This window comes from Eikenella halliae, assembly GCF_001648475.1.
In the GTDB taxonomy this organism is placed as follows: Bacteria; Pseudomonadota; Gammaproteobacteria; order Burkholderiales; family Neisseriaceae; genus Eikenella; species Eikenella halliae.
In genome coordinates this window covers 56718-114388 of sequence record NZ_LXSQ01000020.1, presented here as the reverse complement: position 1 = coordinate 114388, position 57671 = coordinate 56718, and the positions used below count along the sequence as shown (strand labels likewise).

At 57.7% G+C, this 57671-nt stretch carries 50 protein-coding genes, 1 tRNA gene, 1 pseudogene and 1 CRISPR repeat array (2 of these 53 cut by a window edge); of the genes and pseudogenes, 27 read left to right on the top strand and 25 right to left on the bottom strand.

Going from position 1 to position 57671, the window contains the following annotated elements:
* Positions 1–2765: direct repeats of the CRISPR family, unit length 32 nt; unit sequence GCAGCCACCTTCGGGTGGCTGTGTGTTGAAAC; it reaches 1298 nt to the left of the window's first position.
* A gap of 218 nt (positions 2766–2983) precedes the next feature.
* The 3 genes from A7Q00_RS08285 (at position 2984) to A7Q00_RS08275 (ending at position 6199) form a co-directional block, all read left to right on the top strand.
* Positions 2984–3322 (top strand): hypothetical protein, encoded by a 339-nt coding sequence (locus tag A7Q00_RS08285; RefSeq protein WP_064090087.1) that lies wholly within the window; start codon positions 2984–2986, stop codon positions 3320–3322.
* A gap of 181 nt (positions 3323–3503) precedes the next feature.
* Complete coding sequence (locus tag A7Q00_RS08280) at positions 3504–4820, top strand: DUF945 family protein (protein ID WP_064090086.1); 1317 nt, start codon at positions 3504–3506, stop codon at positions 4818–4820.
* A gap of 392 nt (positions 4821–5212) precedes the next feature.
* Positions 5213–6199, top strand: a complete 987-nt coding sequence (locus A7Q00_RS08275; protein ID WP_064090085.1) for a metallophosphoesterase — start codon at positions 5213–5215, stop codon at positions 6197–6199.
* 61 nt (positions 6200–6260) lie between these two features.
* On the opposite strand, the gene A7Q00_RS08270 is transcribed toward A7Q00_RS08275, so the two are convergent.
* From A7Q00_RS08270 to A7Q00_RS14315, 5 genes are all read right to left on the bottom strand, one after another.
* Complete coding sequence (locus tag A7Q00_RS08270; protein ID WP_064090084.1) at positions 6261–7064, bottom strand: DNA adenine methylase; 804 nt, start codon at positions 7062–7064, stop codon at positions 6261–6263.
* Positions 7033–7215 carry a Com family DNA-binding transcriptional regulator gene (locus A7Q00_RS12940; protein ID WP_082887801.1) on the bottom strand — a complete coding sequence of 61 codons (183 nt, stop codon included), beginning with the start codon at positions 7213–7215 and terminating at the stop codon, positions 7033–7035. The genes A7Q00_RS08270 and A7Q00_RS12940 overlap by 32 nt, the downstream gene beginning before the upstream one ends.
* 166 nt (positions 7216–7381) lie before the next feature.
* A complete protein-coding gene (locus A7Q00_RS08265) occupies positions 7382–7867 on the bottom strand; it encodes a hypothetical protein (protein ID WP_064090083.1) in 486 nt (161 codons plus the stop codon).
* Positions 7864–8490, bottom strand: a complete 627-nt coding sequence (locus A7Q00_RS08260) for a DUF4376 domain-containing protein (RefSeq protein ID WP_245637550.1) — start codon at positions 8488–8490, stop codon at positions 7864–7866. The genes A7Q00_RS08265 and A7Q00_RS08260 overlap by 4 nt, the downstream gene beginning before the upstream one ends.
* A gap of 6 nt (positions 8491–8496) precedes the next feature.
* On the bottom strand, positions 8497–9957 hold the full coding sequence (locus A7Q00_RS14315; protein WP_082887809.1) for a tail fiber protein: 1461 nt from the start codon (positions 9955–9957) through the stop codon (positions 8497–8499).
* Between A7Q00_RS14315 and A7Q00_RS08250 the strand changes: the two genes are divergently transcribed.
* The 6 genes and pseudogenes from A7Q00_RS08250 to A7Q00_RS08230 all read left to right on the top strand — a co-directional run bounded on the left by A7Q00_RS08250 (position 9944) and on the right by A7Q00_RS08230 (position 14844).
* Complete coding sequence (locus tag A7Q00_RS08250; RefSeq protein WP_245637549.1) at positions 9944–10348, top strand: phage virion morphogenesis protein; 405 nt, start codon at positions 9944–9946, stop codon at positions 10346–10348. The genes A7Q00_RS14315 and A7Q00_RS08250 overlap by 14 nt on opposite strands.
* A gap of 142 nt (positions 10349–10490) precedes the next feature.
* Positions 10491–10646, top strand: a pseudogene (locus A7Q00_RS13565) (metallophosphoesterase); the annotation flags it as partial.
* Between the two features lie 256 nt (positions 10647–10902).
* Positions 10903–11229 carry a thioredoxin TrxA gene (gene trxA, locus A7Q00_RS08245; protein ID WP_064090173.1) on the top strand — a complete coding sequence of 109 codons (327 nt, stop codon included), beginning with the start codon at positions 10903–10905 and terminating at the stop codon, positions 11227–11229.
* A 248-nt stretch (positions 11230–11477) separates the two neighbouring features.
* Positions 11478–12737 carry a transcription termination factor Rho gene (gene rho / locus A7Q00_RS08240; protein WP_003823056.1) on the top strand — a complete coding sequence of 420 codons (1260 nt, stop codon included), beginning with the start codon at positions 11478–11480 and terminating at the stop codon, positions 12735–12737.
* A gap of 293 nt (positions 12738–13030) precedes the next feature.
* Positions 13031–13825: a serine O-acetyltransferase gene (cysE, locus tag A7Q00_RS08235; protein WP_064090079.1), complete on the top strand. Its 795-nt coding sequence runs from the start codon at positions 13031–13033 to the stop codon at positions 13823–13825.
* Positions 13826–13956: 131 nt separating this feature from the next.
* A complete protein-coding gene (locus A7Q00_RS08230; RefSeq protein ID WP_064090078.1) occupies positions 13957–14844 on the top strand; it encodes a lipid A biosynthesis lauroyl acyltransferase in 888 nt (295 codons plus the stop codon).
* A gap of 308 nt (positions 14845–15152) precedes the next feature.
* On the opposite strand, the gene A7Q00_RS08225 is transcribed toward A7Q00_RS08230, so the two are convergent.
* The 7 genes from A7Q00_RS08225 to A7Q00_RS08195 form a co-directional block, all read right to left on the bottom strand.
* A complete protein-coding gene (locus tag A7Q00_RS08225) occupies positions 15153–15848 on the bottom strand; it encodes an alpha/beta hydrolase-fold protein (protein WP_082887799.1) in 696 nt (231 codons plus the stop codon).
* 255 nt (positions 15849–16103) lie between these two features.
* Positions 16104–16547 carry a hypothetical protein gene (locus A7Q00_RS13885; protein WP_179946221.1) on the bottom strand — a complete coding sequence of 148 codons (444 nt, stop codon included), beginning with the start codon at positions 16545–16547 and terminating at the stop codon, positions 16104–16106.
* A 486-nt stretch (positions 16548–17033) separates the two neighbouring features.
* Complete coding sequence (locus A7Q00_RS08215) at positions 17034–20732, bottom strand: DUF2339 domain-containing protein (RefSeq protein ID WP_064090076.1); 3699 nt, start codon at positions 20730–20732, stop codon at positions 17034–17036.
* A gap of 229 nt (positions 20733–20961) precedes the next feature.
* A complete protein-coding gene (purN, locus tag A7Q00_RS08210; protein WP_064090075.1) occupies positions 20962–21597 on the bottom strand; it encodes a phosphoribosylglycinamide formyltransferase in 636 nt (211 codons plus the stop codon).
* 283 nt (positions 21598–21880) lie between these two features.
* Positions 21881–22468: a DUF4189 domain-containing protein gene (locus A7Q00_RS08205; RefSeq protein ID WP_082887798.1), complete on the bottom strand. Its 588-nt coding sequence runs from the start codon at positions 22466–22468 to the stop codon at positions 21881–21883.
* Positions 22469–22635: 167 nt separating this feature from the next.
* Complete coding sequence (gene murI / locus A7Q00_RS08200) at positions 22636–23451, bottom strand: glutamate racemase (RefSeq protein ID WP_003821951.1); 816 nt, start codon at positions 23449–23451, stop codon at positions 22636–22638.
* Between the two features lie 114 nt (positions 23452–23565).
* Positions 23566–24045, bottom strand: coding sequence for an FxsA family protein (locus A7Q00_RS08195; RefSeq protein WP_064090073.1), 480 nt, complete (start codon positions 24043–24045; stop codon positions 23566–23568).
* A 180-nt stretch (positions 24046–24225) separates the two neighbouring features.
* Between A7Q00_RS08195 and A7Q00_RS08190 the strand changes: the two genes are divergently transcribed.
* Both A7Q00_RS08190 and A7Q00_RS08185 read left to right on the top strand, forming a co-directional pair.
* Positions 24226–24633 (top strand): nuclear transport factor 2 family protein, encoded by a 408-nt coding sequence (locus A7Q00_RS08190; RefSeq protein WP_064090072.1) that lies wholly within the window; start codon positions 24226–24228, stop codon positions 24631–24633.
* Between the two features lie 327 nt (positions 24634–24960).
* Positions 24961–25623: a peptidoglycan DD-metalloendopeptidase family protein gene (locus A7Q00_RS08185; RefSeq protein ID WP_064090071.1), complete on the top strand. Its 663-nt coding sequence runs from the start codon at positions 24961–24963 to the stop codon at positions 25621–25623.
* Positions 25624–25727: 104 nt separating this feature from the next.
* Here A7Q00_RS08185 and A7Q00_RS08180 read toward each other — a convergent pair whose 3' ends face one another.
* Together A7Q00_RS08180 and A7Q00_RS08175 are read right to left on the bottom strand one after the other, a co-directional pair.
* On the bottom strand, positions 25728–26321 hold the full coding sequence (locus tag A7Q00_RS08180) for a glutathione S-transferase family protein (protein WP_064090070.1): 594 nt from the start codon (positions 26319–26321) through the stop codon (positions 25728–25730).
* A gap of 119 nt (positions 26322–26440) precedes the next feature.
* Positions 26441–27151, bottom strand: a complete 711-nt coding sequence (locus A7Q00_RS08175; protein ID WP_064090069.1) for a helix-turn-helix transcriptional regulator — start codon at positions 27149–27151, stop codon at positions 26441–26443.
* A gap of 272 nt (positions 27152–27423) precedes the next feature.
* Between A7Q00_RS08175 and gloA the strand changes: the two genes are divergently transcribed.
* On the top strand, positions 27424–27819 hold the full coding sequence (gene gloA / locus A7Q00_RS08170) for a lactoylglutathione lyase (RefSeq protein WP_064090068.1): 396 nt from the start codon (positions 27424–27426) through the stop codon (positions 27817–27819).
* Positions 27820–28104: 285 nt separating this feature from the next.
* Here the strand turns inward: gloA and A7Q00_RS08165 are convergent, their stop codons facing one another.
* The 6 genes from A7Q00_RS08165 to A7Q00_RS14310 all read right to left on the bottom strand — a co-directional run bounded on the left by A7Q00_RS08165 (position 28105) and on the right by A7Q00_RS14310 (position 33315).
* A complete protein-coding gene (locus tag A7Q00_RS08165) occupies positions 28105–28821 on the bottom strand; it encodes an SDR family oxidoreductase (protein ID WP_064090067.1) in 717 nt (238 codons plus the stop codon).
* A 328-nt stretch (positions 28822–29149) separates the two neighbouring features.
* Positions 29150–30649 carry a ribonuclease G gene (rng, locus tag A7Q00_RS08160; RefSeq protein WP_156503781.1) on the bottom strand — a complete coding sequence of 500 codons (1500 nt, stop codon included), beginning with the start codon at positions 30647–30649 and terminating at the stop codon, positions 29150–29152.
* 272 nt (positions 30650–30921) lie between these two features.
* A complete protein-coding gene (gene tyrS / locus A7Q00_RS08155) occupies positions 30922–32223 on the bottom strand; it encodes a tyrosine--tRNA ligase (protein ID WP_064090066.1) in 1302 nt (433 codons plus the stop codon).
* 152 nt (positions 32224–32375) lie between these two features.
* Positions 32376–32452 (bottom strand) — tRNA-Pro (locus A7Q00_RS08150).
* A 48-nt stretch (positions 32453–32500) separates the two neighbouring features.
* Complete coding sequence (locus A7Q00_RS08145) at positions 32501–32884, bottom strand: hypothetical protein (RefSeq protein ID WP_082887797.1); 384 nt, start codon at positions 32882–32884, stop codon at positions 32501–32503.
* The gene (locus A7Q00_RS14310; RefSeq protein WP_425387504.1) at positions 32881–33315 is read right to left on the bottom strand and encodes a hypothetical protein; all 435 of its coding nucleotides are present in this window, start codon (positions 33313–33315) and stop codon (positions 32881–32883) included. The genes A7Q00_RS08145 and A7Q00_RS14310 overlap by 4 nt, the downstream gene beginning before the upstream one ends.
* Positions 33316–33355: 40 nt before the next feature.
* Here A7Q00_RS14310 and dinG point away from each other — a divergent pair, with 40 nt between their 5' ends.
* The 6 genes from dinG (at position 33356) to A7Q00_RS08110 (ending at position 42490) form a co-directional block, all read left to right on the top strand.
* Entirely contained in the window at positions 33356–35491 is a 2136-nt protein-coding gene (dinG, locus tag A7Q00_RS08135; RefSeq protein ID WP_064090065.1) for an ATP-dependent DNA helicase DinG, read from the top strand.
* A gap of 501 nt (positions 35492–35992) precedes the next feature.
* Positions 35993–37054 (top strand): uroporphyrinogen decarboxylase, encoded by a 1062-nt coding sequence (gene hemE, locus A7Q00_RS08130; protein ID WP_064090064.1) that lies wholly within the window; start codon positions 35993–35995, stop codon positions 37052–37054.
* A gap of 211 nt (positions 37055–37265) precedes the next feature.
* Positions 37266–38843 (top strand): serine/threonine protein kinase, encoded by a 1578-nt coding sequence (locus tag A7Q00_RS08125; protein ID WP_064090063.1) that lies wholly within the window; start codon positions 37266–37268, stop codon positions 38841–38843.
* Between the two features lie 82 nt (positions 38844–38925).
* Positions 38926–40107: a PP2C family protein-serine/threonine phosphatase gene (locus A7Q00_RS08120; protein ID WP_064090062.1), complete on the top strand. Its 1182-nt coding sequence runs from the start codon at positions 38926–38928 to the stop codon at positions 40105–40107.
* Between the two features lie 31 nt (positions 40108–40138).
* Complete coding sequence (locus A7Q00_RS08115) at positions 40139–41827, top strand: FHA domain-containing protein (protein ID WP_064090061.1); 1689 nt, start codon at positions 40139–40141, stop codon at positions 41825–41827.
* Between the two features lie 12 nt (positions 41828–41839).
* On the top strand, positions 41840–42490 hold the full coding sequence (locus A7Q00_RS08110) for an FHA domain-containing protein (protein WP_064090060.1): 651 nt from the start codon (positions 41840–41842) through the stop codon (positions 42488–42490).
* 90 nt (positions 42491–42580) lie between these two features.
* On the opposite strand, the gene rtcR is transcribed toward A7Q00_RS08110, so the two are convergent.
* Together rtcR and A7Q00_RS08100 are read right to left on the bottom strand one after the other, a co-directional pair.
* Positions 42581–44200 carry an RNA repair transcriptional activator RtcR gene (gene rtcR, locus A7Q00_RS08105; RefSeq protein ID WP_064090059.1) on the bottom strand — a complete coding sequence of 540 codons (1620 nt, stop codon included), beginning with the start codon at positions 44198–44200 and terminating at the stop codon, positions 42581–42583.
* Complete coding sequence (locus A7Q00_RS08100) at positions 44197–44952, bottom strand: tRNA(His) guanylyltransferase Thg1 family protein (protein ID WP_064090058.1); 756 nt, start codon at positions 44950–44952, stop codon at positions 44197–44199. Before A7Q00_RS08100 ends, rtcR begins: the two co-directional genes overlap by 4 nt.
* A 604-nt stretch (positions 44953–45556) precedes the next feature.
* Here A7Q00_RS08100 and A7Q00_RS08095 point away from each other — a divergent pair.
* From A7Q00_RS08095 to A7Q00_RS08085, 3 genes are all read left to right on the top strand, one after another.
* Positions 45557–45931 (top strand): hypothetical protein, encoded by a 375-nt coding sequence (locus A7Q00_RS08095; protein WP_064090168.1) that lies wholly within the window; start codon positions 45557–45559, stop codon positions 45929–45931.
* Between the two features lie 519 nt (positions 45932–46450).
* Positions 46451–48016, top strand: a complete 1566-nt coding sequence (locus A7Q00_RS08090) for a TROVE domain-containing protein (RefSeq protein WP_064090057.1) — start codon at positions 46451–46453, stop codon at positions 48014–48016.
* A 338-nt stretch (positions 48017–48354) separates the two neighbouring features.
* On the top strand, positions 48355–49656 hold the full coding sequence (locus A7Q00_RS08085) for an ATP-binding protein (protein WP_064090056.1): 1302 nt from the start codon (positions 48355–48357) through the stop codon (positions 49654–49656).
* A gap of 132 nt (positions 49657–49788) precedes the next feature.
* On the opposite strand, the gene A7Q00_RS08080 is transcribed toward A7Q00_RS08085, so the two are convergent.
* Entirely contained in the window at positions 49789–51165 is a 1377-nt protein-coding gene (locus tag A7Q00_RS08080) for a nucleobase:cation symporter-2 family protein (RefSeq protein ID WP_064090055.1), read from the bottom strand.
* A gap of 327 nt (positions 51166–51492) precedes the next feature.
* On the opposite strand from A7Q00_RS08080, the gene A7Q00_RS08075 reads away from it, so the two are divergent.
* The 3 genes from A7Q00_RS08075 to A7Q00_RS08065 all read left to right on the top strand — a co-directional run bounded on the left by A7Q00_RS08075 (position 51493) and on the right by A7Q00_RS08065 (position 54451).
* Positions 51493–52209: a hypothetical protein gene (locus A7Q00_RS08075; protein ID WP_064090054.1), complete on the top strand. Its 717-nt coding sequence runs from the start codon at positions 51493–51495 to the stop codon at positions 52207–52209.
* A 78-nt stretch (positions 52210–52287) separates the two neighbouring features.
* Complete coding sequence (locus tag A7Q00_RS08070) at positions 52288–52875, top strand: hypothetical protein (RefSeq protein ID WP_064090167.1); 588 nt, start codon at positions 52288–52290, stop codon at positions 52873–52875.
* Between the two features lie 97 nt (positions 52876–52972).
* Positions 52973–54451: an RNA ligase gene (locus A7Q00_RS08065; RefSeq protein WP_064090053.1), complete on the top strand. Its 1479-nt coding sequence runs from the start codon at positions 52973–52975 to the stop codon at positions 54449–54451.
* A 110-nt stretch (positions 54452–54561) separates the two neighbouring features.
* Here A7Q00_RS08065 and A7Q00_RS08060 read toward each other — a convergent pair whose 3' ends face one another.
* Positions 54562–55005 (bottom strand): RpiB/LacA/LacB family sugar-phosphate isomerase, encoded by a 444-nt coding sequence (locus tag A7Q00_RS08060; protein ID WP_064090052.1) that lies wholly within the window; start codon positions 55003–55005, stop codon positions 54562–54564.
* 162 nt (positions 55006–55167) lie between these two features.
* Here A7Q00_RS08060 and A7Q00_RS08055 point away from each other — a divergent pair, with 162 nt between their 5' ends.
* The 3 genes from A7Q00_RS08055 to A7Q00_RS08045 all read left to right on the top strand — a co-directional run bounded on the left by A7Q00_RS08055 (position 55168) and on the right by A7Q00_RS08045 (position 57050).
* Positions 55168–56025, top strand: a complete 858-nt coding sequence (locus tag A7Q00_RS08055; protein ID WP_064090166.1) for a segregation and condensation protein A — start codon at positions 55168–55170, stop codon at positions 56023–56025.
* 129 nt (positions 56026–56154) lie between these two features.
* A complete protein-coding gene (locus tag A7Q00_RS08050) occupies positions 56155–56625 on the top strand; it encodes a PaaI family thioesterase (RefSeq protein ID WP_064090165.1) in 471 nt (156 codons plus the stop codon).
* Positions 56622–57050 carry a PaaI family thioesterase gene (locus A7Q00_RS08045; RefSeq protein WP_064090051.1) on the top strand — a complete coding sequence of 143 codons (429 nt, stop codon included), beginning with the start codon at positions 56622–56624 and terminating at the stop codon, positions 57048–57050. Before A7Q00_RS08050 ends, A7Q00_RS08045 begins: the two co-directional genes overlap by 4 nt.
* Positions 57051–57460: 410 nt before the next feature.
* Here the strand turns inward: A7Q00_RS08045 and ubiT are convergent, their stop codons facing one another.
* Positions 57461–57671 carry the 3' end of a ubiquinone anaerobic biosynthesis accessory factor UbiT gene (gene ubiT, locus A7Q00_RS08040; protein ID WP_064087074.1) on the bottom strand. 233 nt of this gene lie beyond the right edge of the window, so the window shows 211 of its 444 coding nt (coding positions 234–444); the start codon falls outside the window, past its right edge; the stop codon is at positions 57461–57463.

Genomic DNA, 57671 nt, shown 5'->3' with positions numbered 1-57671 from the left:
TGCCGCATGGTTTCAAACTGCCGCTGCGCAGCCACCTTCGGGTGGCTGTGTGTTGAAACAATACGGGGTCGGGATTGGGCAGATAGCCGCCGAGCAGCCACCTTCGGGTGGCTGTGTGTTGAAACCGACTCATTTGATGGGTAGCGAGCCAGTAAAAGCGGCAGCCACCTTCGGGTGGCTGTGTGTTGAAACGCAAATGATGGCGCGGCGGTATTTGTCGGCCAATCGCAGCCACCTTCGGGTGGCTGTGTGTTGAAACAGGTGGTTTGGCTGGGGTCGTAGTGATAACTGGGCAGCCACCTTCGGGTGGCTGTGTGTTGAAACCCGCCTGTTATCGGGGTGCAATACTCGCTGCAGGAGCAGCCACCTTCGGGTGGCTGTGTGTTGAAACTAAGGAGATGTCTTGTACAAAGTAGCCATCTTCGCAGCCACCTTCGGGTGGCTGTGTGTTGAAACTCCAGGCGCTCGGCGGTGGAGCGGATATTGGCGGCAGCCACCTTCGGGTGGCTGTGTGTTGAAACAGCGCTGGGTCGGAACGGATCATGTCCCACGCCGCAGCCACCTTCGGGTGGCTGTGTGTTGAAACGCTGCCGCTGTGGACGGGGCTTACCAAGTTGCCGGCAGCCACCTTCGGGTGGCTGTGTGTTGAAACAGGTAGCCTTAAGAGGCCGTCAAAGTTTTATCCAGCAGCCACCTTCGGGTGGCTGTGTGTTGAAACGCTGCGGTGGAAATCAGCTGGCAGCAGGTGGACGCAGCCACCTTCGGGTGGCTGTGTGTTGAAACAATACACGGCCGCAGGCGACATTCTGAATTTACGCAGCCACCTTCGGGTGGCTGTGTGTTGAAACAGCACCGCCTGCAGCATTTCAGGCTGCCATTGCCGCAGCCACCTTCGGGTGGCTGTGTGTTGAAACATCTTAGGTTTAATCAACGTTTAAAGGCTTTTCGCAGCCACCTTCGGGTGGCTGTGTGTTGAAACAGGTAGTCTATCCTCCACGCTTATCCATTCGGATGCAGCCACCTTCGGGTGGCTGTGTGTTGAAACGCCTACCGCGTTCTTGACGCTCAATACTTCGGAGGCAGCCACCTTCGGGTGGCTGTGTGTTGAAACAATGGAGCCAACCCTGCCGCAAAAAGGGCTGGCAGCAGCCACCTTCGGGTGGCTGTGTGTTGAAACAAAGGCACGATTGAAGGCCGCGAATTTGACACCTGCGCAGCCACCTTCGGGTGGCTGTGTGTTGAAACGGCGTGTGAGAGGGATTTCAGGCTGCCTGAAACAGCAGCTACCTTCGGGTGGCTGTGTGTTGAAACTATATCGTGGATCAGCCATTCGCCGTGCTCACGGGCAGCCACCTTCGGGTGGCTGTGTGTTGAAACTTTTTCGGATTTCCCGCTGTTCCCGCAGCGGGAGCAGCCACCTTCGGGTGGCTGTGTGTTGAAACAACCTTTGAGCGGAAAGATTGAAAACTGTATGAAGCAGCCACCTTCGGGTGGCTGTGTGTTGAAACAGGCAGCCATTCGGCGGCATGGGCGGTGGGCAGCAGCAGCCACCTTCGGGTGGCTGTGTGTTGAAACAATACACAGCCGCCGTGGCGGCTGAAACAACGGGGGCAGCCACCTTCGGGTGGCTGTGTGTTGAAACATCCACGATCACCACCATGTTTTTAAATCGCCGCGCAGCCACCTTCGGGTGGCTGTGTGTTGAAACAGGCGCTCTCGCCGAAATTGGCCGACGGCATTTGCAGCCACCTTCGGGTGGCTGTGTGTTGAAACTATCCGTGTGCCTATCCAACGCATCACCGGCACGGGCAGCCACCTTCGGGTGGCTGTGTGTTGAAACGCTTCTGCTGGCGGCGGCGCTGCAACGAGGGCGCGCAGCCACCTTCGGGTGGCTGTGTGTTGAAACACCACGTCGCCTGCTATCCAGCGGCGATTTTTTGCAGCCACCTTCGGGTGGCTGTGTGTTGAAACTCTGCGGATTTCTTCAATCGATTTCATGCTGCAGCAGCCACCTTCGGGTGGCTGTGTGTTGAAACGCTGCGGATGCCGTGGCTGCGGCTAATAGCAAAACGCAGCCACCTTCGGGTGGCTGTGTGTTGAAACGCTGCGGATGCCGTGGCTGCGGCTGATGGTAAAACGCAGCCACCTTCGGGTGGCTGTGTGTTGAAACCGGAATCCAGCCGGCCAGCCGCCTTTTTAAGTCGGCAGCCACCTTCGGGTGGCTGTGTGTTGAAACCACCATGTGCGCATAGGGCACATAGCCTTTGTTGCAGCCACCTTCGGGTGGCTGTGTGTTGAAACAATCGTATATTTCAATTTTTGGCTATTCATAGCCGCAGCCACCTTCGGGTGGCTGTGTGTTGAAACCGCGCAAGGCGGAGGCGGAAGCCTGGGCGGCGAAGCAGCCACCTTCGGGTGGCTGTGTGTTGAAACCATGCGGTATAAAACATCAATGGCTTCCGCGCCTAGCAGCCACCTTCGGGTGGCTGTGTGTTGAAACATGGGTATCTAAGTTTTCGCAAAACGTGTAGGGCAGCAGCCACCTTCGGGTGGCTGTGTGTTGAAACGATGCAGGCATATAGGATGAGTGAGCCATAGCGGGCAGCCACCTTCGGGTGGCTGTGTGTTGAAACCGGCCTGCCCTCGCCCGATGTGGTGCGTGCCGTGGCAGCCACCTTCTGGTGGCTGTGCGTTGAAACGGCGTAGTGTTTACCGTGTGCCATGTCGCCTACCCCAGCCACCTTCGGGTGGCTGTGCATTAAAACGGTACGGGCGGTGGCGATGTGCCCCGCCCAAGCCCCTCATATTTGATTTAATGCAAACAAACCCGGCATCAGCAATACCGACTAACTCAATGTTATACCCTATCCGTTACGTTATACCAAATTATAAATTTATATAAATCAACAAATTACTTGCAATCAATATCCGTTTCCACTATCATTGCCCCATCTGTAAACACTTCCCGAAGAAAGGAAACAAAATGAGCAATTGTCATACCCATGCCAACCACCAACACGTTCACGGCGAAGGCTGCGGTCACACCGCCGTCAAACACGGCGACCACATCGACTACATCCACGACGGCCACCTGCACCACGAACACAACGGCCACTACGACGAACACAGCCTTGATGTAAACGCCACCAACCCCGACGGCTGCCACCCTGTGCAAACCTGTGCCGGCCATGTTCACGGAGAAGGCTGCGGCCACGAAGCCGTGCCGCACGGCGACCACACCGACTACATCGTAAACGGCCGCCTGCACCACCAGCACGGCGACCACTGCGACGACCACGGCCCGGTGGAAATCGTTAAATAAACCCATGTCGAAACCATTTTCAGGTAGCCTTCCCATCGTGAAAGGCTACCTGAAAATATTTCGGCCAAAGTTAAACCAACCATTGCCTCAGCAGAGCCCAAACAATTATTGATTCCCCGCCAGCCGGTAAACCGTAGGCATGCTAAAATCCCCTCCTCCAACACCATCTCGAAAGCCCATCATGAACAAAGCCCTCATCGGCAGCATTGCCGGCCTTCTCGTGCTCGGTGGCACAGCCGTCGGCGGCAGCCTCTATGCCGACCAACAACTCACCGACAAAGCCTACTCCCCCGAGCTCATGCAACGCTCCTTCGGCCTAGCCAATTTCCAGGCCCAAACCAATTTGGGCATCCTGTCCGGCAGCGCACAATGGCAAGGCGACCTCGTATTCGACCCCTGCCAACCCGGCGACAAAGTCACCATCCGGGGCAACGACACCATCCACCGCTCCCTGTCCGGCTACCGCATCGACAGCAAAATCTACATCGTATCCGACTCCAAGCAGTTCAACACCTACTTCCCCGAAGGCTTCCTCCTCAATGTCCGCCGCCACATCGGCTGGGGCGGCAACGTACAAACCAGCTTCAACCTCCCCGGCCGAACCATCCAGAAAGACAGCAACACCCTAACCTGGCAAGACATCAACGGCCAAGTCAGCCTGAACAAAGAAAACAACGAACTCATCCCCACCGAGTTCCAATTCAGCATCCCCGCCATCGAGTTCAAATCCGGCCAAACCAGCTTCAGCCTGCAAAACCTCAGCCACCGCAGCCAAAACAGCTTCCTCGGCCACGGCAAGCTGCAGACCGGCAGCAGCGAAACCACCCTCGCCGCCCTCACCTTCATCAGTTCCCCCGGCAACAGCATCGTTTTCAGCCAAATCAAAACCACCGGCACCCAAAGCATCAACGGCCCAACCACCTCCTGGGGCAGCGCCTTCAACATCCAGCGCATCGACATCAACCAACAAGGCCACCGCTACGACAACAACGCCAGCCAAAGCGCAGGCAGCAAGCACAGTATCGAAGGCCTGCAACTGAACAGCAACTTCAACGGCCTCAACACCCAGGCCATGCAATCCTTCAGCGACCTAATCTCCCGCCAACGCAGTGTCTGCATTCCGCGCGCCGAGTTCAAAACCAAACTGAGTGAGATCGCCACCGCCATGCTCAACAGCGGCCTGAGCATCCAAGCCCAAGGCAACCAAATCAAACTCGACGGTTTCCCTATCACCGCCGATGCCGAGCTCACCCTGCCCCCGGGTCAATACGGCAATATCGAAAACATCCGACCCGAAACCTTGGAGCAAAACCTGCAATACCGTGCCGACATCCGCATCCACCAAGGCTTCATCCAAGCAGCCAACCACACTTTTGCCGACTGGTCGAACAGCAGCTACAACGAAGAAGACACCCGGCAAATCATCGCCAAGCTGCTCCAGCTTCCGGAAGCCAAACAAGAAGGCGACACCATCCGACTGATCTACCGCAAACCCTAAACCGGCAAAGCATCCGCCTATTTTTCAGGTAGCCTGCATCCCGGCAGGCTACCTGAAAACTATTTCTTCCCCGCATGAAAGCGGTTTATGGCCAGCCGGATTGACTTTCGATACAAAACAGTGAACCGCAGGCAACACAAAAGCACGTCAAGGCGGAGTAACGCGCTCACGGAAGTTAAGCCGGTTTGCCATATGGCTGCAATAAGTTTTTGCCTGTAAACACCATCTCACACCGTATCGGGCTACAATCCGCGCCTTACCCCAACCATAATATAGTGGATTAAATTTAAATCAGGACAAGGCGGCGAGCCGCAGACAGTACAAATAAGTACGGCAAGGCGAGCCAACGCTGTACTGGTTTTTGTTAATTCACTATAAATGACCTACACATCATGCTTTGGATTCTCTTGCTCGGTTTTTTAGTGATGCAGCTATTCGGCTGGCTGTTTGCCAAAGGGCTGCTGTGGCTGCTGCCGCACAGTTTGAGCCGCACGGCCCGCCGTGCCGTGTGGATGCTGGTATTCTGCATCGGCAACGGGCTGTTTTTCATTTTGTTTTTCCATTTGTCGTCTATACTGTTCCGTTTGCTCACGCTGTGGCTGGTGGTGCTGCTCTACGGCGTGCTGACCATGCTGGCGGTGTGCTCGGCCGGGCGGCTGCTGCGCCTGAAATGGCCGCCGGAGCGTACGCTGGCGGCGAGGCGCGTATTGGCGGCAGGGCTGTTTTCCGGCCTATTCGCGCTGTCGCTCTACAATGCCTACACGCCGGTGGTGCGGCATTATGCAGTGCGCATCGGCAAGCCTTTGGATAAGCCGGTGCGCATCGGCGTAGCCAGCGACCTGCACTTGGGCGTGCTGTTCGGCAGCCGGCAGATCGACGAGCTGGTACGCATCATGCAGCGCGAACAGGTAGACATCATCCTCCTGCCCGGCGATTTGATGGACGACGATACCGAAGCCTACAACATGGAACACATGCAGCCACACCTGCAGCGCCTGCGCGCGCCGCTGGGCGTGTATGCCACGCTGGGCAACCACGATTTGTTCGGCCACCAGGCCGAAATCGCCGCCGCGCTGCAAGAGGCCGGCATCACGGTGCTGCACGACAGCGCGGCAAACGTGGACAACCGCTTCTGGGTGCTCGGCCGGCCCGATGAAATGGACGCGCACCGCGCCGACACCGCCGATTTGCTCAAACAAATCGACACCGCCCGCCCCGTATTCCTGCTCGACCACCGCCCCACTTCCATCACGCGGCACGAGCAGCTGCCCATCGACATCCAAGTGTCCGGCCACGTGCACAACGGCCAGATTTTCCCCGGCAATCTTGAAGCCGCGCGCGATAAATATCCCCACTTCGGCGCGATAAATCAGTCCTGATATTATTGCACCCTATGCAACAACGTTACAAATCCCACCTTACTTGGTGGGATTTTTTACATCAAGCCGGCTCTGCGTTGATGGGGTAGTTGGCAATCAACAGCTCGTCAGCTTCGGTAGTGACCTCCTTATTGATGCTGTAGCGCAGGCTGACCTCTTTAAACTGGAAGCCGGTGAAGATCTCCCTAATGGCCGGCACGTCGTTAATCGACAGCAGAAAGTGCCCTTTGATGTTTCGTAGCTGCTCGGCCAGCCGTTCGAAATCTGCCTTAGCAAAGATGCCTTTGCCGTACATCGTCTCACAGTCCCAATACGGCGGGTCAATGTAGAAGAAGGTGCCGGGCTTGTCGTAGCGGGCGATGAAGTCGTCGTAGTTGAGCCGCTCCAGCATCACGCCCTGCAGGCGTCGGTGGCTGTGTTGCAGCTCCTCGGCCAACCTGTCGGCGCGGAACTTGGGCGGGCGCGTGCTGGTGGCAGCACAGCAGAACTCGGCCACCTTGCCGCCGAAACCCATGCGGTGCAGGTAGAGGAAGCGCACCGCACGCTGGATGTCGGTCAGGGTGGTGGGATTGCAATGCTGCAGCCGGCAATACTCATCGCGGCTGGGCAGCAGGTATTCGGCATGCCGCAGCAGCTCGGGCAGGTGGTTTTGAACACACCTATATAGATTGATGACATCGGCGTTGATGTCGTTGATGGCCTCCACTTTGGAAGGCGGCTTTTTGAACAGCACCCATGCCGCACCGCCGAACACTTCAGCGTAGCAGGTATGGTCTGACGGGATTAACGGAATGATGGTACCGGCCAGGCGGTATTTGCCGCCCAGCCAGCCCCTAAGCGGACTGACGGGATGGATGTTGCCCATGATGCTTACTCCTTGAAGTTTGGCGCTCACAGGCACTCTGGGTTGTTAAAGAACCAAATTGGTTGACCGCTTTGCAGCGCGGGCATTTGATTTCCAGCTCGCCCTCGCCTTTGGCCAACAGCTTATTGCAGTTTTTGCAACGATATTGCATTTTTGCAGCTCCCACATTACCGGTATGTTAGAATCCGCCCGCCTCTAGAGGTGGCGGCCTTGGGTCATGCAGGCCTGGTCTGCTTGGCTGGCGCGGTTTGGTGGGCAAACACCGGCCGCGCCGCCGTCCTACTTATTGCGTATACCCGCCCCTGTGGCGGGTATTTTTATGCCTCCTCCTTATATAGTGTGGGCACAATAGCGGCGAGGTCGTTGGGCGACCAGCGCCAGCCGTCGGGTAGCCCTAGGGCAGTCGCACACCACTCGGAGCAAAACCAGCGGCGGCGGTTTTGGGGCAGCCCGAAAGCGATACCCAATGCGCCCATCAGGTCGTAGCCCTGCCCCTCGGTGGCCGCCCACACCCGCTGCAGCTGCTCGTGTGCCTCCGGGGTGGAGGGCAGCGGGATCAAATCCCATTTGGCCGCCGGCAGCGGCATTACTTTGCAGCGCACGCCCTTGTCGCGGATGGAAGCGGAGTAGCAGGTATAAACCGATGTCTGCGGATGCTCGCGCACCATAATCTCGGCATGGCTGTACTGGCCGCGGGTAAGGATACGGGTGAGCCAGTCGGTCGCCCTAGCGCACCACACGCGCCAGCCGATGCCGTCGCGGCGGCCTTTGTATAGAGCGAGATAGATTTGTTGCCGGTTCATTTTTCTACCTCCTCAAGTTCGGCGGCGGCCTGTTCGTAGTTGGCTGTCCAGCCGTCTGAATAATCGTATTCCAGCGGGTGTTCGGCTTTGAGCATGGCGGCTTTATGGCGTTCGGCATTGGCAAAATCAGCCTGTTCATCCACCACCATCTGTGTAGTCATTTCATCCAGCAGCTCGCGGGTCATGAGGACAAAATCATTTTCCATCGTTTTCCACTTCAGATCCGGCGGTAGCGTTTTCATGGTGCGCAGCAGGATGTATTGGGTGCGGCTCTCATCGTTGGTGTAAAACCACTTGCCTACGCTTTTGACAAACACCCCGTGCCGCAGGTTGTCGTAGCGCTTGACTTTGATGCGCTCCCACATCTCATCTTGTTGCTCTGCCTTAAGCTGGGCGGCGCACTCGGGGTCGATGTGCCATTGCTCGCCGTCCCAAGTGCTGGAGGGACAGGGTGCGGGGTCAGCCAATACAGGCTTGCCGTCTTTGCCCGGCATAACGATTCGCCCGGTACATTGCCCGACAACCAGCGCCTCATGCTCGACGGCGGTGAGGGCGACTGCGCCTTCCGGCGGCGTGCCGTCGGTATGCAAAAATCCGTTTTGGTAGTAATACACAGTCATCATCTGCTCCTATTTCCAACGACCTACGGCCACAAAATTAACCGTCACATCCGGGGTGTTATAGACCGGCTCGTGCAACCAGTAGTGCACGGCCGACTGGTTGCTCTGCCTGTTGTCAATCGTTACCCAAATATCGCACACGTTGCCTTCAGGGCCGGACATGGTGGCGACCACCACCGGGGTGTCGACAAAGGCCAGCGGCCACGTCAGCACGCGGGCTGTCGGGTTGTTATTGTGGTTTTGGATGCGTACCGTGCCAGATTCGATTTGGGTGCCGTCCGGTAGCTTGCAAATGTCAAACGTGCCGATTTTTTGGTGCACGGTGAGCGCGGCCACCGCCTCGGCAAAGTCATTTATTTCAGCGGCGCGGTGGGTGTGCCCCTTGTCGGACTTGTTTTGCAGCCCAGCGGCCAGCGTGGCGGCATCCAGTACACCGGCATTGGTAACCTTGCCGTAAGCCTTAACCCACATCACCACGTCGTCCAAGCTGTTTTGCGCCTTGATGCACAGCACCATTGCGATGGCTTTGGGTCGGTTTTCGTCCGCCGTGGGTACAGAGCGGGAGGCATCAAAAACCAGCGGCCGCCAGTTGTTTGCTGCGTTAGAAAATACCGACATATTATTAACGGTGTCTGGCGCTTTACGATCTGGGTAGTAGATTGCCGATGACGACGCGGCGGCAGCGGGGTCATAAACCGTGTCACCGTCGTAGCCATATTTTGTTTCGCCGGTGATGTTGCGGATGGCGTCGCCCTGTTGCGTGCCAACCGTGAGGCCGCCCGCAGCGTTGCGCACAAAGCGGTCTTCGGCTTTTGGCACAGCGGCAATGCTGCCGTACTGCGCCACCAGCTTGCGGTAGAGTTCGGGATAGGCAGACTGCGTTACCTTGGCGGCAATCTCGTCGTACTTAATCCAGCCGTCCGGGATGTCGTCAAAGGCAAAATAGGCGGTCATGCCGATGTCGGAGCGTGTGAGATTGGGCAGCTTATTGCTGCCTAATACGCGGTGCAGGTCGGGATAGGTGGCCTGGGCAAAGGTGCTGCCGTCGGCCTTTAAAAAGCCTTCTTGGCTGGTAATCGCGCGTGGGAAGCCGATTACTGCGCCAACGGGCAGGCCTTTGCCGGCGGACTCAACAGCCTTGTCATAAGCCGCCTTCACCGCCTTCGGCGTGGCCGCCAGCTCTTCGCTGTTGCTGTCAGTGGCAGACGAGAGCTGTACGATACCGGCCTTGGTAGTGCTGGCCGCACCCGGTTTGTACTCTTCCTGCTTCTTCTTCAAATACTGCGTCCGCGCGGCCAGTTCCTTGGCCTGCCGGTTGGCAATGCCGTTCGGCCCGCCCAATACCGGGTCGGTGGTTTCCAGCTGGTAGATACCTTCTGACCATTGCGGGTTGTTCAGTTCCAGCCTCGAACACGGGCTGGGACAACTATTAAAGAATGCCACCCACCCGCGCCCGATGATGAAGGCCATTGCCGCCGAACTGCTCAGCATCACCGAAGACAACTTCGAATCCGAAAGCTGGGGCGGGAAAAAATGGCCGGCCAATGCGCGCGGCGGCAAAATCCTGCAACAGAGCGGGCAGCTGGCCGCCAGCATCCACACTGCCTCCGGCAGCAACTTCGCCCGCATCGGCACCAACAAACCCTACGCCGCCATCCACCAGTTCGGCGGCACGGTCAAAGCCAAAAACAAACCCTATTTGGTGTTCAAAGTCGGCGACGGCTTCCGCAGGGTCAAACAGGTCAAAATCCCGGCACGCCCCTACCTGCCGATGAGCAAAGGCGGTACACTTCAGGCCGGCGCCGAATCCCGCCTGCTGGATGTCGCCCTCGATGCTTTGGCACGGGGTGTCCGAAAATAAAAAAGCGGGCAAATTCGCCCGCTCCGTTTTGTTGCACCCAGTGCAACGTTGTTACAAATTTCCCATCCCCCTTCATCCATCCTCATCCCACTTAATCCCATTTATCTCACAGACCCCTTATATTTATCTCACTGGGTTTCACAATCTGGTGGTGAAGCTGCTCAACGTGCTCTCCTACGGCTACGAAGCGCGCGGGCGCGGGCATTATTTCGTTACCTCCGGCTACGGCTTCTGGGGCATCCCCTTGCGCCTGGGCTCGCAGTCGGAAGTGGTGGTGATTGATGTGTCGGGGGAGTAGGCCCGGCTGCCGTTTGGTTTTCAAACAAGCTTAGCGGATAATAGGCTACCTGAAATTTTGGGCGGCATCTGGGCAGGCTTGCCAACCCGATTCGGATATTGCACTTAAAACTTGGATGTGCGATCCTCAATAAGCCTCAAGGCCGCCATTGCCGAAAGCTATAAACACCATTGCCGCCGTGCCGCCGGTCTTGTTATTTTGCGGCGAAACCCGTATCTTGCCCGCCATCCGAAATCCCTATCTGAAAGGAAAAAACATGAGCAACCAAATCATCCACACCTCCGATGCCGCCTTTGAAAAAGACGTATTGAAAGCCGAGCTGCCTGTATTGCTCGACTTCTGGGCTCCCTGGTGCGGCCCTTGCAAAATGATCGCTCCGATTCTGGACGACATCGCTGAGGAATTCCAAGGCAAGCTGCAAGTAGTGAAGATGAATATCGACGAAAACGAGCAAACCCCCGCCCAATTCGGCGTACGCGGCATCCCCACCCTGATGGTGTTCAACCGCGGCCAGCGCGTGGCCACCAAAGTGGGCGCCCTGAGCAAAGGCCAACTCACCGATTTCTTGAACGCCTCACTGTAATACCGCCTCATCCCGCCACCGCCGCAGCTTCCGGCGGTGGCTTTCCTTGACAAGCCACGCCCAAGCTCCTAGAATGCCGCCGTTTTGCGCCCATCTTACTTTTGGCGCGCAGCCCCATTCTCCGGCTTATAACAGCCAAAACTCTTAAATCTTCCAAACCCATCCCCACACATATCCCCATTTCCCATTATCTGAACCGCGCGTTCATTTAATCGATTTACCCATTATTCAACACAAAACATAATCTTATGCACGTTTCCGAACTACAAACCCAGCACATTTCCAAACTTTTGGAAATGGCCGAACAACACGGCATTGAAAACGCCAACCGCCTGCGCAAACAAGATTTGGTGTTTTCCATCGTCCGCCACATGATGAAACAGGGCGAGAGCTTCAGCTGCTCCGGCACGCTCGAAATCCTGCCCGACGGCTTCGGCTTCTTGCGCAGCACCGACACGTCCTATTTGGCCAGCCCCGACGATATCTACGTTTCCCCCAACCAAATCCGCCGCTTCAACCTGCACACCGGCGACACCATCGAAGGCAGCGTGCGCGTGCCCAAAGATAACGAACGCTACTTCGCCCTCGTGCGCCTCGACAAAATCAACGGCGACGACCCGGAAGTGTGCAAACACAAAATCCTGTTTGAAAACCTCACCCCCCTCTTCCCCACCCGCCCGATTAAGCTCGAACGCGATATTAAGGCCGAAGAAAACATCACCGCCCGCGCCATCGATTTGGTTTCCCCCATCGGCATGGGCCAGCGCGCCCTTTTGGTGGCACCGCCCAAAACCGGCAAAACCGTGATGCTGCAAAACATTGCCCACGCCATCACCGCCAACTATCCCGAAGTGGTGCTGATTGTGCTGCTGATCGACGAGCGCCCCGAAGAAGTAACCGAAATGACCCGCTCCGTGCGCGGCGAAGTGGTGGCCTCCACCTTCGACGAACCCGCCGCCCGCCACGTTCAGGTAGCCGAAATGGTGATTGAAAAAGCCAAACGCATGGTAGAGCACAAAAAAGACGTGGTGATCCTGCTCGATTCCATCACCCGCCTGGCGCGCGCCTACAACACCGTCGCCCCCACTTCCGGCAAAATCCTCACCGGCGGTATGGACGCCAACGCCCTGCACCGCCCCAAACGCTTCTTCGGCGCCGCCCGCAACATCGAAGAAGGCGGCTCGCTCACCATCATCGCCACCGCGCTGGTGGAAACCGGCAGCCGCATGGACGACGTAATTTTTGAAGAATTCAAAGGCACCGGCAACATGGAGCTGCACCTCGACCGCCGCATGGCCGAAAAACGCGTGTTCCCTGCCATCAACATCAACAAATCCGGCACCCGCCGCGAAGAAATGCTCGTTTCCAACGACCGCCTGCAACGCATGTGGCTGCTGCGCAAATTCCTCCACCCGATGGACGACCTCGAAGCCACCGAATTCCTGGTGGGCAAACTAAAAGACAGCAAAAACAACGACGAGTTTTTCGAGCTGATGCGCGGCAAATAAGCCCGCCGTATTTCAGGTAGCCTCTCAGGCTACCTGAAACCCATTCCGCATTCGCCCAAAAGCCAGCTATCGCTGCTTCCCGCAAAAATCATACGAAGTGGCACGACATAGTGGATTAACAAAAATCAGGACAAGGCGGCGAGCCGAAGACAGTACACACGTTACGGCAAGGTGAGCCAACGCTGTACTGGTTTAAATTTAATTCACTATAAATGAGTGGATGGGCTTTAGGCCAGCATCCTAATGATAGTAAAGTATTTTAACTATAGCCCTCCTAAAGGCTACCTGAAAATATGACCACCCTCGACTACGCCGACAGCCGCACCCTGTGGCAAACCATCTTGGCCGAAACCGCCCAAGCCGCCCAAAGCGAGCCCATGCTCGCCAGCTTCCTGCACCAAACCGTGCTGCGCCACAGCAGCATCGACCGCGTGCTCGCCTTCCACCTTTCCAGCAAGCTCGCCAGCCCCGTGATGGACAGCCGCGCGCTCAACGAAATCTTCTTCCAGGCGCTCGACAGCGACACCCGCATTTCCAAAGCCATGCAGGCCGACATCATCGCCTACTACGAACGCGACCCCGCCTGCGACGCCTACTACCTGCCGCTGCTCTACTACAAAGGCTTCCACGCCGTGCAAGCCCACCGCATCAACAACTGGCTGTGGCAGCACGGCCGCAAAACCCTTGCCTACTTCCTGCAAAACCGCGCCTCCGAAGTATTCGGCATCGACATCCACCCCGCCGCCCGTTTCGGCCACGGCATCATGGTCGACCACGGCACCGGCCTCGTGGTGGGCGAAACCGCCGTTTTGGGCAACGACATCTCCATCCTGCACGGCGTAACCCTCGGCGGCTCCGGCAAGGAAGGCGGCGACCGCCACCCCAAAATCAGCGACGGCGTGATGATTGGCGCCAACGCCTCCATCCTCGGCAACATCCGCGTGAACCAATGCGCCAAAGTCGGCGCCGGCAGCGTGGTGGTGAGCGACGTGCCCGCCCACAGCACCGTAGTCGGCGTGCCCGCCCGCGTGATCGGCCAAGGCAACGTGCGCCCCTCCGCCGATATGGATCAAAGCCTAGATTCATGACGGCATAAAGGCTACCTGAAAACAAACAGCCCAGCTTTCTGCCCGGCCAACATACCGGCAGATGATTTCAGGTAGCCCTTCCGCCGGCCCGCCGCCGTATCATCCCGACACCCGCCCGATTGCACCCGCCCATGAAAGTCGCCTTTTTCTTTCTTTACCTCATCCAACTTTTGCCCTTCGCCGCCATCCAAAAGCTGGCCGACGCCATCGGCAGCCTCGCCTATTACGCCGTCGTCCCCCGCCGCCGCATCGGCGAAATCAACCTGCGCCTGTGCTTCCCCGAATTAAGCGAAAAACAGCGCAAAACCCTGCTCAAACGCCACTTCCGCCACATGGCCAAACTCATCCTCGAATACGGCCTCTATTGGTATGGCAGCGCCAAACGGCTCAAATCCCTCGTCCGCTACCAAGACAAACATCATCTCGACAACGAGCTCGCCGCCGGGAATAAAGTCATCCTGCTCTATCCCCACTTCACCGCCTTCGAGCTCGCCGTGTACGCGCTCAACCAAGACGTGCCGCTCACCAGCATGTATTCCCACCAGAAAAACCCCGTGCTCGACCAGCAAATCCTGCGCGGCCGCCACCGCTACAACAACGTCTTCCTCATCGGCCGCACCGAAGGCCTGCGCGCCATCATCAAACACCTGCGCGCCGACCCCGCCCCCTTCCTCTACCTGCCCGACCAAGACTTCGGCCGCAAAGATTCCATCTTCGCCGAATTCTTCGGCATCCCCACCGCCACCATCGCCGGCCTGCCCCGCATCGCCGCCCTCACCCAAGCCAAAGTCGTGCCCGCCATCCCCACCCGCCGGCCAAACGGCCATGTTACCCTGCGCTTCTACCCCGCCTGGGACAACTTCCCCAGCGAAGACGTACAAGCCGACGTACAGCGCATGAACGACTTCATTGAAGAGCACGTGCGCGAACAGCCCGAGCAATACTTCTGGCTGCACAAACGCTTCAAAACCCGCCCCGAAGGCAGCCCCGATTTCTACGCTAAACCCAGCCGCGCCTAACCACACAGGCCGCCGGAAAGCAATCTTCCAACGGCCTGTTTCCCCAAAGCTTCCAAGCAAAAAAAGAGGCTACCTGAAATTTTCAGGTAGCCTCTCTCTTATGCGATAGCTCGCTTCGCCGAAACCCCAAATACACTAGAGGCTACCTGAAAACGATGTTTCGGCGCAGCCGAAGCTGAGTTTCTGCGAAGCAGACCGAAGTTTCCGAAGGAACCCGAGTTTCTGCGGGGCTAAAGCAAAGCTCCAACATACTCAAACACGGCACAGCCAGATTTCTGCAAAGCCAAAGCGTTCAGGCAGCCCTATCCCTAATCCCCATTCCCCGCCAGCCAGGCCACTGCCCGGGCCATCCGCCGTGCCACTTCGTTCACATGGCCGCCCGGGTTCAGATCGAATTTTGCTGGCACGCCCCGCTGCCGCCAGCATTCCGCCGTGGCGCGGATATTTTCCTCCACGCAGGCCAGGCGCGGATTCCGGCTGTTTTTCTCCGTATCGCCCACCGAAAAATACGCCCGCTGCGGCGGCGTATGGAAAGCGTGTGCGGCGGCAAACTCCGGCCAGCCGTCAAACCACAGCGAAGCCGACACCGCCGCCAAACGGCTGAACGCGCCGCTGCGGTAGGCCGCATAAGCTGCCAGCAGCCCGCCCAGCGAAAACCCCGCCAGCCCGCGCCACACGGGCTTTATCGCCAATTCCGTCTCCAACTGCGGCAGCAGCTTCTGCTCCAGCATCGCCAAATAAGCATCCGCCCCGCCGCCGAAATCCGCCCCACCCTTAAACGCACGCGGCGCAGACCACGGCGTGAACGAAGCTTCCCAATCCGGCTCGTCCACCGCCGCCAATCGCATCGGCACATCGGGCAGCAAGTCCGCCAGCTCTGTGGCTTCCTGTGGCGACAAAAAAGTAAGCAGCAGCGGGCTTTCCGCACAGCAACCCCCTGCTTCGGCCAGGTAAACAGTTTTTCCGGCTGCCTCAAGTGTTTGGATAGAAAATGGTTTTGGCATACGCTTGTCTTTCCCGATATGAAAAACGAATCATACCGCATGGCACGGCAATAAAGGCTACCTGAAAGCGTCGGCTTCAGCGAAGTTATAGTGAATTAAATTTAAACCAGTACAGCGTTGGCTCGCCTTGCCGTACTATTTGTACTGTCTGCGGCTCGCCGCCTTGTCCTGATTTAAATTTAATCCACTATAAAACGAATCCGGTGAGTTTTGCTGAGCTGAAACGGTTTCAGGTAGCCTTTGCATCAGCCCTGCCTATTGCAAACCGAGTATCGGCTTGAAGGTGTGCTGGATGGCGAGGAAGTCATCAAAGGAGAGCAAGGGGTTATCGTTGAAGATGATGTACACCCCGTCGGCCAGCGGGTGCACATCGGGCACTTTGCCTGCAAGGCGGCGGATGACTTCGTCGCGGCCGTAGCCCAAGGCGGTTTGGCACAGGTCCTTATCCCAATAACAGGCGGGGCTGAGGGTGTAGATGTTGTTGCGGCCATTAGGGGTGATGCCGCGGGCCCTTAAATCGTTGTAGGCGGGAACGATAGAAATAGGAGAACCATCTTCACCAAGAGTGGGAGATTCGTCAGGCCGATATCCCTCTTCATAATACATGCTGTACAAGGCATAGTAATGCTCTCCCAGTCTAGGTTGGAAAATCTCAATTACTTGGGGGAAGTGGGTATATATCACATCATAGAAGTCCACTTGCTTATAGTTTCGCCGAAATCTGTAAAGAATTCGGTCCACTCCTGAGAAGTAGTTATCTTCATTCCTGCCATAATCTACGCGATGGCTATATTCATAGTCTTGAGTAACTTTAGGTGTATCAGGATGGGTATAACGTACATTTGGAATTTGTTGTTCAGCATAAGGTAATTGTAAGTCAGAAAAATCCATTCCTTTTAATCCAAAAGGTGCTCCTATATGACTAAGTTTGCTTAATAAATAGCGATGTATATTTTCAAATGGTTCTGCTATATTCATCGGGCGAAACATTCTAAATGTAAAATAATCTACCTTGCTCATTTTTATTGTCCTCTTACTCTTGTCTTTATTACCTCTGAAAACCATTATTACGGATGAATCGTACTGACGGAAAGGCTACCTGAAAAACCAGCCGCCCCAAAACCCTACCGCAACTGCACCCCCCTCTTCGCCGAATCCTCACTTTTCAGGTAGCCTCCAGTCCCGCTAATCCTCCCCCTCCCTCGGCGGCACGGGCGCAAACCAGCCCACCAGCAGGAGCAGCAGCCCCACGCCGATAAACGACACGATGCGGGCGATGCCGCCGCTGCCGCCCAGTTCCACCGTAAACAGCTTCAACACCACCACGCCCATCAGCCCGGCGCCGGCCATCCAGCGGATGCGCCGCCCCAAGCGGTGGCCGGACACCATCAGGCCGATGGCGGTGGCCGCCCACACGATCGACAGCGCCGCCTGCAGGCCGAAGGAGGCCATGATGCCGTGCAGCGTCCACTCCACGCCCATATAGAAATACCACAGCCGCAGCACCGCGCCGCTCACCAGCGTGAGGCCGAGCAGCACCGAACCGGCCAAGTGCAGCCGCAGGCCGTCGCCTTCCAGCTCGAATTCTTCCTGCCACAAATCAACGCAGCGCAGCCACAGCGCGCCCACCGCCAGCCCGGCCAAATCCATCGGATTGAGCAGCGGCAGGTAGGCGAAGGGCTGCACCGTGCGCGGCTCGAGCGCATTGTTTGCCACCAGCCACATCAGGGCGTAGCCGCCGCACAGCAGCGAGCAGGCGGCCGCATAGGGGCGCAATGCGGCACGCTCCCGTCCCAGATACAGCAGCAGCCACAACGCCAGCGGCAGCGCCAGCCAGCCGATTTGCCCCCACACGCCGCCCAGTATTTCACCGGCAAGGATGCCGCAGAAGGCGGTGGCCGAAGCCGACCACAGCGCAAACGCCGCCATGCCCCAGCCGCGTTCGGTATCGTGCGAACGGAAGCCTTGCAGGCGCAAAATCCACACCAATAGGGCAGCCAAGGCCAGGTGCATGAGGCTACCTGAAAGCGCGTGCGCCACCAAATCGGCACGGCTCAATCTGCTAAACAGCAGCATGGCGTTCGGAATCAGCAGCGGCACCAACACAAGCGCGGCGCGCCTGCCCTGCCGCCAATCGAGCAACCAGGCTGCCGCCGTCCACAACACGAAGGGCAGCGGCAAAGTCCACAACAGGGCGCCGCCAGCCAGGCTTTCCGGCAGATGATGCAGCAGGTTTACCGAAGAGAGTATCGTGCTCAAGAATGCCAGGTCGAGCAGCAGCCAGCCGACAGCTTGGTGCAGCAATAGGCTGAACGGGCGGGCGGTGTCGCGTTGCTGCCTGCTGCGCCTGTTTTTGCTGCGCAGCGGCGCACCGGCTTCGTTTTCAGGTAGCCATGCATCGCCCTGGCGGTGCAAAGCGTAGGCCGCCGCACCCAGCAATATCGCGGCGGCAAAGCAGCAGATGGTGGACAGCCAATCTTCCCCGGCGGACACAACCGCCAACAGCAACAACACCAGCATGCCCCAGCTTGCTGCGGCCACGGCAAACAAGCCGCCGCCGGGCAGCCAGGCGGATTCATCTGCCTCATCGGCCTCTCCGTCTGCCCCGCCTTCATCGGAGGGGCTACCTGAAAGCGCAGCCAGCGGGTCGGGCGCAAACGCATCCTGCAACACCGCCTGCACCCGCACCGCCGCCCAAGCCAATGCGGCCAAAGCTACCATGGCCCAATGGCGCGGCAGGCACATCAGCGGCAGCAGCCCTGCGAGCAGCAGGCCTGCGCCCAAAGCGCCGCGCTGGGCACAGCTTTCCCAATAGGCCGAACCGCGGCAGCGCCAACGCAGCCAGGCGGCATACATGGCCAAACCGGCCGAGGCCGCCGCCAATGTCGGCACCAGCGGGCCGGCAAGCAGCGGCACACTTTCTTCGCTCACAATCTGCCAGCCCAAGTCGCCGCCAAACAGCAATGCGCCCAGCGACAGCGCATACACCGCCACCGCCAAAAACCGCGTGTGCGGCCGCTGCTGGCGCAGGGCAAACACATACACCAGCCCGGCCTCCAGCGACCACAGCGACACCGTGGCCGCCTGCTCGAAGGCCAGCGGCACCGCCAAAGTGGCGAACGAGAGCGAAAGCGCGGCCAAAGCCTGGCGCAACAGCGGAAAATCGCGGCTGCCGGTGAACACTCCGGCCAGCAGGGCATACACCGCGGCAAAACCCAGCGCCGCGCCCGCCGCCCAATGGTCGCCCTCGGGCAGCATATGGTTTTGCAGCACAAATGCCGACACGGCCGAGCCGAACAGCAGCGTGCCGTCTATCGCGCCGATGGTCATGCCGTGGCGCACCAAACTGTCGATCAGTTCGTCCAAATCCGCGTTGTCCGGCACAACCGCCTCATCGGCCTCATCGCGCCGGTGCAGCGCGTAGAGGCAGGCCAAGAGCGTATAGAGCAGCCAATGGAAAATCAGGAACGGCTCGGTGCTGGCGAAATACTCGCCCGTGTATTCCGAAGAACCCCACATCACGGCAATAAACAGGCTGCCGATAAAGCCGATCAGGTTCAAGCTGCGCCAGGTTTTGAAGCGGGCAATCGCCGCCACACCGGTGTTGAGCAGCGCCAGATAAGTGAACAGCACCACATGGCTGCCGCTGCCGTCGCTCACCAAAATCGGCGCGGCCAAACCGCCGATAAGCGCCACCTGCGCCATGATTTTCGCATCCTGCCGCACCGCCAGCGCCGCCATCGCGCACACCAGCCCCACCATCAGCATAAAAGCCGTGCCCGAAGGCAAAAGCGGGTGCAGCTTCACCGCCGCCAGCGTGGTCAGATACATCACCGCCATGCCGAAGCCCTGCAAAATCAGGCCGTATTCGCGGCGGCGGCGTTGCAAAAACCAGCCCGCCACGGCAGCCGCCAAACCCGAGCCCATCACGCCCAGATAGCGCATTTCAATCGGCACATGAATCCGCTCTGAAGCAAAGCGCAGCAGGAACACCAGCCCCAAAAACAGCACCACCACGCCGGTTTTCAGCAGCAGGTTGCCGTGCATCAGCCAATCGATCAGCGGGGCAAACGCACTTTCCTCCTCCCGCTCGGCCGGGCGGGCAACGCGGCGCCGCTGGGCGGATTGATCGGCTGATGCTTGTGCCGCCGCCTGAGCTTGGTTTTGCGCCGCCATCGCTGCTTGAGCCGGAGTGCGGGCAGGCGTTTGGGCGGCGGTTTGCGCCGCCCCCCGTTTGCGGATTCGCACCGTACCCGGGCGGCTGCCCGGCATCACGCTATGTTTCTCAACAGCCGCTTCAGGCTGCCGTACGGCAGGAGCAGGCTGCGCTGCCGGAGCGGGCGGCACCTTTTCCCCCACTGCCGAGGCAGCCGCCGTGAGGCTACCTGAAAATACAGGCGCGGCAGGTTGTTCGAATGTGGATTGGCTAGGTTGGCCAGATTGGGCAGGCAGCGGATGCACCGCCGCTTCTGCCGGTTGGGAATGGGCAGCCAGATGGGCCGATGGGGCCGGGCTGGCTGCCGCAGGGGGAATGGCATCAAACGCAGCAACACTCGGCTGCGCTGCGCCCGAAGCAGCGGAAGTGGGCACGTTCGGGTTGTACGGCCAGCCGCTGAAATCGGGCTGCGGCGCACTGGATGCACTGGGCTGCAGCCCGGCCTGCCCAAGGTGTTGAGGTTCGGCCTGCCCGCTTGCGCGCTGCCCGCCGCCCTCACTTTCAGCCAGCCTTTGCTCCCGCAGGGGCTGGCGGCGGCGCAGCTGTTCTACTTCTTTCTGCAGACGCGACAGCTGCTCGGCCATCTCCTGCTGCTGCATCCTCGTTTGGAACAGCATCACCACAAAAGCACCGAACATCAGCAGCAATAAGGTAACTACAAAAGCCATATCACACCTCGTTTGGGCAGGCAGCCCGCAGGCTACCTGAAAGCGAACACAGCAGGCTTCGCTAAAATAGTTGGATTAGATTGTTTGCTTGGATGGATTATAGCGGCATCTGATGGCGGCGGGGAATGCGGCAAAATGGCCGCCCAAAAATTTTCAGGTAGCCTCTTGAGGAAAGGCTACCTGAAAAGGTTAAACAAGACATTTTGATTTGGACAATATTAAGCTGCCCCTACTTGCCATACGCTCCATTTTGCCCGGCTTCGCCCGCAGTACGCCGGTTATGGACACGTTTGCCACGGATGCTCAGATTACCGGCGGCGAAGTCGGCCACGGCTTGCGGCAGCAGCTGGTGTTCGATTTTCAGCACGCGCGCGGCCAGGGTATCGGCGGTGTCGGAATCGTATACGGGCACGGCGCCTTGGGCGATGATGGGGCCACAATCGAGCTCGGCGGTAACGAAGTGTACGGTGCAGCCCGCGAGGCGGCAGCCTTCGTCGATGGCGCGTTGGTGGGTGTGCAGGCCGGGGAAGGCGGGCAGAAGGGAGGGATGGATGTTGATGAGGCGGCCTTGATAATGCGCGCAAAATTCGCCCGGGAGGATTTTCAGGTAGCCTGCGAGCAGCACGAGGTCGGGCCGATATTGCTCGGCGACTTCGAGCATGGCGCGGTGGAAATCGGCGCGGCTGGCGAAATCGCCGGTGCGGCGAGCGAAGGTGGGGATGCCCTGGGCGGCGGCCCATTGGAGCCCGGCGGCGTCGGGGTTGTCGGAGAGCACGGCGGCGACGCGGACGCCGGGGATATTGGCCTGAACCACGGCCTGCATGTTGCTGCCGCGGCCGGAGATGAAGATGACGATGTTTTTCATGGCGTGGAGTTGCGGAGGGGTTTTGGGATGGTTATCGGTTTAACTTCATTGAAGCTGTGCTTTCAGGTAGCCTTTACGGTTGGAGGCCGCGTGTGTGGCTGCGCCACACACCCTACATTATGCGGGCTACGCTTGCTAGGTTTTAGCTTCGCTGAAACTCACTTCGTTCGTTTTAACTTCGTTGAAGCTACGCTTTCAGGTAGCCTTTGCGCTTGGTAACTGCGGTTTGCAGGTCGGGCATGGATGCCCGACATTGTTTCAATTGGCCGGCGTTTGCGGGGCGTCAATATATGGGCAGGGAACATTCTTCCTGCATAACAAACTCGCAGCCTTTGGCATTTGCGTCGAGGCAGCTCTGCATGGCCTTCAGTGCTGCTTGGCCGCGCTGCGGTGCAAATTCGGCGAACAGCTGTTGGCCTTTGGCATTTACTCCTGTCGTTACGCTGGCGCAGTGGTTGGTGTAGTCAAACATGATTTTGCAGGTGCGGCCGCTTTTGCGGTTGCACGCCTGCAAGGCCATTTGTCTGGCTCTTTGCTTTGAGCTGATGTTGTGGACGGAGGTAAACATGGTTCTGCTGTTCCATTCGCCGTTGGGATTTTCATAATAGGCCACTGCGCCGTAGCGGCTTTCGCGGATCGGCGGCGGGGTGTAGGCCTGGGGTGTCGGCGGGGGTACGTAGATTTGTGGGGGCGCATAGGTTGGCTGGGGATAGGCATTCCGATAGGAATCTTGTGCTTCACCGTAGGTGCTATAAACACCACCATATCCTTGATAACCACACTGCCCTGTTCCTTGGGCAGGATCGCAAGCCCATGCGCCGGAGGCGGTCAGTAACAATAGGGGAAGCAGAAAATAACGTTTGTGCATCATGGTTTTCTCCGTGGGAGGGTTTTGGGGGTTTCAGGCTGCTGCCTTGCTCCGTGCATTGCCGCACAGGCGGGGAGTATCCGGCAGCCACCGTGTTTGGTGCAAGCCCGCTCTGCCCGCTTTCAGGTAGCCTTTGCGGATGGGAGAGGCTACCTGAAAATGAGTTGGCACTAGCCGAGCCGCATCATTTCAATCTGCTCGAGGCTGCGGCCGAGAAAGCGTTCGCCGATGGTTTGGAAGCGCAGGGGAATGTCGCTCACGTAGAAATGGTAGTCGGCGGGGGTTTGGCTGGGGTTGAGCAGGCCGGCCTCGGCAAGGGCGGCGGCGGTGGCTTCGGCAGTGGTGAGCGCGGAATCCACCAGCGCCAGATGCGGGGCTTCGCTTTGCAGCAGGGGTTTGAGCAGGGGGTAGTGGGTGCAGCCGAGCACGAGGGTGTCGATGTCTTCGGCGAGCAGCGGCTTGAGATATTCTCGCACAGTGAGGCGGGTAACTTCGTGCTCAAGCCAGCCTTCTTCTACCAGCGGCACCAGCAGCGGGCAGGCTTGGGAAGGCACGCGCGCCTGCGGGTTTTGCGCGTGGATGGCGCGGGCGTAGGCGTTGGAATTGACGGTGGTGGACGTGGCGATGATGCCGATGCGGCCGTTGCGGCTGGTGGCCAGCGCGGCTTGCGCGCCGGCGGCAATCACGTCGAGCACGGGCATGCCGCCGGCGGTTTGCCGCACTTTGGCACCGGCCACGGCGGCGATGGTGTTGCAGGCAATCACCAGCGCTTTCACGTCGTGCTGCATTAAGAATTCAACGATTTGCGCGGTGTAGGTTTCGATGGTGCTGCGCGATTTCACGCCGTAGGGCACACGGGCGGTGTCGCCGAAATAAACGATGTTTTCGTTGGGCAGCCGCTCCATCAGCGCGCGCACCACGGTGAGCCCGCCGACGCCGGAATCGAATACGCCGATGGGGCGCTGCGTGAGGCTGTTCGGTTTCATGTTGCTGGTTTGCTGTTGCGGGAAAAGGCGTATTGTACACGCGCGGCGGATAAGAAAAAGGCTACCTGAAATCTTTGTCTCGATTTTCAGGTAGCCTTTTGAGGTTAATCAGCCTTATTGCGGCGGCTTGTAATCGTGCTGTTCCAGCAAGCGGGTTTCTTCGCGCTCCTCTTGCGGGCGCACGGTTTCAAACTCGCCGTCGATGATGTCGCCGTCCGCACCGTAGCCGGAAGATCGGAAGTTCTGCCCCATCTGATTTGGCCGCACCGCCGCCGGGCCGCCCTTAATCGGCAGCATCAGCAGCAAGGCCAAAGCAGTGGATACAAAACCGGGCGACATCAACAGCAGCGCCGCCACAATATAACGCAGCGGCCACAGCAATTGGTAAAACGACACCTCGCCCCGGCTATTAAACAGCGATCCGGCCAGCATCACCGAAGAAAAACCCAAGTTGCGCAGCATCACCATCCCAGCCATAAACGACAACACCATCAGCAAAAGCGTGGGCATCCCGCCCAGCCGCTCGGCCACCATCACAATCGAAGCCGCTTCCGCCCCCGCCAGCAGCAAGAGCCAAATTCCAAGGTAACGCATCGTTTTTTCCTTTTCAAACAAAGAAATGATTTTAGCTTCGCAGAAGCTCAACACTAAAGCATCGTTTTAACGAAATTCGTTCCGCTTATTTTAGCGAAATTCGCTCCACTCTTTTTCAGGTAGCCTACAAGCTTCAGCAAGCGTAGCATTCGGTTCTTGCATCCAACACTGGGAAACATCATGACCGCCAAACAAATCTACCGGCAATGGCACGAAGCCGCCAAAAGCCGCAACACCGCTGCCCTGCTCGCCCTGTATCACGAAGCAGCCGAGCTCGAATCGCCGCTGGTGCCCATCATCCTTAATCAAAACAGCGGCGTGCTGCACGGCAAAGCCGAAATCGGCCGCTTCCTCGAAGAAGGCACCCGCCGCCGCCCCAACGAATGGGTGCGCTGGTATCGCAGCGGCCAATACCTTGCCAGCGGCGACCTCCTTGTGTGGGAATACCCGCGCCAAACGCCCGATGGCGAGCAAATCGACATTTTAGAGCTGATGCAGCTCAAAGACGGCCTCATCTGGCGCCACCGCATCTACTGGGGCTGGTTCGGCACGCAGATGCTGATTCAATCGGCGCTATCCAAAGCTTAAATCTTAGGACACAACGGCCATCCCTATATCTGCTCGCCGCACGCAAAATCAAGCGGACAGCAGCAAAGTTTACCGCCGTTTGCAGTTGGCAATCCGGCTAGCTGAACAAGCCAAAACATTAGCTTCAACGCGGTTAAACATTGGTTCCGGCAAGCCCAACCCCATCCAAGGCGGTTGGTGTACGCCCCCTTGCCCGCCCGCCAACCGTTCATTTCCTCCGCTCCACCGCCTAGGCCGTTTTTACAGCAGGCCGCATCCTATAGTATGATAAAGGCATTCTTTATTATTGTTCAGGTAGCCCAGCTGCCCCATCACACGGAGCGCTTCATGAAATTCTCTTCCGCCTGCACCGCCCTCTTTTGCACCACCCTCCTGGCCGCCTGCGCCGGTACATCCTCCGGCGATCAATACTACCGCGTACAGCGCGGCGACACGCTCTACCGCATCAGCCGACGCTTCAACCAACCCGTTTCCCGCCTGATGGCTTGGAACAACCTGAAAAACCCCTCCCAGCTCGAAGTGGGCCAACAATTGCGCGTGGGCAGCGGCAACAGCCGCAGCACGTCCTCCGGCAACACGCACAACCGCACGGTAACGCGCACCGCGGGCGAGCGCCCCAGCGCCGCGCCCAGCAGCCTGCAATGGCCGGCTCGCGGCGAAATCATCACCCAGTTTAATGGTTCTTCCAGCAAAGGCATCGATATTGCGGGCAGCGCCGGCACGCCCGTGAAAGCCGCCGCCCCCGGCCGCGTGAGCTATGTGGGCGAAGGCATCCGCGGCTACGGCAAGCTCGTCCTCATCACCCACACCGGCGGCATGCTCACCGCCTACGCGCACAACAGCCAAATCAGCGTGCGCGAAGGCCAGCAGGTATCCGCCGGGCAAACCATCGCCACCATGGGCAGCAGCGGCACCGACCGCGTGAAACTGCACTTTGAAGTGCGCGTCAACAACCGCGCCGTCAATCCGATGGATTATCTGCCGAAATAAGCATTCTGCAAAAATATCTGCACAAAATGAAGGCTACCTGAAACCCGCTCCGCGCATTGCTGCGAAGCAAAGATTTTCAGGTAGCCTTTTTTCGTGCCAACGTCCTAGTTCTGTGCCGCCTGTGCTGCCGGTCGTTGCAGATGGCGCTGCATATAGCTTGCAAACGGTTCAACGTTTGGCACTACTTGGGTGCGGAACATGCCCCAAGCCAAGAGGCCGGTCAGGTATACATCGAGTGCGCTAAAGTGCTGCCCCACCGCATATTCGCGGCCGTCGGCCAGCAGGGTTTGCAGGGTGTGCAACGCAGTATCGAAATCGCCGTAGCCGATAGCGCGGCGTCGATCTTCGCTCTGCGGCACTTGCTGCCAACGGTCGAGAATGGCGTATTCAAGCTGCGTGCCAAACCACAGCCAGCGGTAGTATTGCCCGCGCTCGGGCGTGCCAGCAGCCGGGATCAGCCGTTTTTCGGGGAAAAGCTCGGCCAGATAGGTGAGGATGGCGGGCAGCTCGGTAATCACTTGCCCCGCGTGTGTAATGGCGGGCACTTTGCCCATCGGGTTGATGGCCAAATAATCCGCTTCTTTGAGCTGCGGGTAATCCAGCGTCACGGTGTCGTAATCCGCGCCGCATTCGGCCAGCATCCAGCGCACATTGTTGCCGCGTGAGGGGTGCACGGTATAGAGGGTGATTTTGCTCATGATTTTTCCTTTTAAAACAGTTAATTGTATCTTCAGGTAGCCTGAAGTGCAGTCATGATACGCCTTGGCTGTGTCAGTTCCTGTCAGCAGCCAAGGCCTTGGCTGAAGCAAAATCAATGTTAGCGGCTCAAATCGAACGCACTCAAATCCAGCCCTTCCTGCTGCCGCCAGCGTTGCAGCAGCAGACGGTGCGGCATGGGATAAGCCGCGCCGATTTGGGCTTGCGTGATGCGGTCGCAGCGGAAATGGCGGAACGCCTGCCGCAACGTGCACCAAGCCGCCAACAGCCGCGCCTCGTCCAAATAGCCCAACGCCACCGGCCACACCGTGCGACTACTGGCCTGCCCCTGCAAATCCGTATAGCTGAAGCTGAGCGCCGTTTTCTCCCGCAAAGCCTGCCGCACCAGTGCCAACACCTGCCCTTCGCCGCTCCCATACGACGTGCCGCCCATCGGGTACACCGCATGCGCCGCTGCCTGCTCGGCCAAGCGTGCGGGCAACACCGCGTGCACCTTGCCCAACACCGAACGCGCCGCCTCGGCCATTTCGCCATCGGCATGCGCCGCCGCCCAACGCATACCCAACATCAATGCCTCCAGCTCGTTTTCGCTAAACATCAGCGGCGGCAGATTGCAATCCTGCTGCAACACAAAGCCCACGCCCGCTTCCCCGTCTATCACCGCGCCCTGATGGCGCAGCGTGTCGATGTCGCGGTATACCGAGCGCACGCTGATGCACAGCTCCTGCGCCAGCAGCCGCGCGCTTTTCGGATGGCGGCTGGTGCGCAAAAGCTGCAAGAGTTTGAGCAGGCGGTCGGTACGGTTGGGCATGGTGGGTCTCCGGACGGGTTTCAGGTAGCCTGGCGGTTTGAATGGCAGGCTACCTGAAAATAGATTGGATGCGCATTAAGCACGGGGCAAGGCATCATCTAGTATGCTGATGCTGCCTCGCTAAAATAGTGATGATACCGCGTTTGCAAACCACCGCGACAAGCGGCTGACTAAAATCCGGCTCCATCGTTTTCAGGCCGCCCCAAGCTCCTCAGCCCGCCGCGAACCTGCTACAATCCGCTTTCCTAGCAAACACCTACCAAGGACAAACCATGCGAATCCTCCATACCATGTTGCGCGTCGGCAACCTCGAAACTTCCCTCGCCTTCTACCAAGAAGTGCTCGGCATGAAACTCCTGCGCCGCAAAGACTACCCCGACGGCCGCTTCACCCTCGCCTTCGTCGGCTACGGCAGCGAAGACGAAACCGCCGTGCTCGAGCTCACCCACAACTGGGATACCGCCAGCTACGACCTCGGCAACGCCTTCGGCCACATCGCCATCGAAGTGGAAGACGCCTACGCCGCCTGCGATGCCGTACGCGCCAAAGGCGGCAAAGTGGTGCGCGAAGCCGGCCCGATGAAACACGGCAGCACCGTTATCGCCTTCGTGGAAGACCCGGATGGCTACAAAATCGAATTCATCCAAAAACACGGCCGCGCAGATTAAAGCCCCGGCCAAGCAAGATAGCAGGCCGCAAACAAACAAGCACGCAAGGCGAAGCCCGCTATTTTGCTTATCGAAAAGGCTACCTGAACATTTTCAGGTAGCCTTTTCGATATGTTTGATTGAATGGTTTCAATCGGTTATTGGTACGGCGGATTGAAGGTAAGGACGGGCAAGGCGGCAGGGCAAGATGACACTAGTGCAAAAGTTCAGCCGGTTTGCAGGCAACAGCCGAGCGCATGGACAACACCGTCGGTTTCCGGAATGCCCGCCGGTTGGCCAGGCTGACTAAAGATACACAATCTCGCCGCTGCGGCCTTTGCTTTCCCCGCTCATCCAGTATACGAACTCGGGGGCAAGTTCGCTTAATTCGCGCCGCTCGCTGCGGGACTCGCCGGGATGGGTTTTCATGCGCTGCGGGGAATTAATGGGGCCGGGCACGAGCACGTTGGCGCGCAGGTTGGGAAAACGCGACCATTCGTCGGCAGCCACTTTGCACAAGTAATTCAAAGCGGCTTTAGAAGCGCCGAAACCGCCCCAATAGGCCTGCGGGGTTTCGCCGTGGCTCTCGCCGATAAAGGCCACGGAGGCATCTTCGGCCGCCTGCAGCATGGGCAGGCAGGCGCGGGTGAGCGCCATGGGGGCGACGGTGTTGATGCGGTATTGGTTCACCCACTCGGCCACGGTTTGGAATTCCAGCGGCGAGAGCGCGTAAAAATAGGCGGCGCTGTGAATGATGCCGTTGAGGCGGCCGCCGGTGGCTTCGGCCACGGCTTTGGCCAGGCGTTCGTATTCCTGCTCTTCGGCGGCCAGCAGGTCGAACACCACGGCGAAGGGCTCGGGGCAGCCGTCGGAAACGATGGCGTCGTACACTTTTTCCAGCTTTTTCTGGCTCCTGCCCACCAATACCACGGTGGCGCCGGCTTCGGCACAGGCGCGGGCGGCTTCGGCGCCGAGGCCTTGCGAGGCGCCGGTAATCAGGATGACTCTATCTTGCAGTTTCATGCGTTTCCTTTCTGGCGGGCAAACGGGGCGGCTTTGGCTTGCGGAAGCTTTCCCTGCTGGTCAGGATGTGTTTGTTTCCAAGGGGCGTATATTTTCAGGTAGCCCGAGGAACACCTGAGGCTACCTGAAAATATACGGCCAATCAACTCCATGCCCGATACGGCATCGCCCGCTGCAAGCCTGCCTATTAAGAAATCCACGGCAACCGGCTCTGTTGCAGGCTGCCTAAAACCTTGCAGAATCAGCCCGTCCGGGCGATTGGCAGGCTACCTGAAAATTGAATGCCGCCGGGCATCGCGCTTTTAAACCTTCTGCCTAGCCCGTCCCGTCAAAGCAGCACGATATCGAACTGCTCCTGCGTATAACTGCTCTCCACCATCAGGGAAACGGGTTTGCCGATAAAATCAATCAGCAGCGCAAGCGACTGCGATTCTTCGTCTAAAAACAAATCGATAACGGCCGGCGCGGCGAGGATGCGGAATTCGCGGGCATCGAAGCGGCGGGATTCGCGCACGATTTCGCGTTGGATTTCGTAGCACACGGTTTGCGGGGTTTTCAGGTAGCCCCTGCCCTGGCAGGTGGGGCAAGGTTCGCACAGGATGTGGTTGAGGTTTTCGCGCGAACGTTTGCGGGTGAGCTCCACCAGCCCCAGGCTGGTGAAGCCGTTGAGGGTAACTCGGGTGCGGTCGAAGCGCAGGGCTTTGGCCATCTCGCCCAATACGGCCTGGCGGTGCTCTTCGCTCACCATATCGATGAAATCCACAATAATCATGCCGCCGAGGTTGCGCAGGCGCAGCTCGCGGGCGATGGCGTGGCAGGCATCGAGGTTGGTTTTGAAGATGGTTTCGTCGAAATTGCGCGCTCCTACGAAGCCGCCGGTGTTCACGTCGATGGTGGTCATGGCTTCGGTACTCTCGATAATCAGGTAGCCGCCGAAGTTCAAATCCACACGCGGCTTGAGCGACTGGTTGATTTCCTGCTCCACATGATGGAGCTCGAACAAGGGTTTTTCGCCCTGATAGTGTTGGATGCACTCCACCGCGCCCTGTACGTATTGCCGGGCAAACTCCTGCATCAGGCGGTAATTATTGGCGGAATCGACGAAGATTTTCTGGGTGTTGCCGTTGAACATATCGCGCAGTACGCGCAGGCTCAGGGGCAAATCCTGATACAGCATGGTTTCGGCCGGGCTGGTTTTGGAGCGGGCGAGGATGTCTTGCCACAGCTTGGACAGGTAGTCGATGTCGGCCTGCAATTCTTCGTCGCGGGCGGTCTCCGCGCTGGTGCGGATGATGTAGCCGCCGGCATTTTCGGGCAGCAGGGCTTTGAGGCGGGCACGCAATTCGTTGCGTTCTTCTTCGTCTTCAATGCGCTGGGAAATGCCAATGTGGTCGTCTTGCGGCAGATACACGAGAAAGCGGCCAGCCAGGGAAATTTGGGTGGAAAGGCGCGCGCCTTTGCTGTTAATCGGGTCTTTAATCACCTGCACCAGGATGGTTTGCCCTTCAAACAGCATGTGTTCGATGCGCTGGGTTTCCTCCGGCTTCTGCCGCTGTTCGAGCACGTCCACGATGTGCAAAAAGGCGGCGCGCTCCAAGCCGATGTCGATAAAGGCGCTCTGCATGCCGGGCAGCACGCGCTTGACCACGCCCAAATAAATATTGCCCACCAGCCCGTGGCCGCTGTTGCGGTCGATGTGCAGTTCGCACACTTTGTTTTCTTCCAGCAGCGCCACGCGGGTTTCCTGCGGCGTTACGTTCACCAAAATGGTTTCCGGCGGGCGGGAGGCCTCGTCGGCCAGCCGGATTGGGTTGATTGCCTGTATCATGTTTAGCTTTCTGATTTCAATTAGATTTTGCAGAACAAGCTGATGATCTGCCTGTTCTGCAAAATCTACTGTTTGCCGGCCGGCCAGAGGCAGAATCATACGATGAAAACGACCTTGCCGACAACCTGAATACCAGCCGGGAAAACGGTTTCAGCCAGCCTCTATCCTGAGAAAACATGTTGTGTTTTCAAGGCACAAATCTAAAAACAAGGCTACCTGAAAATCCGGCCTGGGCGGCTGGGTTTTCAGGTAGCCTTTGGTTTTCATTCAACTCATTGCCACACCAAAAGCGCGTGGTTACGTTTGCCGCGTCGCACGATGGTGTATTTACCGAAGCGTTTGTGTGCGTCGGTCAGCAGATAGGCATCGTCGGGGCGTTCGGCGGCATGGTTCGGATTGTTCAATTCGGCGGCTTGGCCGTTGAGCAATACCGCTTTGCTGTTCACAAAACCGCGCGCTTCTTTGTTGGAGGAAGCCAAACCGGTTTTCACCAAGGCCTCCACCACATTGAGGCTACCTGAAACTTCAAACGCGGGCAGGCCGTCGAGGGCGAGTTGTTCGAAGTCGCTTTCGGTCAGGCTGCTTTGGTCTTCGGCAAACAGGCTCTCGGTAATGCGCTGCGCGGCTTGCAGGGCAGTTTCACCGTGAATCAGGCGGGTCATTTCTTCGGCGAGGATACGTTGCGCTTCGGGCTTGGTACCGCTGGCTTTGTCTTTAGCTTCGATGGCGGCGATTTCTTCAATAGACAGGAAGGTGAAGTATTTCAGGAATTTATATACATCAGCGTCAGCCACCTTCAGCCAGAACTGGTAGAACTGATACGGCGAGGTTTTCTTCGCATTCAGCCATACCGCGCCGCCTTCGGTTTTGCCGAATTTGGTGCCGTCGGATTTGGTGACCAGCGGCAGGGTCAGGCCGAATACTTGTTTTTGGTTCAAACGGCGGGTCAGGTCGATGCCGTTGGTAATGTTGCCCCATTGGTCGGAACCGCCAATCTGCAGCGTTGCACCGTGGCGTTTGTTCAGCTCGGCAAAGTCGTAGCTTTGCAGCAGCGTGTAGGCGAACTCGGTGAAGGAAATGCCCACGTCGTCGCGCTCGATACGCTGTTTGACGGACTCCTTGTTCAGCATAGCGTTCACAGAAAAATGCTTACCGATGTCGCGCAGGAAGTCGAGGCAGTTCATGCTGCCGAACCAGTCGGCGTTGTTCGCCATGATGGCGGCGTTTTCGCCTTCAAAGCTCAAAAACGGTTTCAGCTGGTTGCGGATGCTTTCCACCCAGCCGGCAACGGTTTCGGCGGAATTCAAGCTGCGCTCCACCGCTTTGAAGCTGGGGTCGCCGATCATGCCGGTCGCACCGCCCACCAAAGCAATCGGCGTATGCCCCGCCTGTTGGAAACGGCGCAAGGCCAATACGGGCAGCAAGTGGCCGATATGCAGGCTGTCGGCAGTCGGGTCGAAACCGCAGTAGAGGGCGATTTTCTGTTCGTTCAACAACGTGCTCAAAGCTTCGATGTCGGTGGTTTGCGCGATCAGGCCGCGCGCTTGCAGGTCTTGGATAAGAGAGGCGGTCATAACGGATTTCTTTGCAATAACTGGATGGATTGGGAAATATTCAGCCTGGCCGAAACCTAAGTTTCAGGTAGCCTTTTAAGACCGAGAGCGGCACAGCGTTTGTGCCGCACCAAAACAAAAAGACTTGGCAGCACCAAGTCTTTTTGAAAAGCTGGTCGGAATGAGAGGATTCGAACCTCCGACCCCTTCGTCCCGAACGAAGTGCGCTACCAGACTGCGCTACATTCCGAAAGAAGGCGCATTATAAGCCCGGTGGCGGCGTTTAGCAAGCATCATCTCAACACTTTTCGCGCCAACCCGCCCGCTTCCCGGCGCGTGCCGCCTGCACCCGAGCGGCAAAATACAGCGCTGCCGCCGCACCGGCCATGTCTGCCGCCGCATCACGCCAATCGGCCTGCCGCGATGCCGTGAGCGTGCCTTGCGCCCACTCGCTGCCCGCAGCCAGCACCAGCGCCACCAGCAGCAAAGCTTGCCACGGCACAGGCCGCCGCAGCAGCAAAAACACTTTAGCCAGCAGCCAAAATTGGCCGAAAAACAAAGCCGCGTGCACCACTTTATCGAAATGGGCAAACGGCAGCGGCGCGTTGCCGCCCTGATGCAGCAGCAGCGCATACATCATGCCCGCAAACCACAAAACGCTCAGCCACAGCCAACGGTTCACGTCCGGTGCTCCTCAAGCCAGTCGGCACACATCATCGCCAGCCGCACAAACCGCCCGCCGCGCTCGTCCAGCACCGCCTGCCACTGCTCCACTTCCTCTGCCGAAGGCGCTTCGTCCAAACTGCATTCGTTGAGCCAAAAATCCAGCGTTTCTGCCGCCGCACCCACGGTTTCGGTGCGGAAAAATTCCAAGAGTTCAGACATTTCACTCTCCAGCTGTTTGATGGTTGATGCGGCGGATTGTACTTGCCTTTCATTCTGCACGCCATCGGGTTTCAGGTAGCCTTTATCGCGCAACAGGCTACCTGAAAGTTTATAGCCTTCTCCGTGAAGGATATGGCGTTGTCTTATTTTGGTTTTGGAACACCTATGCCTTCTCTGCCCTGCCCTATATTTTTCAGGTAGCCTCCACTCCCGCCCAAGCCCTCCCATAATCTTCTATAATACCCGCTTCTTTCCTGCCGCCACCGCCATGCTCACCGATTTAGAAAAAGACGCCATCCGCCGCCACTACCAAGCCATCAGCGAAAACCTGCCCCATTTCCGCCCGCGCAAAGCGCAGCGTGAAATGCTGGCCGCCGTGGCCAACACCCTGTCGCGTACACTGGAAAAGGCCGACGGCGAAGAACCGCCCAAGCGTGAGGGCGAGAGCATCGCCGTAATCGAAGGGCCCACCGGCGTGGGCAAAAGCCTGGCCTATCTTTTAGCCGGCGGCATCATGGCGCAAACGCGCGGCAAGCGGCTGGTGGTATCCAGCGCCACCGTGGCGCTGCAAGAGCAGCTGGTGGGGCGCGATTTGCCGTTTTTGGTGGAAAAAAGCGGGCTCGAGCTCACCTTTGCCCTGGCCAAAGGGCGCGGCCGCTACCTCTGCCCCTACAAGCTCTACCAGCTCACCCAAAGCCAGGCACAGCAAAGCCTGGCCGGCTTCGACACCCCGCAAATCCTGTGGGACAGCAAACCCAAGCCCGAAGAAATCCAAACCCTGCGCGAGCTGGCCGACGCCTTCGCCGAACGCCGCTTCAACGGCGACCGTGACACCTGGCCGGAGAAAATCGACGATACCCTCTGGCTCAAGGTAAACAACGACAACTACGGCTGCCTCAAAGCCGCCTGCCCCAACCGCCCAGAATGCCCCTTCTACCTTGCCCGCGACACGCTCGAAACCGTGGATGTGGTGGTGAGCAACCACGATTTGCTCATGGTGGACATCGGCATGGGCGGCGGCGTGATCCTGCCCGCGCCCGAACACAGCTTCTACTGCATCGACGAAGCGCACCACCTGCCCAAAAAAGCGCTCAACCAGTTTGCCGCCGAGCATTCGCTGAACCAAGCCGTGTGGGCGCTGGAAAAACTGCCGCAAATCACCGACAAAATCGCCGCCGTGGCCGACAAAGCCGAGCTGGCCAACCTGGCCGACGAGGCCGCCGCCGCCCTGCTCGACAGCCTCTACGAATGGCAGTTCCACCTCGGCGACACCCCCGAGCTCGCCTACAACGACAGCGGCCGCGATCCGCAATGGCTGTGGCAAGACGGCCAAATCCCCGAAGGGCTCGCCCTGCTCGTATCCAACACCGCCGCCGCCGCGCAAAGCCTCTACAAACACGCCAACGGCCTCAACGACGCCCTCGCCGCCGCCCGCCGCGAAAAAGACAGCGACAGCGCCCAAATCGACCGCCTCAGCAGCGAATTCGGCATCTTCCGAGCCCGCATCGAGCAAATCAGCGCCGTGTGGGACTTGCTCGCCACCGAGCCCGTGGGCGATGCCCCGCCGCTGGCCAAATGGATCGAATGCAGCCACAACAGCGACAAAACCGACTACTCCTTCCACGTCTCCCCCGTGAGCGCCGCCGCCATGCTCGCCGCCGGCCTGTGGCGCCGCGCCGCCGGTGCCATCCTCACCTCCGCCACCCTGCAATCGCTCGGCAGCTTCGACCATTTATTGAAACAAACCGGCCTGCAATGGCTACCTGAAACCACCACCCTCGCGCTGGAAAGCCCCTTCAACTTCCCCACCCAAGGCGAGCTCTACATCCCGCCCGTGGCCGCCAGCCCCAAGCAGGCCGACGCCCACACCGCCGAAATCGCCGAATGGCTGCCCAAGCTCATCAGCCCCGAAGAAGCCGTCGGCACCCTCGTTTTGTTCTCCTCGCGCAAACAGATGCAAGACGTGGCCTTAAGGCTACCTGAAAGCCACCTGCCCCTATTGCTCATCCAAGGCGACCTGCCCAAAGCCATCCTGCTCGAACGCCACCGCCAAGCCATCGCCGAAGGCCGCGCCAGCATCCTGTTCGGGCTCGACAGCTTCGCCGAAGGCCTCGACCTGCCCGGCAGCGACTGCGCCCACGTCATCATCGCCAAACTGCCCTTCACCATGCCCGACCACCCCATCGAAAAAACCCGCAGCCGCTGGATAGAGCAGCGCGGCGGCAACCCCTTCATGGAAATCACCGTGCCCGAAGCCGGCATCAAACTCACCCAAGCCGTAGGCCGCCTCATCCGCACCGAACACGACTACGGCCGCGTCACCATCCTAGACAACCGCATCCTCACCGCCCGCTACGGCAAACAACTCCTCGCCTGCCTGCCCCCGTTCAAACGCATCGGCTGAGCCGAGACACAATAAAGGCTACCTGAAATTTCAGGTAGCCCGTAGATACCCTCCTCCCCGTCAAGAATCCCACAGATCGGATTCTTAAATCCTACTTTCCCAATAGCCACGCATAGATTGGATTAAAGGCTACCTGAAAGTGAAGTTCCCGCGAGACTAAATTTTAACTTTGCGGAAACTTAGCTTCCTTTAGAAACTTCGGTTCGCTCCGCAGAAACTCAGCTTCCTTCGGAAACTTCGTTTTCAGGTAGCCTTTGCTTTCGGAGCGTGCCGGATTCTCGAGTCCACCTTTCCCGAACCGTATCACTCAAGTTGGCTTAGCTACAGGCGCAACCCAACACAAAGGCTGAAAATGCCGGATTTGATCCCCAATCCACATCCAGCAAACCTGTGCACGGTAAAAGGCTACCTGAAAACCGATAGCTGGTTTTCAGGTGGCCCCAATTCCCCGCCCCGCCTGTGCTATGATTCGCCTCCCATCCACACCACACAAACCCCACCATGACCACCCTGCAAAACGACACCTTCCTGCGCGCCCTCGCCAAACAGCCCGTTTCCCACACCCCCGTGTGGCTCATGCGCCAGGCCGGGCGCTACCTGCCCGAATACCGCGCCGTACGCGCCCGTGCAGGCGGCTTTTTGGATTTGTGCAAAAACACCGAACTGGCGACTGAAGTAACCCTCCAGCCCATCGACCGCTTCGGCCTCGACGCCGCCATCCTCTTTTCCGACATCCTCACCGTGCCCGACGCCATGGGCTTGGGCCTCTATTTTGCCGAAGGCGAAGGCCCCAAGTTTGCCTGCCCGCTGCAAAGCGAAGCCGACATTGCCGCGCTGCAAGTGCCCGATATGGCCAAACTGCGCTATGTGTTCGACGCCGTTTCCTCCATCCGCCGCGCGCTGAACGGCCGCGTGCCGCTGATCGGCTTTGCCGGCAGCCCCTTCACCCTCGCCTGCTATATGGTGGAAGGCGGCGGCAGCAAAGAATTCCGCCAAATCAAAACCCTGCTCTACCGCCGCCCCGAGCTGCTGCACCGCATCCTCAACATCACCGCCCAAGCCGTAACCGCCTATCTGAACGAACAAATCGCCGCAGGCGCCCAAGCCGTGCAGATTTTCGATACCTGGGGCGGCCTGCTTTCCGACGCCGCTTTCCCCGCGTTCAGCCTGGCCTATATGCGCCAAATCATCGGCGGCCTCACCCGCGAACACGAAGGCCGCCGCGTGCCCGTTATCCTGTTTACCAAAGGCGGCGGCCAATGGCTCGAACTGATGGCCGAAAGCGGCGCCGACGCGCTTGGCCTGGATTGGACGGTAAACCTCGGCCAGGCAAGGCAGCGCGTGGGCAGCCAAGTGGCGCTGCAGGGCAACTTCGACCCCGCCGCCCTGTTCGGCACGCCTGAATCCGTCCGCGCCGAAGTGCGCCGTATTTTGCACAGCTACGGCGAAGGCAGCGGCCACATCTTCAACCTCGGCCACGGCATCAGCCAACACACCGACCCGGAAAACGTACAGGCACTGGTGGATGCCGTGCGCGAATATTCCGCCCGGCCAAGTATTTAGAGAAAGCAAAGGCTACCTGAAAAATTCAGCTCTGCAGAAACCCTACTATGTGATGCTTGAGCTGTATTTTCAGGTAGTCTTTTGCCGATAATGGCCGAAGCAAACCCCTACAAACAATATGCAAAAAGCGGAAATTGCCTTGTTTCAATCTTTATTTATATAATGCTGGCTAATGTGGATTATTTGCAGGTTTTGGTAAAGGATAGTGTTTATGACGCAGCAAAACGTCCAACGGGCAGATGCGCTGGTTGCAGGCAGCCAGCTTCACACTTACATCGTTCTCAAAGTGCTCGGCTCTGGCGCATTCGGCATCACCTATTTGGCCGAACATATCCATTTCGGCTCGCAGCATGTTATCAAAGAATACCTGCCCGACAGCGGTGTGCGTGTTCAAGGGCTGACCGTTCAAGCCAAAAGCAGTAGCGACCAGGAAATTTTCAACTGGGGCTTAAACGGCTTTTTCAACGAGGCCAAGCTGCTCTACGGTTTAAACCACCCCAACGTAGTCAAGGTAACCGACCTGTTCGAGGCCAACGGCACTGCTTATTTTGTAATGCCCTATCTGCGCGGTATCACCCTTCATCAATGGATTAAAGAACATCCCAATCCGAGTGAAAACGAGCTGTCCGGTATTTTTATTCCTTTGCTCGAAGGCCTGAAATATATTCACGAGCGCCAACTGCTGCACCGCGACATCAAGCCGGAAAATATTTTCATCACCGAAAACCAAACCCCGGTATTAATCGATTTCGGTGCCGCCCGACAGGCTGTTGGCCAAAAAAGCCGGCCGCTCACCCAAATCCTCACCCCCCCATTCGCCCCCATCGAACAATACCACTCGCGTGATGTTTTCATGCCCGCCCTGGATTTATACAGTCTCGGTGCCTGTATCTACCAATCTATTACCCACCAGCTGATTGAAGAAGCCCCCGCCCGTATCGCTGGCGAAGATACTCAGCCCAAGCTGGCCGGCAGCCGCTATGAAGGCCGCTACAGCCATCACTTCCTTGCCGCTGTCGACTATGCTCTCAATGTGCGTGCCGAAAACCGTTTCCAAAATGCTATGGATATGCAGCAGGCACTGCTTGGGCTGGCAGAAATTCCATCTCAGGCGGCCTCTCTCCCTGAAGCTGGCAATACCACCCAAGCCTCTTACCCGGCACAAACAGCTGTGCACGGGAAAGTACTATCCAAACAACACAAGACTGCTCTGGCCGCATCCGGCCGCAAGCCGAAATGGCTGTTGTGGGGCGGTATTGGCGCAGCCGTATTGGCAGCATTGATTGTCTCCGCCTTCCTCCTGATGCACAACAGTGATGAAAATAACGAACCTGTCACCCCGCCCGCCGCTTCGGCTGCCACCAATGCGCCGGTAGTACTGCCTCCGGCCGGACAAACCCAACCTGAACAGCCCGCCGAAAACGGTGGCGATAATAGCGGCGATAATAACGGCACCGGTATTTCGGCAGCGTATATTGATGAGATGAACAAACAGCTGCCGCAGATGATCGCTGACGGTGTACGTTGGGACAAAACCGTCTATGCCGAAAGCAGCAACGCACTGATTATGCAGATTACCATGACGAAGCTGCGCCTCGGCGACCTCAACAGCAGCCAGCTCAATGAGTTACAGAGTGCTATCGGCCCAGCTATGGCCAAAACCGCCTGTGCCGATCCCAATGTCAGCCCATGGCTTACCCAGCATAACGGCACCCTTATCATTGCCTTCTACGACAAAAGCGGCAAACACCTTGTTGATGGTTCGGTATCCGGCAGCGACTGTCAGTAAGCCGGACTCCCCTCTGCCACGCAGTTTTCAGGTAGCCTGCCGCACCACTGCAGCATTAGGCAGCCATTAAGGAGCAGCACTTATGCAGATTAATTTCTACCAAGGCCAGCACATCGGCCAACGCGAAGAGCAGCAAGATGCACTGGGCAACCTGGTGCTTTCGCCCCAGCACAAACTCTATGTGCTGGCCGACGGCATGGGTGGGCAACACGGCGGGCAGATTGCCGGCAAAACCGTGGTGGCTGCCTTTTTGGGCCATTTTCAGCAACATGGCCTGCACGAAGCCGAGCAGGATTTGCGCCAAGCCCTGCAGCAGGCCAACCAAGCCTTGGCCGATACCCTGCGCCGACAGCCGGAACTCGAAGGCATGGGTACCACCGTTATCGCCGTGGTTGTAGACGAAACCGACAACCGCTACAGCTACATCAGCGTCGGCGACAGTCCGCTCTATTCCTACAACCAAGGCAGCCTGCGCCGCATCAATGCCAACCACGCTTTTGCCGAAGACCTCAAGCGCATGGTTGCCGCCGGAGAAATCAGCAGCGAAGCCGCCGAACGCCATCCCGCCCGTCATGCCGTAACCAGCGCCGTGATGGGCAAAGACATCGCCCATATCGATTGCGCTTCCGGCACACTCGCCCCCGACGAATTGCTGCTTTTGGCCAGCGACGGCGTGCAAACCTTAAGCGATGAAGAAATCGGGCAAACCCTTGCCGCAGCTTCTGCCAGCCTTGAAGACAAAGTAAACGCCCTTCTGGCCGTGGTACAGGCCAAACAACATCCACATCAAGACAACACCTCGCTGATTTTGGTGCAAGCATCTGCCGAACAAGCTGCATCTGCCACCCAGGTACGCAGCCTGCCTACGCAATCCCTGCCCGCCAACGAATCCGTACCTACTACCCGAATTTCAGGTAGCCCTCCATCTGCACCGCCTGCCCCAGGATTCCCCATCAAAGGGCTCATTATTGGCTTTATCCTAGGTGCACTCTTGGTCGGCACCTGGTGGTTTACATCCGATCGTACAGCCCTACCCATGCCGCCAAACGAGGATATTCCCGCCGCATCCGCGCCAATGATGGCCTCATCACCCGCAGCCTCCCTACCAGCTTCATCCGAACCGCACAAACCGGCTTTCCCTTCCTCTGTATCCGAGCCGCCTGCGGCGGCATCCCACCCCAAAAGTCCGCCTGCCGCATCAGTACCGCTACTGCCTATACCGCCACTGACACCGCGCGACTCCTCTGCACCGCAAACCCGCTGACACCATCCGCACAATCAAAAAAGGAATCTTCATGAAACACTTTTGGCGAAAACTTCTGTTGCTGGTTCTCTTGATGCTGCCCTGGCAAGCCGGTGCCAACCAACCTGATGTTTTAGACGCAGCGAAATCAGTATATCGCCTGTGGATAGGCGTACCGCTGCCGGCGCAAACCGCCTCGCAACTGGTCAGCCCACAGATGCTCTCGGAAATCAACGATAAGGGCTATGTGCGTATTGCCACGCAAAATAGGCAGATCCTCACCTTCTTCAAACAAAACGGCCAAATCTACCTCTTTGCCGGTCACGGTTCAGGCTATTTAGTGTCGGCAGAAGGTCATATCGTAACCAATGACCACGTTGCCAACGCCGATGTGGGCGAAATGGCACAACTGGGCAAGCCGGAAGTGTTCGTGGTGCGTACCCTTGCCCCCCGTCTGGAGCTGATTTCCACCCAGCCGATTTTCAGCGATAGCGCCAAAGACCTCAGCCTGCTGCAAGTGCATGGCCTTACCGGCAAGCCGCTGCCGCTGGCTGCCGAAAAATTCCTCCAACCCACCCTGCCGGTGTTTTCTATCGGGTTCCCCGGTGCTTCCGATGATATTACTTCCGGCCTCGGTTTCGGCGATCCCGATGCCTACATCCAGCCGGTAATTGCCGAAGGCACACTCAAACGTGAATTCAAAAACTACGACAACCGCAGCTACTGGGAACACCATGCCCCTATTAGCGGCGGCAACAGCGGCGGCCCGCTGGTAAACCGCTGCGGCCAGGTGGTCGGCACCAACGAAGGGGCGCACAAGGAGCAGGTCAACACCGTTATTGCCGTCTCCAACTCGGAACTTGTACCGATTCTGCAAAACCACAACGTCAAATTTACTCAAATCAAAAACGAATGTGTAGACAGTGCCACCGCCAGCACCAACCGCCAACTCACCCTGCTTTACAGCGGCATGGGCTTGCTGATATTGCTGGCCGCAGGTGGTGGTGTGTATTTACTGCGTTTGAAAAAACAAGTGAAAGACGGCTCCAATCCGCCAATCAACTCCCAGCTGATCCGCCGTATTGTCGGCGCTCAGCAGGCACAGGCGGCTCAAGCCGGTGCTTCAGGTAGCGTTACCCTCACCGCACTCTGCGGCGGCGGCAATATCGTCTTACAAGCAGGCAAACCCGTGATTATCGGCCGCAGCGCGCCCGCCTCCGTCATTATCAACCAAGCGCAGGTATCCGCCCGCCACGCACAACTGCTGTTCGACGGCCGCCAAGTACAGGTGGAAGACTTGGGCAGCACCAACGGCACCTATGTCAACGGCAGCAAAGTCACCTGTGCCGTTTTGAATGCCGGCGACGTATTGCAGCTGACTGCCGACGAAAACATTGCCCGCTTCAGCATGGGCTCGCCGCAAGCCGCCCAAGCGCGTATCGCCGCCACCCTGCAACCGCTCGGCGCAGGCCTGCCCGCCATCGCACTTTACCCCGGACAAACCGTCCGTATCGGTCGCAACAGCGGCAACGACGTAGTGATCAACCGCCAACAAGTTTCCGGCAGCCACTGCCGTATCAGCGTGGACGCGACCGGTAACGTTGTGCTGGAAGACCTGCAATCCACCAACGGCACCTTCGTAGATAGCCTGGAGCAGCGCATCAGCCGCACCACCCTGCGCCCCGGCCAAACCATCTATCTGGCCAACCGCGATATTGCCTACCAACTCACCCAATCATAAAAGGAGCACGCCATGGCAATGACCCTCTGCGCCGCCGGCAAACACTACTACGACTCCGCCGTACAGTCCGGCTGCCCCTACTGCGGCGAATCTGCCTCCTCCGGCAGCCCCCATACCGCCGCCATCCCGGCCGCACTAGAAGAGCGTACCCAGATGCTCGCCGCCGATTCGCACCAATTGGCCGCCCAAAGCGCCAAAACCCAAATGCTCGACAATCCCGCCCCTGCGGTAGACAGCGATCCCGCCCTAAAAACCCATATCCTCGGTGTAAGCAACCAACCCGATGCCGAAGCCCGCGCCAAAGGTATGTGCGAATTCCCCGTGGTCGGCTGGCTGATTATCACCGAAGGTCAAGGGCGCGGCACCGATTTCCGGCTGATACAGGGCGAAAACCGAATCGGCCGCAATGCCGACCTGGAAGTCTGCCTCGATTTCGGCGCGCAAAGCGACAACACCGTCAGCCACGAAGCCCATGCCGTTGTTGTCTACGACCACCATGCCAACGAATTCTTCATCGAGCGTGGCAGCAGCCGCAACCTCGCCATGCTCAACGGCAGCACCATCCGCGGCGAGCCTACCCTGAAACGCAACGACATCATCCAAGTCGGTGCCACCAAACTACTGTTCCTGCCCTTCTGCGATCAAAACTTTAAGTGGCAATAAGCCTGGCTGACTGCGGAAAGGCTACCTGAAAATTTTCAGGTAGCCTTTCTTATGCGGCAAACAGTCCGGCCAAACCTACCCGGCCGTTTTTCAGGTAGCCTCCATAATATCCGCCCAAGTCAGCCCGAAGCGTTGCAGGTATTTGCGCAGGCGGTCGCTGTCGTTGGCGGTGACGCGTTCCAGCCGCGATACGTTAAACAAGGCACGGCCGGCAGCGGCCATGTTGGGGTGGCGGCGGCATTCGGCGATGACGTGTTGCAGTTGGACGCGGTCGAACAGGTCGAGGGTTTCGGCATCGATTTTGGCGGGCAGGCCGTCTGAAAAAGGGTCTTCCGCATCGTCCGCATCCGTTTCGTCCGCCCACAGCCATTTCAGACGGCCGATTTCCGCTTCGACCAATTCCGTTTGTATCCTGCCCTGCGGGGCAAGCGTGGCAAGGCGCATGATGCTGGCGGCCAGGTCGCGGAAATTGCCGCGCCATCGGGCTTCGTTTGAATGGGCGAAGGCAAGGTAGGCAGACAGGGCTTCTTTATTGAAACGGGTAGCGCGGCCGAGTTCCTGCGAAGCGAGTGCGAGCTGGTGTTCGATGTTCGGCTCGATGTCTTCGCGGCGGTCGGCAAGCGCGGGCAGCGGATAGTTCCAGATATTGATGCGGGCGAACAGGTCTTCGCGGAAGTGTCCGGCGCGGATTTCCCGCCGCAGGTCGCGGTTGGTACCGGCGATAAGCTGGAAGCTGCTGTGCACTTCCTTGTCGCTGCCGACGGGATAAAAATGTTTTTCTTCAATAGCTTTGAGCAACATGGCCTGCTCGTCCAAGCCCAATTCGCCGATTTCGTCCAAAAACAACACGCCGCCGTCAGCGGTTTTCAGGTAGCCTTCGCGCTTTTCCGCCGCGCCGGTAAACGCGCCTTTTTTGTGGCCGAACAAGGCGGAAGCCGCGCCGTCGCCGCGCAAGGTGGCGCAGTTCACATCGACAAACTCGCCTTTAATCAGGTGGCGCGCTTTTTTCAATTCGAAAATCCTGCGCGCCAGCATCGATTTGCCCGCACCGGTAGGGCCGGAGAGCAGAATCGGCGACGGGGAATGCAGCGCGACTTGTTCGATTTCGGCAATCATGCGGTTGAAAGCGGCGTTTTGTGTGGGGATGCCGCTTTTCAGATAGCGCACCGCATCATCGCGCACGGCGGCAAGGCGTTCGGCCAGCACGTCGTAACGCGCCAAATCCAAATCGATGATTTCATAACCGCCGACATCGCCTTTCCCCATGCTGCGCCTTTGGTTTTTCGGCGGCGCAGTCTGCAACAACACGCCGGGGATTTGACGCGATTCCACCAATAAAAACAGGCAGATTTGCGCGACGTGCGTACCCGTGGTGATGTGGGTGAGATAGGTTTCGGCTTCGGTGTCGAAGGGGTAGGCGGCCGCCCAATCGTGCAGCTTGGTATAGACTTCGGAAAAATCCCACGGGTTTTCCAGCTCCATAGGCACGAGATTGACGGCGGTATGCGGCGACACGTCTTGGATGTCGGCTTTTACATGATCCGCCAATTCGCGGTATTTCTCCGAGTAAAACAGTTCCATGCGGTCAAGATGGAAATCCTGCTGCTGATTCATGGCGACATTCGGCCGCCACTTCTGCCAACGCCCTTGACCGAAACCGCTGTCCAACACCGTACCGAGAAAACTGACGGCGACATTTTTTTTGTTCACTTTATCCGCTCCGATACAAACGCGCTGTAATCGTCGCCCAAAGGCAGTTCAAAATCCGTATGTGGGATTTGGCGTTCGGCCTGCACGGTTTCGCCGGTTTGCGGGTTGAAGCCTTCCTTCAAGGCCGTTTGAAAATACACGCCGAAGCCGCGTTTCTGCCATGCGGGCAGTTCGTCGAAATTGATGCCGTTTTCAAACAGCAAATCGTGTTTTTGACAGCGCGCCAGCCCGCTGATCAGTCTGGTGGCGCGGGATACGCTTTTGCCTTTTTTGCGCAGCATCCAATAGCAGTGGGCGTTGAGCGCGTTGCGGTGCGCGTCTTCATGCCGCCAACGGAAATAATCAACTACCAGCCTTTCGTTCGGCAAAACGCAAACCCGCGCATCAAAAGCGGCGGGCTGCCCGTGCGCCACCGAAAAGGCGGCGCTGGCTTCGCCCGCCAATATTGAAATGATTTTGCGCGTTTTGCGTTTGAACGTATCGTCGTCGCGGCGAAGCAGCAGCGAAATTTCGTCGCTTTCGGAATAGCCGTACGCCACATTGAAGCCGCACTGCATCAGATGGCGGACGGTGTGCGCCATCAGGTCGCGGAAGCGGATGTCGAACGGGGCTTCAAACTGCCAAACCTCCTTGGTCAACCGCGTAAAGCCGCGCCCGTCCAAGCGCACTACGATGAAGTTTTCCTGCGGCACGCAGAAATCGTAAGCGGTTTCGTATTGCCGCAGGCGTTTGTCCAAATCGTCGAATCGCATCGCGTTTCCTCCGTATATCTTATCTTCTATATTAGTATCTTAAAATCTATTTTCCGGCATTCTACGCCTTTCGCAGCAAAAGGCTACCTGAAAATATCTTCTTTTTGTTTTCAGCAGATTATAAACAATTTCCTCTATTCTTCCCATGCTTGGCACGGCTATTGCAATATAACTCTCAAGCACCCAGGCAAATGCCGGAGGAATTACAGCCTACTAAGCTCGAGGTCGCGGGTTCGAATCCCGCCTCTGCCGCCAACGATGGCAGAGTAGCTCAGAGGATAGAGCGCGTAACAATTTCTCCACCTCTAGTTGCCGAAGTGCCCCCTACGGGCGGATGCCGGCAGGATTACATTGTCTGGAAACAGCGGGTTCGATTCCCGCCGCCGGAAACGGCGAAATCCTGCCAATCTAGCCGCCCACCTTTTTTCGCGGCATGGAAAAACAAATGCCTTCGAAACTACATTGGTCGCAGGTTCGAGTCCTGCCCCGCTCCAAACGGGTAGCTCAGTTGGGTAGAGCGGTGAGGCGTTTCCAAAAAAACTCGTTGTTTGCCATGCCGCCCCTTAATAAATATTTTCAGGTAGCCTGAAACAGGATGTTTGTTATGAACACTTGGCAAATCATCGGCGTCATCGTTTTTTCGACCATGATTTATCTGTCCTTCCAAAACAGCCGCAGTCGCAAACGCGAGCAGGCTTGGCGGGAGCGGACTTTTCCCGAAGCGGAATGCAGTTTAATAAAGGAAGGCTGCCGTTACGACATCATGCTTTCAGACGGCCGCGCCTTCAGCCAAGCCGAAATACTCGGCACGGCGCAGGGCAAAGAAGCGGAGTTTCTGTTCGGCTATGGGAACATGCTTGTTTTGAGGCTTTCAGACGGCCGCAAGGCCTATGTGCGCCAAGCCTGTGTCCGCTGCATGATTGAAAGCGAAAGGCCATCTGAAAGCGCGGCTTCAATGAAGTTAAAACGAAGTTCCTGAAAGAGGCTGAGTTTCTGCGGAGCTAAAACGAAGTGTCCGAAGAAAGCGAAGCCTCTGCGAAGCCAAAACCAATATTTGCAAGTTTTACGGGTGGATGCCGGCAGGATTACATTGGATAAACAATCGTCGTACTAATAATACGAAGCAGGAATCCTGCCACAGCCTAGCCGCCCACCCCTTTTCCGGTACGGCAAGCAGATGCCGGAGGAATTACATTCCACGTCCGAAGGCCGCGGGTTCGAGTCCCGCCCTGCCGCCAACAAACTTCTATGGCAGGATAGCTCAGGGGTAGAGCATCGGAAGAGAATTTCTCCAACACCTAGCTGCCCGCCGTACCCCCTTTTTACGGCAACAGGCGGATGCCTGAAGGGATTACATTAACCTTCCACGTTAAAAAAACGTATCCCTTCAAATATTAGCCGCTGCGCTGCCACCCATTCGAGGCCGTCTGAAAACGCTGCTTTTGTGAAGCTAAAGCGTCAGACCACCTAAAACCAACAACACGAAAGGAAATGAAAAATGGCTAACACCACCTTGTTCCAATCCATTAAAACCCGTTTGACCGCTGCCGACACCCGCAACGAAGCAGGCGGCATCGCCTACACGCTGACACCCAAACAACAGCTCGCCCAGCTTGCCGCCACCGGCTGCCTGAACAGCACTTACTACGCCGACGCGCAAGACCAGCTTGAGCAAGTATTGGAATTGGCAAAAAATCTGGATGCCGAGTTTATCGCCAAAACCGCCGTGTACGCCCGTCAAAAAGGCTTCATGAAAGACATGCCCGCGCTGTTGCTTGCCGTGTTGGCGCAAAAAGACGTGAACATGCTTGCCCGCGTATTCGACCAAGTAGCGGACAACGGTAAAATGTTGCGCAACTTCGCGCAAATCATCCGAAGTGGCGCGGTCGGCAGAAAATCCTTCGGCAACCGTCCGAAAAAACTGATGCAGACCTGGCTTTTGACCGCCACCGAAAAACAACTGTTGAACGCCGCCGTCGGCAATTCGCCGTCGCTAGCGGACGTGGTCAAAATGGTGCATCCCAAACCGCGTGAAGCATGGCGCGCCGCATGGTTTGCGTGGCTCATCGGCAAACCGTACGACCGCGAAGCATTGCCGCCTATCACCCGCGCTTTTGAAGACTACAAACAAAGCCGCCAAGGCGCATTGCCCGACGTTCCGTTCCAAATGCTCACTGCGTTGGAATTGAACAGCGGCGACTGGGCGCAAATCGCCCGCAACGGCTCATGGCAGCAGGTTCGCCAAAACCTGAACACATTCCTGCGCCACGATGTGTTTGCAAAAAGCAAAAACATCAAAATGGTGACAGAAAAACTGCGCGACAAAGCCGCCATCCGCCGCGCCCGCGTCTTGCCTTACCAATTGCTGACCGCGTATCAGGCAACATCCGAACAGATGCCGTTTGAAATCCGCGAAGCCCTGCAAGATGCGATGGAAACCGCCGTACAAAACGTACCGGCCATCCGAGGCAAAGTCGTGGTTTGCCCGGACGTCTCCGGCTCCATGCACAGCCCGTCCACCGGCTATCGCGGCAGCGCGACCAGCAGAACCCGCTGTATCGACATCGCCGCGCTCGTGTCCGCCGCCATGTTGCGCACCAATCCGAAAGCCCGCGTGATACCGTTTGAACAAATCACGGTAAACGTACAGCTCAACCCGCGCGACAGCATCATGACCAACGCCCAAAAACTCGCCAATATCGGCGGCGGCGGAACGGCATGCAGCGCACCGCTCGCCATGTTGAACCGCGAAAAAGCCGATGTGGATTTGGTCGTCATCGTGTCTGACAACGAAAGCTGGGCAGACCGCGGACAATGGGGCGGCAAAACCAGCCTGATGAAAGAATGGGACATCCTGAAACAACGCTGCCCCGAAGCCAAACTCGTCTGCCTGGACATCCAGCCCTACACCACCGCACAGGCGCAAAACCGCCATGACATCTTGAACATCGGGGGCTTCTCCGACCAAGTGTTCACGCTCATCGGCTCGTTCGCCGAGCAAGGTATGGGCGCGGATTTCTGGGTGGAAGAGATTGAGAAAACCGAGCTGGCGGCGGTGTGCTAGCATTTTTCAGGTAGCCTTTGCCGCAGGGTGGAGGCTACCTGAAAACCTATGGGCAACACCCGCAGCACAGGCATTTCCATCCTTCATTCGATACCATTATAAATTTTCAGGTAGCCTTTTCCGCCGTAGGATAAAAGCTACCTGAAATTCCGCAGGGGGCAGGTTGAAAACCTGCCCTCCTTTATCCGTGCAGCCTAATGCAGCCAAATTTTCCATTAGAAAAATGTATTTCTTCATCATTTTTTCATTTGAAAAAATGTAGTCATCCTCTATTTTTCATTAGGAAAAATGTATTCCCGTCTGTATAATGCCCAAAAAACCGGCCATTAGGACTCCCTATGCAGCGCAGAATCATCCAAGCCTTAAAAAAGTGGCAACACAAGCCCAACCGCAAACCCCTGATTATCCAAGGGGCAAGGCAGGTGGGCAAAACATGGGCGATGAAGCATTTCGGCGAAACCTGTTTCGCCCAAACCGCCTACATCAATTTCGACCACAACCCGCGTATGCAAACCCTGTTTTCAGGCGATTACGACATCAGCCGCCTGCTGCTCGGCCTGAAAATCGAAAGCGGCGTGGATATTCAAGCCGAAAACACCCTGCTGATTTTTGACGAAATTCAAGAAGTGCCGCAGGCCTTGGCATCGCTCAAATATTTCTACGAAAACGCGCCGCAGCTCCATATCGCAGCGGCAGGCTCGCTCTTGGGCATCTCCCTGCACCATCAGGTTTCCTTTCCCGTCGGCAAGGTGGATTTCCTACCGCTTTATCCGATGGATTTTCATGAATTCCTCACCGCGCTTGGGCAGCAGGATTTGGTGCAGCTCTTGGAAATGTGCGATTGGCCGCTGATTGCCGCCATGAAAAGCCGCTATATCGAGCTGCTGCGCCAATATTATTTTGTCGGCGGCATGCCGGAAGCGGTACAAACCTTTATTGACACGCAAAATTTCAGCGAAGTGCGCCAAATCCAGCGAAACCTGCTCACAGCCTACGGACAGGATTTCTCCAAACACATTGCCGACGGCCACACCGTGCAGCGCGTGCGTACCTTATGGCATGCCATCCCCGAGCAGCTTGCCAAAGAAAACAAAAAATTCATCTATGCCCACCTGCAAAAAGGCGCCCGCAGCAAAGACTACGAAACCGCCCTGCAATGGCTCAAAGACAGCGGGCTGGTACACATCGTGCCGCGCATCAAAAAGCCGCACCTCCCCCTCACCGCCTACCAAGACAACGCCTTCAAACTCTACGGCTTAGACGTGGGGCTGCTCGCCGCGCAAAGCGGGCTGGATGCGGGTACCCTGCTGGAAGGCAACCGCATTTTCACCGAATTCAAAGGCGCGCTCACCGAGCAATACGTTTTGCAGCAACTCATTGCTTCGCAAGATAATCCCATTTTCTACTGGGCCAGCGAAAAAGGCACGGCGGAAGTGGATTTCGTGCTGCAGCGCGGGCAAGGCGTGATGCCGATTGAAGTGAAGGCGGAAGAAAATTTGAAAGCGAAAAGTTTGAAGGTGTACGCCGAGCAGTTCAAACCCGAACAGGCGATACGTTTTTCCATGGCTGATTATCGGGAGCAGGAGTGGATGACGAATGTACCGCTATATAGCGTAGGCGCGTTTTGTAATGAAAAATGAACAAGGCAGGTATTTCCCCGCCGGCTATTTGAAGGCTACCTGAAAACCGTTTGCACAAAATTTTCAGGTAGCCTCTTATCCAAAAGGCTACCTGAAAGCATCAACTTCAACAAAATTAAGGGCTGCCGGCGATTACTCTTCCAGCCTTACCACCTGATCTTTCTCGTCTCTCGGCAGAATCAGATTCAGCGCCACCGCCATAATGCCGCCGGCGGCAATCGCATTGCGGAACACTTCCGGCAGTGCCTTAAACACTTCCGGCTCAAAAGCCACGCCCAAGCCGATACCTACCGAAGTGGCCGCAATCACGGCCTCGCGGCGGTTGATGCCGTGGGTCATGATGATGCGCACGCCAGCAATCGCAATCAGGCCAAACATCAGCACCATCGCCCCGCCGAGCACCGGCGAAGGAATGGTGGTGAACACGCGCCCCACCACGGGAAACAACCCGGCCAGCACCAAAATCGCGGCAATATAGCGCCCCACATGGCGCGAGGCCACGCCCGTCATTTGGATTACGCCGTTGTTTTGCGCAAACGTGGTGAGCGGCAGCGAGCCGAGCGCCGTGGCAATCACCGACACCAGCCCGTCGGCAAACACCCCGCCGCGCAGCCGTTTTTGAAACTCGTCGCCCTCATATGGTTGGCCAGACACCATCGCCGTGGCCGTAAGGTCGCCCACCGCCTCGAACACGCTCAACAGATAAATCGTACCCGCCACCAAAAACGCGCTCCAATCAAAGGCAAAGCCATATTTAAACGGCACAGGCAGCGTGAACAGCGGCGTGTTTTGCAGCGGCGAAAAATCCACCATACCCATCGCCAGCGCGGCAATATAACCGGCCACCAGCCCCACCGCGATGCCGCTCATGCGCAAAAACGGATTGCGCATACAGTTGAACAGCAACACGATAACCAACACAAACCCCGCCAAGCCGATATTCTGCACCGAACCGAAAGCATCCGTGCCCTTCGCGCCGAAACCGCCGCCGAAATCAGTGATGCCAATATCAATCAGGCTCAAGCCGATCAGCAGCACCACCACGCCGCTCACCGTAGGCGTAATCACCCGTTTCAAATAAGGCAGCGCCCAAGCCGAAGCGCAAATCAAAAACGCCCCGGCAAACGACACGCCCAACAGCGTGGACAGCATCGCCGACTCGCTCAGTCCACCTTCGCGCATGCCCAAACCCAGCGAAATCATCACGCCCACAAAGGAAAAGTTTACCGACTGAATCGAAAGCAGTCCCGAGCCCACCGGCCCGAAGCGGCTCACCTGCAAAAACGTGCCGATGCCGGAAGCCACCATCGCCATCGAAACCAAATAAGCCGTGGTTTCCGCAGGCAGTTTCAGCGCACCACCCACAATCAGCGCCGGCGTAACCATCGGCACAAAAATCGCCAGCAAATGCGTTATCGCGCTCAACAGCGCATTGGCAAACGGCGGCTTGTCTTCCAGCTTATACACTAAATCCGCCTCGGCGGCGGCTTTCATATCGGCATCAGCCATGATTTATTTCCCTGATAATAAAAGGATTAGCAATTCCAAAGCCGCCGCAAAACAGCAGCCCCGGCTCAAATTTGGGCGCGATTGTAATGCTTTTTACACAAACAGCGCAAAGCAAGCGTATTCCGTTTTCAGGTAGCCTTATAATTCATAGCTATATTTCTATAAATACTATCTATAAAACTATATCTTTCACCATACATACTAATCATCCGCCTACCGATAAAATATAGTCCCCTGTAATATCAATCTATTAGACAAACAACTTACTACTTGGCACAATCCATGCTAAACAAATCATATTGTTAAAAAGGCTACCTGAAAGCACCCATGCCCTTGCTCCACCTAGAAACCCTACCCCACGTCGGCCTGCCTGAATGGCAACACCATCAACGCTGTGCTGCCATCAGTCGCTTCCACGAGCTCGGCGGCGTGCTCGATTTCCAGCAATTCGCTTACACCACTGCCGCTGCCAACGAGGCCGAACACCGTGAATACCACCTGGCCACCGCCAACCACACCCTGCATGCCGTTATCGCCGAGCGCAACGCACAGGCTATGCAGCGCGCAGCCCGATACCAAGTGCCCGCTCCCGCCCCGCTTGCCCAACATTTCAGCCTGCAAACCGATATGGGGCGAAAAATCAGCGCAACGGAGTTCTATGGCAACCAGCTCGATTTGCAGCACTCCCGCCTCATCATGCGCGGACAAGGCAGCCAATCCGGCCGCTTCCTCTACCACGACAGCGAAACCGATGCCGAGCACACCATTGCCAGGGAGATGTCCAGCAGTGCCTTCTGCCACGCATTCCTTAATCCGCCCTACCCCGCCCACTTCGACCAAACTGCCCGTGAAACTGGCGAATATTTCCTCGATTTCTGCCGCCAACTGTTCGGCAGCCTGAACCACATCGAAGCCTACGCATGGAACACCGATTGTTCCGACTATTTTGCAGACGGCCGCGAATGGTGGGGCACATACTTCTGGACCGTATACAGCCCGCAAAACCGCCTATACACCGGTATCATGGGCTCTGCCACCGACTAATTGAACACACAGCAACAAACTTTCAGGTAGCCTCTAATCCTCCCCCAAGGCTACTTGAAACCGCAAACCAAACAAACCATGACTGCCCACGCCCCACTCTTTCTCCAAGCCTTTCCTGCCGACTGCCAAATCGAAGCGGCGCAGCTCTTGGCCAATATGCAACACCCCCGCTCCCCGAGCCCCACTCTAGAGCCGGACAAACTGCTGCTGGGCGGCCAAACCATCCGCCTGATTCGCCGGCAATACGGCCTCACCATTGCCCACCGACCCGAATCACTCAACTCCATCCAACGCGCCATGTTCCACTGCCTGCACACCCGGCACTATGACGGCCACATCCGCGCACAACACTTCGCCGCCCTGCTCGACCCCGGCCAGCCCGCCTTTGTCGCCCCCTTCGCTGCCCAGCTACTCGGCGAATACGTTTTGCCCATTCAAGAGCAAGTGCACACCTTTTTCCGCCACAATCGCACCATCCTGGCCGCCTTCTTAGCCGAAAACCCTGCCTACTGGCGCAAACAGCAAAACCGCATCCGCAGCTATTGGCACTGCTACCACCGCTGCAAATACCCCGACTGGCCAAGCTACCCCATTAACCGACTGGCGCAAGAAATCGATGCCGAAGTAAAACAGCATCGCCGCCCTTCTTCAGGTAGCCTATCCTGAAAGGCTACCTGAAAGCGAAGCCTCAAAGCAGTTAAAATGCAGCGCAGCAGCGTTGCTGCGAAGCCAAAACAACCCGACAAAAGAAAGACACGCAACCATGCAAAAATTTATCCTCATCCGCGGCCATCAAGGTTCGGGAAAATCGACTTTTGCCGAACAAAAAGCCGCCGAGTTTGCCCAACAATATCCCGATGCCGAAATCATCCGCATCGAAAACGACCTGCTGCTCACCGATGAAAACGGTGTATACCGCTGGTCGGGCGAGGCCGTGGATAAAGCGCAGAAACAAGGCAACGCCATGATGCGCAATGCTTTAATTGCAGGCCGGGCAAATCCTGCCCGCCCCATCCTCATCATCAATTCCAACACCAACCAAAAAGCCTCCCGCTGCCGCCACCTGCTCGATTGGGCCGCCAAACACGGCTTCCGCACCGAAGCCTACCGCCTACACAACTTTTTCCCCAACCAACACGGCGTGAAAGAGCGCGACGTGCTGGCCGCCTATGTGAAGCTCAATCAAAACCCCCTGCCCGGCGAAATCCACATTGAAGCCGTGCAGCCCGCCAGCGCGGCGCAGTTGGCACAAATCGAGCAAATGCAGGCCATCGAGCAGCACGCCCTGTCGTTTGACGAAGCGCAGCAAACCTTCGTCACCGAAAATTATCTGCAACACGGCAGCCGCAACTTTACCGCCAAAGCGTCCAAGCGTTATCCCGAATTGCGCGTGTTGAAATACGCCCGCAGCGTGTTCTACAACAACCGCTTCGACGATGCGCTGCTGGAAATGCGCGGTTTGATTATCGACGCGCACAACCGCATCATCGTGCGCCCGTTTAAAAAAGTGTTCAATTATTCGGAACGTATTGCCAAAGGCAGCCGTTATCCGATCCGAATCAGCGACGAAAGATTGGTGGATGCGGTGGTAAAAGTGAACGGCTTCCTCGGCTGCTGCACTTTCGTCTCGCTACCTGAAAGCCACCCGTCCCACGGCGCGGCGTTTGACGGCAAAGTGCTGTATTCGACCACCGGTTCGCTCGACAGCGCGTTTGCCGACATGACCGCCGCACACTGCGCGCAATACGAAACCCTGTTCCGCGCTCATCCGAACCACACTTTTTTGTTTGAAATCACAGACGCGAAAGACGTGCACATCATCCGCGAAGAATTGGGCGAAACCTTAATCGGCTGCATCGACGTGGCGACAGGCCGTCAGTTTACTGAAGCCGAATTGGACGAAATCGGCAAACAATACGGCATCCGCCGCCCCGAAACGCTGAAAAACATCACGTTCGGCGAGCTGAAAGGTCGTCTGAAAAATGTGGAACACGAAGGCTTTATGGTATTTGATGCACAAAACGGCGAAATGCTGTTCAAACTCAAATCGCCGTATTACCTGATTTCCAAGTTTCTGGGACGAAGCAACGAAGGCAACATCGGCCGCAAACTCGACAAACGCCACGTCGATGAAGAGTTTTATCCGCTTATCGACCACATCCGCGACCATCGCGAAGCGTTCAACGCCATGCCGGAATTGGATAAGATCGCGTTTATTCAAGCATTCTTGCGCCAGTTGTAAGAATGGCTGGAAAAGAAAAGGCTACCTGAAACGAACGCAGCGTAGTTTCTGCGTGGCTAAAGTTTCAGGTAGCCTTTTGTATGTTTATGGTTTGAACAAATGCAAGTCCATCAAACGCCGCGTTCGAAGGCTTCTATCTCGCCTACCTTCGGCGCATAGCCGCTGGAAGTGTCGTGGCGCAAATCCAGCCAGATGTCTACCAGCGCCCAAGCGGCGGGGGCGGCGATGACATTTTGCCCCATGCACAGCACTTGCGCGTTGTAGTTTTCCACCGAGCCGCGCAGGGTGAGCAGGTCGTGGGCGGTGGCGGCGCGGATACCGCGCACTTTGTTGGCGGCAATCGCGGTGCCCACGCCCGTACCGCAAATCAAAATGGCACGGTCGGCGCGGCCGGTGGCCACTTCTTGCGCGGCGGCAAAAGAGAGCTGCGGATAAGTGCCATCAGGCGACGATAAGTCCACCAGGCTCGACACACGCGGGTCGTTTTGCAGATGCGTTTTGAGTGCATTTTTCAATTCAACGCCGTTGGCAGGCGCGGCAATCACGAGTTTCATCAATCGCTCCTTATCGGGTGTGGGAAATATAGCCAGTATGCACCGCTTGGCTGCTGCTTTCAAGCCGGGCAACGGCTTTCAGGTAGCCTTTCAGAGTGTCAGACTGCATTGTATAAAATCCACTATAATTCCCGCTTTCTGCCCGCCAAAGGCTACCTGAAAATGCCCGCTCCCCCGCCCGATACGCCGAACAGCCCCGGCATCGCCACGTTGTTCGGCCAGCCGGTTACCGACCTACCCGCCGACCTCTTTATCCCGCCCGATGCGCTGCAAGTGGTGCTGCACAGCTTTGAAGGCCCGCTCGATTTGCTGCTGTACCTTATCCGCAAGCAAAACATCGACGTGCTGGATATCCCCATGCTCAAAATCACCGAGCAGTATCTGGCCTATATCGCGCAAATGAACGAACAAAACCTGGATTTGGCCGCGGAATACCTGCTGATGGCGGCGGTGCTGATTGAAATCAAATCGCGCCTGCTCCTGCCCGCGCCGCCCGCCGCCGAAGACGAAGAGATTGCCGACCCGCGTGCCGAATTGGTGCGCCGCCTCTTGGCCTACGAGCAGATGAAGCTCGCCGCCGTAGGTTTGGACGCGTTGCCCCGCGCCGGCCGCGATTTCGCCTGGGCGTATCTGCCGCTGGAAATCGCCACCGCCGCCAAGCTGCCGGAAGTGCGGCTGGCCGACCTCACCCAAGCCTGGCTCGCCATCCTCTCCCGCGCCGGCCAACGCCGCAGCCACACCGTGGTGCAGGAAAACGAAGCCCTCTCCGTGCGCGCCACCATGAGCCGCATCCTGCGCCGCCTGCAAGACGGCGGCTGCCGCTTCAGCCGATTGTTTGAGCCGGAGGGCGGCGTGGCGCAGGTGGTGGTGTGCTTTATCGCCCTGTTGGAGCTGGTGAAAGAAGGGCTGGTGCGCCTCACCCAGGAAGACGGCGCGTTTGGCGATATTTTGGTGCAACTGCCCGGCGGGGAGGACGAAACCGCCGTATTGCAAGACGAAAGCGGCGATGAAACCCAATAGGCAGGCTACCTGAAAACACAACGGACGGTTTTCAGCCGCCCTTGACAAACCCCCTTCCCAGTCAAACAATAACGCCCTTGCGCCTGCCAAAGGCTACCTGAAAATACATTGTTCCAAGCAGAAACCGCCATGCCCGTAAATTCCGCCCTCTACCGCATCCTCAGCCAACATTATCTCGACCTTCCCCACTCCCGCGCCATCGGCCTGCGCTACGAAGGCATCTATGGCCGCCGCCCCGTGCTCAGTTTCGATTGGCAGCCCCACCTCGTCGGCCGCCACGACACCCAAACCATCCACGGCGGCACCATCACCACCCTAGTCGATATGGTTTCCGCCTGCGCCGTAACCGCCCAGCTGCCCGACGCCGAAATCCTCGCCACCCTCGACATGCGCATCGACTATATGCACCCCGCCACCCCCGGCCGCCGCATCTACGGCCGCGCCGAATGCTACCGCCTGGCCGGCCAGGTGGCCTTCGTGCGCAGCAGCTGCTACCAAGAAGACCCGGCCGACCCCTTCGCCCTGGGCATGGCCACCTTCATGCGCACCCCGCTCACCCCAGAAGAACAAGCCAAACTACAGGAGATGTTGCAAGCATGAGCACCCCCTTCACCCTATCCCCCGAGCGCACCGCCGAAGCCGCCGAGCTCATCCCCTACAGCGGCTTTATCGGCCTGCAATGCGGCGAATCCGACGGCCATCCCCTGTTTGCCCTGCCCTACAAACGGGAAAACATCGGCAACGTCTTCCTGCCCGCCCTGCACGGCGGCATGCTCGGCGGCTTCATCGAAAGCTGCGCCGTGCTCTTCCTCTACCGTCAGGCCGGACTCACCGAACTGCCCAAAATGATTGATTTCTCGCTCGACTACCTGCGCAGCGGCAAGCCGGAAACCACCTACGCCCGCTGCGCCCTCACCCGCCAAGGCAGCCGCATCGCCAACGTGGCCGTGGAAGCCTGGCAGTCCGACCCGGCCAAACCCATCGTCGTCGCCCGCTGCCATTTCCAAATGCCCGCCGCCCAATAGCCTCCAATGCCACGTGCGCAAAATTTCAGGTAGCCTGTTAACGAAAAACAGGCTACCTGAAATTTTTATCGCGAATGGAAATAAGAACACCAGCGCGTTACCTCACCTTGCCGCACCCAAACCGCCACGCCTCCTTGCGGCAGGCCTGCCCGATTGCCCACCAAGCCGGATTGCGCCATAGCGGCTTACTTTTGCAGATTGAGTTGCTTTTAAATCATACCGATATGTTTCAGGTAGCCCTTGGCAAAGGCTACCTGAAAATTTCCCTTGCACCGTGTCGGCACAATCATGCCGGCTTATCGTGTTGCCGCCGAGCCTATCCGTTTTCGCTGCCTCAGGCAAGTATGGCAGGCTACCTGAAAGGCTTGGCTTTAACACGGTTCAAACGAAGTGGCAACGCCCACAAGCGCCTATTCAAACATTTCCTGCCATTTCACCAACTGTTCGGCAAACGGCCATTCCACGCTGTCGAGCAGGTTTTTGGTGATCAGCCCCAATTCGGTGTCGCCTTCGATTTGCAGTTTGCGTTTGAAAAACAGGGTATCGGGGTCTTCTTCGCGCAGCATCATGCGCAAGAAATCCACGCCGTTGGCGGCCAGCCGCAAATCGGGCGTGCCTTCG

Excerpts from the sequence above, each read along its gene's own strand:
- A7Q00_RS08045 (WP_064090051.1), top strand. The coding sequence starts at position 56,622 with ATGAGCACCCCCTTCACCCTATCCCCCGAGCGCACCGCCGAAGCCGCC.
- A7Q00_RS08065 (WP_064090053.1), top strand. The coding sequence starts at position 52,973 with ATGCAAAAATTTATCCTCATCCGCGGCCATCAAGGTTCGGGAAAATCG.
- A7Q00_RS08080 (WP_064090055.1), bottom strand. The coding sequence starts at position 51,165 with ATGGCTGATGCCGATATGAAAGCCGCCGCCGAGGCGGATTTAGTGTAT.
- A7Q00_RS08165 (WP_064090067.1), bottom strand. The coding sequence starts at position 28,821 with ATGAAACTGCAAGATAGAGTCATCCTGATTACCGGCGCCTCGCAAGGC.
- A7Q00_RS08120 (WP_064090062.1), top strand. The coding sequence starts at position 38,926 with ATGCAGATTAATTTCTACCAAGGCCAGCACATCGGCCAACGCGAAGAG.
- murI (WP_003821951.1), bottom strand. The coding sequence starts at position 23,451 with ATGAAACCGAACAGCCTCACGCAGCGCCCCATCGGCGTATTCGATTCC.
- purN (WP_064090075.1), bottom strand. The coding sequence starts at position 21,597 with ATGAAAAACATCGTCATCTTCATCTCCGGCCGCGGCAGCAACATGCAG.
- gloA (WP_064090068.1), top strand. The coding sequence starts at position 27,424 with ATGCGAATCCTCCATACCATGTTGCGCGTCGGCAACCTCGAAACTTCC.
- A7Q00_RS08250 (WP_245637549.1), top strand. The coding sequence starts at position 9,944 with ATGATGAAGGCCATTGCCGCCGAACTGCTCAGCATCACCGAAGACAAC.
- cysE (WP_064090079.1), top strand. The coding sequence starts at position 13,031 with ATGACCACCCTCGACTACGCCGACAGCCGCACCCTGTGGCAAACCATC.
- A7Q00_RS08100 (WP_064090058.1), bottom strand. The coding sequence starts at position 44,952 with ATGCGATTCGACGATTTGGACAAACGCCTGCGGCAATACGAAACCGCT.
- A7Q00_RS08110 (WP_064090060.1), top strand. The coding sequence starts at position 41,840 with ATGGCAATGACCCTCTGCGCCGCCGGCAAACACTACTACGACTCCGCC.
- A7Q00_RS08270 (WP_064090084.1), bottom strand. The coding sequence starts at position 7,064 with ATGGGCAACATCCATCCCGTCAGTCCGCTTAGGGGCTGGCTGGGCGGC.
- A7Q00_RS08070 (WP_064090167.1), top strand. The coding sequence starts at position 52,288 with ATGACTGCCCACGCCCCACTCTTTCTCCAAGCCTTTCCTGCCGACTGC.
- A7Q00_RS12940 (WP_082887801.1), bottom strand. The coding sequence starts at position 7,215 with ATGCAATATCGTTGCAAAAACTGCAATAAGCTGTTGGCCAAAGGCGAG.
- dinG (WP_064090065.1), top strand. The coding sequence starts at position 33,356 with ATGCTCACCGATTTAGAAAAAGACGCCATCCGCCGCCACTACCAAGCC.
- A7Q00_RS08225 (WP_082887799.1), bottom strand. The coding sequence starts at position 15,848 with ATGCCAAAACCATTTTCTATCCAAACACTTGAGGCAGCCGGAAAAACT.
- A7Q00_RS08185 (WP_064090071.1), top strand. The coding sequence starts at position 24,961 with ATGAAATTCTCTTCCGCCTGCACCGCCCTCTTTTGCACCACCCTCCTG.
- A7Q00_RS08085 (WP_064090056.1), top strand. The coding sequence starts at position 48,355 with ATGCAGCGCAGAATCATCCAAGCCTTAAAAAAGTGGCAACACAAGCCC.
- trxA (WP_064090173.1), top strand. The coding sequence starts at position 10,903 with ATGAGCAACCAAATCATCCACACCTCCGATGCCGCCTTTGAAAAAGAC.
- A7Q00_RS08285 (WP_064090087.1), top strand. The coding sequence starts at position 2,984 with ATGAGCAATTGTCATACCCATGCCAACCACCAACACGTTCACGGCGAA.
- A7Q00_RS08180 (WP_064090070.1), bottom strand. The coding sequence starts at position 26,321 with ATGAGCAAAATCACCCTCTATACCGTGCACCCCTCACGCGGCAACAAT.
- rng (WP_156503781.1), bottom strand. The coding sequence starts at position 30,649 with ATGATACAGGCAATCAACCCAATCCGGCTGGCCGACGAGGCCTCCCGC.
- A7Q00_RS08230 (WP_064090078.1), top strand. The coding sequence starts at position 13,957 with ATGAAAGTCGCCTTTTTCTTTCTTTACCTCATCCAACTTTTGCCCTTC.
- A7Q00_RS14315 (WP_082887809.1), bottom strand. The coding sequence starts at position 9,957 with ATGGCCTTCATCATCGGGCGCGGGTGGGTGGCATTCTTTAATAGTTGT.
- tyrS (WP_064090066.1), bottom strand. The coding sequence starts at position 32,223 with ATGACCGCCTCTCTTATCCAAGACCTGCAAGCGCGCGGCCTGATCGCG.
- A7Q00_RS08275 (WP_064090085.1), top strand. The coding sequence starts at position 5,213 with ATGCTTTGGATTCTCTTGCTCGGTTTTTTAGTGATGCAGCTATTCGGC.
- A7Q00_RS08215 (WP_064090076.1), bottom strand. The coding sequence starts at position 20,732 with ATGGCTTTTGTAGTTACCTTATTGCTGCTGATGTTCGGTGCTTTTGTG.
- A7Q00_RS08115 (WP_064090061.1), top strand. The coding sequence starts at position 40,139 with ATGAAACACTTTTGGCGAAAACTTCTGTTGCTGGTTCTCTTGATGCTG.
- A7Q00_RS08095 (WP_064090168.1), top strand. The coding sequence starts at position 45,557 with ATGAACACTTGGCAAATCATCGGCGTCATCGTTTTTTCGACCATGATT.
- A7Q00_RS08195 (WP_064090073.1), bottom strand. The coding sequence starts at position 24,045 with ATGCGTTACCTTGGAATTTGGCTCTTGCTGCTGGCGGGGGCGGAAGCG.
- A7Q00_RS08060 (WP_064090052.1), bottom strand. The coding sequence starts at position 55,005 with ATGAAACTCGTGATTGCCGCGCCTGCCAACGGCGTTGAATTGAAAAAT.
- A7Q00_RS08075 (WP_064090054.1), top strand. The coding sequence starts at position 51,493 with ATGCCCTTGCTCCACCTAGAAACCCTACCCCACGTCGGCCTGCCTGAA.
- rho (WP_003823056.1), top strand. The coding sequence starts at position 11,478 with ATGCACGTTTCCGAACTACAAACCCAGCACATTTCCAAACTTTTGGAA.
- A7Q00_RS08055 (WP_064090166.1), top strand. The coding sequence starts at position 55,168 with ATGCCCGCTCCCCCGCCCGATACGCCGAACAGCCCCGGCATCGCCACG.
- hemE (WP_064090064.1), top strand. The coding sequence starts at position 35,993 with ATGACCACCCTGCAAAACGACACCTTCCTGCGCGCCCTCGCCAAACAG.
- A7Q00_RS08090 (WP_064090057.1), top strand. The coding sequence starts at position 46,451 with ATGGCTAACACCACCTTGTTCCAATCCATTAAAACCCGTTTGACCGCT.
- A7Q00_RS08260 (WP_245637550.1), bottom strand. The coding sequence starts at position 8,490 with ATGATGACTGTGTATTACTACCAAAACGGATTTTTGCATACCGACGGC.
- A7Q00_RS08205 (WP_082887798.1), bottom strand. The coding sequence starts at position 22,468 with ATGATGCACAAACGTTATTTTCTGCTTCCCCTATTGTTACTGACCGCC.
- A7Q00_RS08125 (WP_064090063.1), top strand. The coding sequence starts at position 37,266 with ATGACGCAGCAAAACGTCCAACGGGCAGATGCGCTGGTTGCAGGCAGC.
- A7Q00_RS08265 (WP_064090083.1), bottom strand. The coding sequence starts at position 7,867 with ATGAACCGGCAACAAATCTATCTCGCTCTATACAAAGGCCGCCGCGAC.
- A7Q00_RS08175 (WP_064090069.1), bottom strand. The coding sequence starts at position 27,151 with ATGCCCAACCGTACCGACCGCCTGCTCAAACTCTTGCAGCTTTTGCGC.
- A7Q00_RS08280 (WP_064090086.1), top strand. The coding sequence starts at position 3,504 with ATGAACAAAGCCCTCATCGGCAGCATTGCCGGCCTTCTCGTGCTCGGT.
- A7Q00_RS08190 (WP_064090072.1), top strand. The coding sequence starts at position 24,226 with ATGACCGCCAAACAAATCTACCGGCAATGGCACGAAGCCGCCAAAAGC.
- A7Q00_RS08050 (WP_064090165.1), top strand. The coding sequence starts at position 56,155 with ATGCCCGTAAATTCCGCCCTCTACCGCATCCTCAGCCAACATTATCTC.
- A7Q00_RS14310 (WP_425387504.1), bottom strand. The coding sequence starts at position 33,315 with ATGGGAGGGCTTGGGCGGGAGTGGAGGCTACCTGAAAAATATAGGGCA.